52 protein-coding genes and 1 pseudogene (2 of these 53 cut by a window edge) are annotated in these 57,671 nt (G+C 38.0%); 28 read left to right on the top strand and 25 right to left on the bottom strand.

Going from position 1 to position 57,671, the window contains the following annotated elements:
* The 5 genes in view from CH354_RS03680 to CH354_RS18500 are tightly spaced (at most 57 nt apart) and all read left to right on the top strand, a layout consistent with a single transcriptional unit that may run on beyond the window.
* Nucleotides 1-1,307, top strand: the 3' portion of a protein-coding gene (locus tag CH354_RS03680) for a 7TM diverse intracellular signaling domain-containing protein (RefSeq protein ID WP_100725446.1). Its footprint begins 655 nt before the window's first position; the window shows 1,307 of its 1,962 coding nt (coding positions 656-1,962); its start codon lies off the left edge, out of view; it ends in the stop codon at nt 1,305-1,307.
* A gap of 9 nt (nt 1,308-1,316) precedes the next feature.
* Entirely contained in the window at nt 1,317-1,889 is a 573-nt protein-coding gene (locus CH354_RS03685) for a gamma carbonic anhydrase family protein (protein ID WP_100725447.1), read from the top strand.
* A 57-nt stretch (nt 1,890-1,946) separates the two neighbouring features.
* Nucleotides 1,947-3,170, top strand: coding sequence for an MFS transporter (locus CH354_RS03690; protein ID WP_100725448.1), 1,224 nt, complete (start codon nt 1,947-1,949; stop codon nt 3,168-3,170).
* A complete protein-coding gene (locus CH354_RS03695; RefSeq protein WP_100725449.1) occupies nt 3,160-3,771 on the top strand; it encodes a class I SAM-dependent methyltransferase in 612 nt (203 codons plus the stop codon). The genes CH354_RS03690 and CH354_RS03695 overlap by 11 nt, the downstream gene beginning before the upstream one ends.
* A gap of 26 nt (nt 3,772-3,797) precedes the next feature.
* Entirely contained in the window at nt 3,798-3,923 is a 126-nt protein-coding gene (locus tag CH354_RS18500) for a hypothetical protein (protein ID WP_265396800.1), read from the top strand.
* Here CH354_RS18500 and CH354_RS03705 read toward each other — a convergent pair.
* Nucleotides 3,920-4,429 carry an acyl-CoA thioesterase gene (locus tag CH354_RS03705; RefSeq protein WP_100720027.1) on the bottom strand — a complete coding sequence of 170 codons (510 nt, stop codon included), beginning with the start codon at nt 4,427-4,429 and terminating at the stop codon, nt 3,920-3,922. The two genes, CH354_RS18500 and CH354_RS03705, sit on opposite strands and share 4 nt — an antisense overlap.
* Before the next feature lie 88 nt (nt 4,430-4,517).
* Here CH354_RS03705 and CH354_RS03710 point away from each other — a divergent pair, with 88 nt between their 5' ends.
* Nucleotides 4,518-6,410 carry a putative bifunctional diguanylate cyclase/phosphodiesterase gene (locus tag CH354_RS03710; RefSeq protein ID WP_100766283.1) on the top strand — a complete coding sequence of 631 codons (1,893 nt, stop codon included), beginning with the start codon at nt 4,518-4,520 and terminating at the stop codon, nt 6,408-6,410.
* Between the two features lie 98 nt (nt 6,411-6,508).
* Complete coding sequence (locus CH354_RS03715; protein ID WP_100766284.1) at nt 6,509-7,432, top strand: cation diffusion facilitator family transporter; 924 nt, start codon at nt 6,509-6,511, stop codon at nt 7,430-7,432.
* A gap of 52 nt (nt 7,433-7,484) precedes the next feature.
* On the opposite strand, the gene CH354_RS03720 is transcribed toward CH354_RS03715, so the two are convergent.
* Nucleotides 7,485-8,555, bottom strand: coding sequence for an MltA domain-containing protein (locus CH354_RS03720; RefSeq protein ID WP_100766285.1), 1,071 nt, complete (start codon nt 8,553-8,555; stop codon nt 7,485-7,487).
* Nucleotides 8,556-8,765: 210 nt separating this feature from the next.
* Here CH354_RS03720 and rpmH point away from each other — a divergent pair, with 210 nt between their 5' ends.
* The 8 genes and pseudogenes from rpmH to CH354_RS03760 all read left to right on the top strand — a co-directional run bounded on the left by rpmH (nt 8,766) and on the right by CH354_RS03760 (nt 15,600).
* The gene (rpmH, locus tag CH354_RS03725; RefSeq protein WP_081431642.1) at nt 8,766-8,927 is read left to right on the top strand and encodes a 50S ribosomal protein L34; all 162 of its coding nucleotides are present in this window, start codon (nt 8,766-8,768) and stop codon (nt 8,925-8,927) included.
* Nucleotides 8,928-8,953: 26 nt separating this feature from the next.
* Nucleotides 8,954-9,259 (top strand): annotated as a pseudogene (locus CH354_RS03730) (ribonuclease P protein component); the annotation flags it as partial.
* Nucleotides 9,256-9,483 (top strand): membrane protein insertion efficiency factor YidD, encoded by a 228-nt coding sequence (gene yidD / locus CH354_RS03735; protein ID WP_015676762.1) that lies wholly within the window; start codon nt 9,256-9,258, stop codon nt 9,481-9,483. The pseudogene CH354_RS03730 and the gene yidD, both read left to right, overlap by 4 nt.
* Before the next feature lie 3 nt (nt 9,484-9,486).
* The gene (gene yidC / locus CH354_RS03740) at nt 9,487-11,436 is read left to right on the top strand and encodes a membrane protein insertase YidC (protein WP_207762622.1); all 1,950 of its coding nucleotides are present in this window, start codon (nt 9,487-9,489) and stop codon (nt 11,434-11,436) included.
* 28 nt (nt 11,437-11,464) lie between these two features.
* Nucleotides 11,465-12,196: an RNA-binding cell elongation regulator Jag/EloR gene (gene jag / locus CH354_RS03745; RefSeq protein ID WP_100720019.1), complete on the top strand. Its 732-nt coding sequence runs from the start codon at nt 11,465-11,467 to the stop codon at nt 12,194-12,196.
* Entirely contained in the window at nt 12,189-13,574 is a 1,386-nt protein-coding gene (gene mnmE, locus CH354_RS03750; protein WP_100766286.1) for a tRNA uridine-5-carboxymethylaminomethyl(34) synthesis GTPase MnmE, read from the top strand. Before jag ends, mnmE begins: the two co-directional genes overlap by 8 nt.
* A gap of 81 nt (nt 13,575-13,655) precedes the next feature.
* Nucleotides 13,656-13,907, top strand: coding sequence for a hypothetical protein (locus tag CH354_RS03755; protein WP_100720017.1), 252 nt, complete (start codon nt 13,656-13,658; stop codon nt 13,905-13,907).
* Nucleotides 13,908-13,980: 73 nt separating this feature from the next.
* Entirely contained in the window at nt 13,981-15,600 is a 1,620-nt protein-coding gene (locus CH354_RS03760) for a hypothetical protein (RefSeq protein ID WP_100725454.1), read from the top strand.
* 139 nt (nt 15,601-15,739) lie between these two features.
* Here CH354_RS03760 and CH354_RS03770 read toward each other — a convergent pair whose 3' ends face one another.
* The gene (locus tag CH354_RS03770; RefSeq protein WP_100725456.1) at nt 15,740-16,651 is read right to left on the bottom strand and encodes an ankyrin repeat domain-containing protein; all 912 of its coding nucleotides are present in this window, start codon (nt 16,649-16,651) and stop codon (nt 15,740-15,742) included.
* A gap of 17 nt (nt 16,652-16,668) precedes the next feature.
* Entirely contained in the window at nt 16,669-18,402 is a 1,734-nt protein-coding gene (locus tag CH354_RS03775; protein ID WP_100720013.1) for a GMC oxidoreductase, read from the bottom strand.
* Nucleotides 18,403-18,428: 26 nt separating this feature from the next.
* Here CH354_RS03775 and CH354_RS03780 point away from each other — a divergent pair, with 26 nt between their 5' ends.
* Complete coding sequence (locus CH354_RS03780; RefSeq protein ID WP_239671434.1) at nt 18,429-19,565, top strand: DUF2804 domain-containing protein; 1,137 nt, start codon at nt 18,429-18,431, stop codon at nt 19,563-19,565.
* Nucleotides 19,566-19,653: 88 nt separating this feature from the next.
* Here CH354_RS03780 and CH354_RS03785 read toward each other — a convergent pair whose 3' ends face one another.
* Both CH354_RS03785 and CH354_RS03790 read right to left on the bottom strand, forming a co-directional pair.
* Nucleotides 19,654-22,740: an efflux RND transporter permease subunit gene (locus CH354_RS03785; protein ID WP_100720012.1), complete on the bottom strand. Its 3,087-nt coding sequence runs from the start codon at nt 22,738-22,740 to the stop codon at nt 19,654-19,656.
* A 62-nt stretch (nt 22,741-22,802) separates the two neighbouring features.
* Nucleotides 22,803-23,477 carry a DsbA family oxidoreductase gene (locus tag CH354_RS03790; protein WP_100720011.1) on the bottom strand — a complete coding sequence of 225 codons (675 nt, stop codon included), beginning with the start codon at nt 23,475-23,477 and terminating at the stop codon, nt 22,803-22,805.
* A gap of 52 nt (nt 23,478-23,529) precedes the next feature.
* Between CH354_RS03790 and CH354_RS03795 the strand changes: the two genes are divergently transcribed.
* A complete protein-coding gene (locus tag CH354_RS03795; protein ID WP_100720010.1) occupies nt 23,530-24,714 on the top strand; it encodes an Acg family FMN-binding oxidoreductase in 1,185 nt (394 codons plus the stop codon).
* An 8-nt stretch (nt 24,715-24,722) separates the two neighbouring features.
* On the opposite strand, the gene CH354_RS03800 is transcribed toward CH354_RS03795, so the two are convergent.
* Genes CH354_RS03800 through CH354_RS03815 form a run of 4 tightly spaced genes read right to left on the bottom strand, consistent with a single transcriptional unit; the run spans nt 24,723 to nt 27,548 of the window.
* On the bottom strand, nt 24,723-25,523 hold the full coding sequence (locus CH354_RS03800; RefSeq protein ID WP_207762623.1) for an EAL domain-containing protein: 801 nt from the start codon (nt 25,521-25,523) through the stop codon (nt 24,723-24,725).
* 57 nt (nt 25,524-25,580) lie between these two features.
* Nucleotides 25,581-26,543 carry a sulfite exporter TauE/SafE family protein gene (locus CH354_RS03805; RefSeq protein ID WP_100721317.1) on the bottom strand — a complete coding sequence of 321 codons (963 nt, stop codon included), beginning with the start codon at nt 26,541-26,543 and terminating at the stop codon, nt 25,581-25,583.
* A gap of 5 nt (nt 26,544-26,548) precedes the next feature.
* Nucleotides 26,549-27,127 carry an LIC12231 family lipoprotein gene (locus CH354_RS03810; RefSeq protein ID WP_100721319.1) on the bottom strand — a complete coding sequence of 193 codons (579 nt, stop codon included), beginning with the start codon at nt 27,125-27,127 and terminating at the stop codon, nt 26,549-26,551.
* The gene (locus CH354_RS03815; RefSeq protein WP_100721321.1) at nt 27,108-27,548 is read right to left on the bottom strand and encodes a hypothetical protein; all 441 of its coding nucleotides are present in this window, start codon (nt 27,546-27,548) and stop codon (nt 27,108-27,110) included. The genes CH354_RS03810 and CH354_RS03815 overlap by 20 nt, the downstream gene beginning before the upstream one ends.
* A 161-nt stretch (nt 27,549-27,709) precedes the next feature.
* On the opposite strand from CH354_RS03815, the gene CH354_RS03820 reads away from it, so the two are divergent.
* Nucleotides 27,710-28,123: a hypothetical protein gene (locus CH354_RS03820; protein ID WP_100721323.1), complete on the top strand. Its 414-nt coding sequence runs from the start codon at nt 27,710-27,712 to the stop codon at nt 28,121-28,123.
* Here the strand turns inward: CH354_RS03820 and CH354_RS03825 are convergent.
* The gene (locus CH354_RS03825) at nt 28,108-28,944 is read right to left on the bottom strand and encodes a YihY/virulence factor BrkB family protein (RefSeq protein WP_100721325.1); all 837 of its coding nucleotides are present in this window, start codon (nt 28,942-28,944) and stop codon (nt 28,108-28,110) included. The genes CH354_RS03820 and CH354_RS03825 overlap by 16 nt on opposite strands.
* A 110-nt stretch (nt 28,945-29,054) precedes the next feature.
* Here CH354_RS03825 and CH354_RS18315 point away from each other — a divergent pair, with 110 nt between their 5' ends.
* Genes CH354_RS18315 through CH354_RS03840 form a run of 4 tightly spaced genes read left to right on the top strand, consistent with a single transcriptional unit; the run spans nt 29,055 to nt 32,604 of the window.
* On the top strand, nt 29,055-29,216 hold the full coding sequence (locus CH354_RS18315; RefSeq protein ID WP_012387307.1) for a hypothetical protein: 162 nt from the start codon (nt 29,055-29,057) through the stop codon (nt 29,214-29,216).
* A gap of 51 nt (nt 29,217-29,267) precedes the next feature.
* A complete protein-coding gene (locus CH354_RS03830) occupies nt 29,268-31,211 on the top strand; it encodes an ABC-F family ATP-binding cassette domain-containing protein (protein ID WP_100721327.1) in 1,944 nt (647 codons plus the stop codon).
* On the top strand, nt 31,211-31,552 hold the full coding sequence (locus tag CH354_RS03835; RefSeq protein WP_100725458.1) for a rhodanese-like domain-containing protein: 342 nt from the start codon (nt 31,211-31,213) through the stop codon (nt 31,550-31,552). The genes CH354_RS03830 and CH354_RS03835 overlap by 1 nt, the downstream gene beginning before the upstream one ends.
* Nucleotides 31,553-31,554: 2 nt before the next feature.
* Entirely contained in the window at nt 31,555-32,604 is a 1,050-nt protein-coding gene (locus tag CH354_RS03840) for a 3-deoxy-7-phosphoheptulonate synthase (protein WP_100721607.1), read from the top strand.
* Between the two features lie 41 nt (nt 32,605-32,645).
* Here the strand turns inward: CH354_RS03840 and panB are convergent, their stop codons facing one another.
* The 3 genes from panB to CH354_RS03855 are packed head-to-tail and all read right to left on the bottom strand — an operon-like array spanning nt 32,646 to nt 34,768.
* A complete protein-coding gene (gene panB / locus CH354_RS03845) occupies nt 32,646-33,452 on the bottom strand; it encodes a 3-methyl-2-oxobutanoate hydroxymethyltransferase (protein WP_100721609.1) in 807 nt (268 codons plus the stop codon).
* Nucleotides 33,427-33,900 (bottom strand): 2-amino-4-hydroxy-6-hydroxymethyldihydropteridine diphosphokinase, encoded by a 474-nt coding sequence (gene folK, locus CH354_RS03850; RefSeq protein WP_100721611.1) that lies wholly within the window; start codon nt 33,898-33,900, stop codon nt 33,427-33,429. Before folK ends, panB begins: the two co-directional genes overlap by 26 nt.
* A gap of 4 nt (nt 33,901-33,904) precedes the next feature.
* The gene (locus CH354_RS03855) at nt 33,905-34,768 is read right to left on the bottom strand and encodes an ATP-binding protein (RefSeq protein ID WP_165780303.1); all 864 of its coding nucleotides are present in this window, start codon (nt 34,766-34,768) and stop codon (nt 33,905-33,907) included.
* Between the two features lie 233 nt (nt 34,769-35,001).
* On the opposite strand from CH354_RS03855, the gene fcpA reads away from it, so the two are divergent.
* Nucleotides 35,002-35,904, top strand: a complete 903-nt coding sequence (gene fcpA, locus CH354_RS03860; RefSeq protein ID WP_100721484.1) for a flagellar coiling protein FcpA — start codon at nt 35,002-35,004, stop codon at nt 35,902-35,904.
* Between the two features lie 113 nt (nt 35,905-36,017).
* On the opposite strand, the gene CH354_RS03865 is transcribed toward fcpA, so the two are convergent.
* Together CH354_RS03865 and CH354_RS03870 are read right to left on the bottom strand one after the other, a co-directional pair.
* Nucleotides 36,018-38,561 (bottom strand): ABC transporter permease, encoded by a 2,544-nt coding sequence (locus CH354_RS03865; RefSeq protein WP_100721482.1) that lies wholly within the window; start codon nt 38,559-38,561, stop codon nt 36,018-36,020.
* Entirely contained in the window at nt 38,558-39,346 is a 789-nt protein-coding gene (locus tag CH354_RS03870; protein WP_100721480.1) for an ABC transporter ATP-binding protein, read from the bottom strand. Before CH354_RS03870 ends, CH354_RS03865 begins: the two co-directional genes overlap by 4 nt.
* Nucleotides 39,347-39,901: 555 nt before the next feature.
* On the opposite strand from CH354_RS03870, the gene leuS reads away from it, so the two are divergent.
* Nucleotides 39,902-42,505 (top strand): leucine--tRNA ligase, encoded by a 2,604-nt coding sequence (leuS, locus tag CH354_RS03880; protein WP_100725460.1) that lies wholly within the window; start codon nt 39,902-39,904, stop codon nt 42,503-42,505.
* A gap of 265 nt (nt 42,506-42,770) precedes the next feature.
* The gene (locus tag CH354_RS03885; RefSeq protein WP_243395949.1) at nt 42,771-43,625 is read left to right on the top strand and encodes a WD40/YVTN/BNR-like repeat-containing protein; all 855 of its coding nucleotides are present in this window, start codon (nt 42,771-42,773) and stop codon (nt 43,623-43,625) included.
* Nucleotides 43,626-43,696: 71 nt separating this feature from the next.
* Here CH354_RS03885 and CH354_RS03890 read toward each other — a convergent pair whose 3' ends face one another.
* The 4 genes from CH354_RS03890 to thrC form a co-directional block, all read right to left on the bottom strand.
* A complete protein-coding gene (locus tag CH354_RS03890; protein ID WP_125172360.1) occupies nt 43,697-44,131 on the bottom strand; it encodes a hypothetical protein in 435 nt (144 codons plus the stop codon).
* 136 nt (nt 44,132-44,267) lie between these two features.
* Nucleotides 44,268-45,428: an LIC10486 family protein gene (locus CH354_RS03895; protein WP_100721282.1), complete on the bottom strand. Its 1,161-nt coding sequence runs from the start codon at nt 45,426-45,428 to the stop codon at nt 44,268-44,270.
* Nucleotides 45,428-46,138, bottom strand: coding sequence for a hypothetical protein (locus tag CH354_RS03900; protein ID WP_100721281.1), 711 nt, complete (start codon nt 46,136-46,138; stop codon nt 45,428-45,430). Before CH354_RS03900 ends, CH354_RS03895 begins: the two co-directional genes overlap by 1 nt.
* A gap of 50 nt (nt 46,139-46,188) precedes the next feature.
* Entirely contained in the window at nt 46,189-47,538 is a 1,350-nt protein-coding gene (gene thrC, locus CH354_RS03905; RefSeq protein ID WP_100721279.1) for a threonine synthase, read from the bottom strand.
* A gap of 95 nt (nt 47,539-47,633) precedes the next feature.
* Here thrC and lepB point away from each other — a divergent pair, with 95 nt between their 5' ends.
* The 3 genes from lepB to CH354_RS03920 are packed head-to-tail and all read left to right on the top strand — an operon-like array spanning nt 47,634 to nt 51,928.
* On the top strand, nt 47,634-48,233 hold the full coding sequence (gene lepB / locus CH354_RS03910) for a signal peptidase I (RefSeq protein WP_243395950.1): 600 nt from the start codon (nt 47,634-47,636) through the stop codon (nt 48,231-48,233).
* A 2-nt stretch (nt 48,234-48,235) separates the two neighbouring features.
* Nucleotides 48,236-50,047 carry a penicillin-binding protein gene (locus CH354_RS03915; protein ID WP_100725466.1) on the top strand — a complete coding sequence of 604 codons (1,812 nt, stop codon included), beginning with the start codon at nt 48,236-48,238 and terminating at the stop codon, nt 50,045-50,047.
* On the top strand, nt 50,048-51,928 hold the full coding sequence (locus tag CH354_RS03920) for a motility associated factor glycosyltransferase family protein (RefSeq protein ID WP_100725467.1): 1,881 nt from the start codon (nt 50,048-50,050) through the stop codon (nt 51,926-51,928). It abuts the gene before it with no gap.
* Here the strand turns inward: CH354_RS03920 and CH354_RS03925 are convergent.
* The 5 genes from CH354_RS03925 to purD form a co-directional block, all read right to left on the bottom strand.
* Nucleotides 51,918-52,985, bottom strand: a complete 1,068-nt coding sequence (locus CH354_RS03925) for an OmpA family protein (RefSeq protein WP_100725468.1) — start codon at nt 52,983-52,985, stop codon at nt 51,918-51,920. The genes CH354_RS03920 and CH354_RS03925 overlap by 11 nt on opposite strands.
* Before the next feature lie 62 nt (nt 52,986-53,047).
* Nucleotides 53,048-54,544: a sigma 54-interacting transcriptional regulator gene (locus CH354_RS03930; RefSeq protein ID WP_100725469.1), complete on the bottom strand. Its 1,497-nt coding sequence runs from the start codon at nt 54,542-54,544 to the stop codon at nt 53,048-53,050.
* Nucleotides 54,545-54,548: 4 nt separating this feature from the next.
* Nucleotides 54,549-55,676 (bottom strand): peptide chain release factor 2, encoded by a 1,128-nt coding sequence (gene prfB / locus CH354_RS03935; RefSeq protein WP_100725470.1) that lies wholly within the window; start codon nt 55,674-55,676, stop codon nt 54,549-54,551.
* 23 nt (nt 55,677-55,699) lie between these two features.
* Nucleotides 55,700-56,539 (bottom strand): hypothetical protein, encoded by an 840-nt coding sequence (locus tag CH354_RS03940; protein ID WP_100719223.1) that lies wholly within the window; start codon nt 56,537-56,539, stop codon nt 55,700-55,702.
* Nucleotides 56,540-57,671: the 3' portion of a phosphoribosylamine--glycine ligase gene (gene purD, locus CH354_RS03945; protein WP_100725471.1), read on the bottom strand. Its footprint extends 146 nt past the window's final position; only the last 1,132 of its 1,278 coding nucleotides appear in the window; its start codon lies beyond the right edge, outside the window; its stop codon occupies nt 56,540-56,542. It abuts the gene before it with no gap.

The following is a 57,671-nucleotide window of genomic DNA, read 5'->3' on the forward strand; positions in this document are numbered from 1 at the left end:
TATTAAATCAAATTTTCACTTTAGACCATCCGGAAATACACAATCGAATTGGTAGTGTCATTGTAACATGTTCTGCCATCACTGGTTGGACATTTGCCCAACAAACTTTAAACTTACGTGATTTTAATCCTTGTTCCAATCGCCTTATCCAAACTCTAAAATTCATTGTATTGTTTTATATTTTAATTCCATACGCTTATTTACCAATTGAGATCGCAGTTCGGATTGGAAATTTTATCGCACAATTATTCGTTGTATCTGTGTTAGTTGTAGCATTAGTCAACTACAGTACGGGAAACAAACAAGCTAGATTGTTTTTGTTTGGTTGGAGCACCTTACTCTTTGGAATATTAATGTATACGTTGATGCAAAACGGAGTACTTCCTGTCAATGTCTTCACTATTTATGGAAACCAAATTGGTTCCACATTAGAAGCTGGCATTTTGTCTCTTGCTCTCGCGAATAAAATCAATGAGCTCAAAGAAGAAAAGGCGAATACACAAGCCGAAGCACTTGTCACTTTAGAAGAAAAGGTGAGAGAACGAACGAAAACCTTGGACGAATCATTAAACCTCATCAAAAAGGATTTAAACGTCGCCAAAAAAATCCAAAAAACATTATTCTCTGATATCAAAACCAGTGATCCACGAATCCATTTCCATTCGTATTACCAATCTATGTCCGAAGTGGGTGGTGATTTTTATGACCTCACCCAAGTAAAAGCTGACTACTATCGAATCTTTGTTGCGGATGCAACGGGGCACGGAATCCAAGCAGCACTCATAACTATGGCAATCAAAGCTGAGTATGAATCACTCAAAATGATTTATGACCATCCTGATGATTTGGTTTTTCATATGAACCAAATTTTCATCAATAAATACAGCAATATCCAAACTATATTTACATGTTCAGTCTGCGACATCGACTTAAAGAACAAACAATTGTTTTATGCATCTGCAGGCCATCCTGACCAAATCCACCAAAGAATCTATGATATCAAACTTTTACCTAGAACAGGTAAAATCATTGGACTCATGGACCATACGCAATACAGACTCATTGAACACCAAATCGAAGAAGGTGACCGAATCTTTTTATTCACGGATGGAATCTTTGAACAATTCAATGAAGAAAAAGAACTATTCGGTGAAGATAGACTCTATGAAATATTAAAAGAAAACCTAAAACTAAGCTTAGACCATACGATGGCAAAAGTGTTAAGTGAACTCTCTTTGTTCACTGATGGACAAGCAAAACAAGACGACATTACATTTATCGGTTGCGAAATTCAAAGTCTAGGTTGACTTTGATCCATGTCCTACAATCAAATTCCTATTTTTGCAAAACCATTCATCCATCCAAACGCCACAGCATTTGGGATGGTAGAATTTGGTACTTCTGTTTCGATTTGGCCTGGTGCTGTTGTTCGTGCTGACATGAACAAAATCAAACTTGGAGATTATGTAAACATCCAAGATAATTCCACTTTACATACTGATTCAACAAGTCCTATCTCTATCGGCGAATGGACATTAGTTGGTCATAATGTGATGATCCATGGATGCAAAATAGGAAGAGCTGTACTCGTTGGAATTGGATCCATCGTTTTGGATAATGCAGAAATTGGGGATGGATCTCAAATCGCAGCAGGGTGTATGATCCGTGGAGGGAAAAAAATTCCACCACGTTCACTTGTTGTACCCAATGGTTCCGATATTAAAATTTTCCCAGGAAAAGCAAAACCAGAATTAACAGTGGCAGGATGTATCGAGTATGCTCATCTTTCCGTACGTTTTGCACAAAATATTTTTGTTCCCTTTCAAAAAGAAGAAGAAGTACATTTTGTATCGCAAGCAAAAGAAATTTTGACAAAACTGGGAATCTAAAGATTGATTTTGTTGATTCAACTGTCTAATCCTTAGAATTTTAAAATTTATTGATTCATGAATTCCTTTTTAAATAAAATCAAAGTCCTTGGTATCTTTTCCATTACCCAAACCGTATTCCAAATTGGGACAGTGATGATTATGGCGGTTTCTGCACTGGCTGGGCAAACCATTAGCCCTTCTCCGGAATCCGCCTCACTCCCCGTTTCCTTTGTGATCCTTGGAACTTTGATAGGTTTGGTCCCCGCATCAAGATTTATGAAAAGGCAAGGGAGTAAATATGGACTTCTCCTTGGTACAATCATTGGCATCTTTGGAGCCATACTTGCGGCCTATGCGATTTGGGAAAAAAGTTTTATTTTATTTTCCATAGCACACTTGTTATTCGGACTTCACCAATCATTTATCCAATACCTTCGTTTTGTTGCAATGGAATCTGTACCAACCCATGATAGGGCGAGTGCATTGTCATGGATTTTAATCGCAGGAATACCAGCAGCGTTTCTCGGCCCACTTGCTGGATTACAAGGGAAAGAACTCTTTCCCACATCCTTATTTTTGGGATGTTATTTCATCCTAATTGTTTCTCTTTCCCTACAATTTTTATTAATCACCTTCTTACCTTCACCTAGTAAACGTTTCACGACAGAACACGAATTGGAACACCAAGAAAGTGAAAGAGAAAAAGTAAGACCATTTTCCTATCATGTTAGAAATTTAGGACTATGGGTTTCGATTCTTTCAACTTCTTTTGGATTTGGACTGATGGCAATGCTTATGACAGCAGTTCCAGTTGCGATGAAATCACATGGTCATGAAATGCATTCATCCACACTGGTATTACAATGGCATGTTTTAGGAATGTACATCCCTTCCTTTTTCTCTGGAGTTTTAGTTCGTAAAATGACAGCACCTTACTTAATTTTGATGGGAGTTTTTGTGATGGGATTAGAAGTAGTTTCAGCTATCCAAGGAACAGAATTTTTACCATTTGCCATCGCATTGATATTACTTGGTATTGGTTGGAACTTTATGTATGTTGGAGGTACAAATCTCCTTGTGGAACAATACCATCCAGCGGAAAAAAATACAATCCAAGCTGTCAACGACACAATCGTATATTCGATCGCCATCTTATCCACATATAGCGCAGGGTATTTGGAACACAAAATAGGTTGGTTGTCACTTAATCTGGTGAGCATTCCATTTTTAGTTTTTGTCTCAATTGTGACAATTTATTACGTCATAACAAAAAGGAAGGTCATTCCACATGGATCATAAAGAACATTGGGAGATCATTTACACAGAAAAACAACCGAACCAAGTCAGTTGGACTCAGGAAACTCCATCAATCTCCTTACAATTGATCCAAAATACAAATTTACCTACGTCAGCAAAAATCATTGATGTGGGTGGTGGAGAGTCCAATTTAGTAGATCATCTATTGGAACTTGGTTACAATCATCTATCAGTGTTAGACATTAGCCAAAATGCTTTAAACAGATGCAAACAAAGATTAGGTGAAAGCGGAAAAAATATTGAGTGGATTGTTTCTGACATCACTTTATTCCAATCCGAAATCAAATACGATATTTGGCATGACAGAGCAGTCTTTCATTTCCAAACAGAACCTGATACGATTTCAAAGTATAAATCGAATTTGATCAATGCTTTAAATGATAATGGCCAATTCATCATTGGAACCTTTAGTGATCTAGGTCCCAAAAAATGTAGTGGCCTTGAAATCAAACAGTATACGGAAAAAACTCTAACAGATACCTTTTCCCCAGAATTTTCACCAATTGAGTTCCAAAGGGAAGATCATCATACACCATTTGGGACAGTTCAAAATTTTGTCTTTGGTAGATTTCAAAAAAAATAACAGCGTGTAAGATTACGAGTTTAGCTATGCAAAAAGAAATACAATCATTTGAATCCATCGTAGGATTACATATCAAAGACGAAACATTATATTCAGAATATAGAAACGCAATGAAAGGACTTTTGGAACAATACGAACGTTATATGGACTAACTGATCTTTCGACTCGCTTTAATTTTCGCTGCAAATTCTTTAGCCATTTCAATACGCATTTTTCCTTCTGCAAACCGACGTTTTTCGAGATCCGTTTCCAATTTTAAAGGAGGTACTGGAGCAGGTTTTTTATTTTCATCTAATGCAACAAACGAAAGATAAGCGGTAGTAGCTCTCACCATTTCTCCAGTATAAGGATTTTCACGATTCACTTGCACACCCACTTCCATCGAAGTAGTACCTACATAGTTTACCATAGCTTTTAAATTTACATGATCTCCGATCTGGATGGGTGTTATAAAATTGATACGATCAATGCTGACAGTCACTGCTTCTCTACCAGAATGTCTTTGGGCGGCCATGACCGCAATTAAATCGATCCAACTCATAATTGCACCACCAAATGCAGTTCCGTAATGGTTGGCATCGTTTGGAAGAACGACATGTCGAGTTTCTACAGCCGATTCTTGAGGTGACTTGGGGGATAATTCATTAGGAGAGGACACAATGAGGATAACTTAGTCTTGACGTTTTGTTTCGAAAAGACTTTTTTAAACCAACCGGCAAAAGACAGATTTTGGAAGTAAAGGGCATATGATCATCGACAAACGAAATTACGTCTATTGGTTAAAATTCAGAAAAGATACCGGTCCTCTCCTGAGGAGATTTTTAATCGCTACTTCTGGGTTGTTTTTTGTTGCAGCGTGTTTACATCTAACTCCCCTCTTTACGAAGTCAGGTGAAATTGATTTTATCTTTTTTGTTGTCGATTTAGGAATTTCAATTTTATTCATTATCGAATATCTATTAAAAAATAAAATTCCATTAGTCATTCGGATTCTCACATTAATCACCACTGCAATCTTCATATCCGTTCTATCTTTTTTAAGAAGTGGTTTACTTGGGACAGGTGAGATCTCACTTGCCTTTATCATCATTTCATTTTTTGTATTTTTACCTCCCATTCCCAGTTTATTGTCTGCACTATTCATTTCAATTGTTCCTGCTATTTTTGGAATTTGTGTGTACCAATCGATTATTATATTTCCAGACGAATTAGGAATACGAAATCAGAGTCCAAGAGAATGGTATTTTAAATCTGTTAGTTTAATCATTTTTTCTATACTTTCTGGTTTTTTGATCCAAAGGTTAAGAGCAAAATTAATTAAAAATATTGTATATTTAAAAGAATCTAGATCAAAAATTTTAAAATCAAAACAATATATCGACAAACTAGCATTTTACGACTCTCTCACACAATTGCCAAATCGTTATTTATTTGAAGAATCAATCAATAATAGGATTTTTTCAGGTCAGAAAGAAGCATTTGTATTACTTATTAATATCAAAGGGATTAAAGTTATAAATGCATTGCATGGAATTAGCTTTGGTGACCAGATTTTAACACTGATCGGGAGTATTCTTAAACAATACACTTCTGAAAGACCAAACACACTTGTTGCTAGTTTAGGTGGTGACGAATTTATTTTATGGATCGAAAATTCTTCTCGGACAAGGATTGAGGAAGCAATTGTAAAATTTGATTTAAACAACAATCAATCACTAACACCAGACAGACTTGGCCACAGACTCCAATACCGAGTTTCTGGAATTCATTTTCCATCAGAAGCAAATAATTTGGACGAAGTCATACGAAAACTTTCCATTGCGATGAATGTTGCTCGAGAAAAATCAATGAACCATCTGGTTTGGTTCCAACCAGAAATGGAAAAGAAAATTGAAAGGGAACAAAGATTAAAAAACCAATTGGAAAAAGCAATCGAGTTCAATCACTTTAAAATTGCCTACCAAGAGAAGGTAGATATTTCAAACCAATCAGTGGTTGGGTTAGAAGCACTCGCTAGATGGACAGTACCCGAATTAGGTGATATCTCTCCAGATGAATTTATTCCTATCATTACCAAATCAGATTTGATTGTTCCTTTCGGTAAAAAAATATTCGAAAAAGTTGTCAGTCAAATTCCAAGTTTACGGAAAAATTATGGCAATGAAATCAAAGTTTCGATTAACATTTCACCAATCTTCTTTTTATTTCCTAATTTTACAGATTATATCATCACCTATTTAAATCAAAATTCGATAAATCCCAAAAATCTAATCTTTGAAATTACAGAAGATATCTTTATAGATGAAATTGAAACAATCCAAAGTATTGTTTCTAACCTCAGGTCAAATGGAATCTCTGTTTCGTTAGATGATTTTGGGAAAGGATATTCATCATTACACTATATGCAGAAAATACAATTTGATGAATTAAAAATCGATAAATCGTTTTTAGACGATATTGAAACATCTGATCGTAATTTTTTACTTTTGGAATCAATATGCCATTTAGCTGATTCTTTAGGATTAAAAACCATTGCAGAGGGAATTGAAAGAGAAGAACAAATCCAATCTTTAAAAAAGACATCCTGTCATATCGTACAAGGTTATTTTTATTCCAAACCAAAAATCCTATTTGAATGAAATCCAATTGCATTACAAAACTTAGTGGTGGTATTTAACGATTTCATGCCAACACTTTACTAGTTGCACACAAACTCAATCAGTGTTAGATTATCCTAATGGGACATGGACACAATCATTCCAATCACCAACATTCAAACCACAACCATTCGCATACTGACATCTCATCCTCTTCCAAAAACTTAGCTTGGGCCTTTTTCTTAAATTTATTTTTTTCCCTATTTGAATTGGTCGGAGGAGTTTATTCCAATAGCATTGCCATTATATCAGATGCGTTTCATGATTTAGGTGATGCTCTTTCACTTGCATTTGTTTGGTATCTGCAAAAGGTTTCAACAAGACCAAATGATCTAAATTTTGATTATGGATACAAACGTTTTTCGATATTAGGTGCCTTGTTCATATCCGTATTGTTAACAGTTGGATCAATCTTTATGATCATTGAATCCATCAAACGATTTATTTCCCCTGCGGAATCAAAGGCTGATGCCATGTTTGTTCTAGCAATTGTTGGTGTTGTTGTAAATGGAATTGCAATGATACGATTAAATCATGGATCTAGTTTTTCCGAAAGGACAGTTTTTTTACATTTCCTCGAAGATATTTTGGGTTGGGTTGCCGTACTAATCGGAAGTATATTTATGTATTTTTGGAATTTACCTTGGTTTGATCCTTTCATGTCACTTGGAATTGCAGTATGGATTTTATTCAATGCCTATCGAAATACCAAACAAGTAATGCGTGTATTTCTGCAAGGTGTACCTATCTCACTCAATCGATCCGAACTCATTGAACATTGGGAAAATATCAAAGGTGTCAAATCGGTTCACGATATTAAAATTTGGAGTTTAGATGGAAACCATCATGTTGCATCCCTTCATGTGTTGATGGACCAAAAGGTAAATTTAGATGAGTATCAACTCTTAAAAGAAGAAATCAGAAAAGTTGCCTCTGAATTTGAAATCATCCATACTACAATCGAACTTGAAACTGACGCAGAACAATGCAAACTGCAACCATAAAGAACGGAAATGAAGAATCAGTTCAATGAACAATGATTGGTCTGCTTTGGTCTTATTTCTTAGGAATAAACAAAATCACCTTTCCTTTTGTGAGTAAATGGTTGGCAATTTTGTCAACTCCGGTTTCATTTCCTAAATAAAAATCAACCCTGCCTTCTCCTTGGATGGCATTTCCTCTATCATGAACAAACACCAAATGGTCGTTATATGTTTTTTGAATTGACTTAAAACTCATTAACACTGGAAATCCAAGCGGGATTTGTTTATCCATCGCAACCGAACGTTCAGGAACAAGTCGGATCCCTCCACTTCCCAAAGGTCCAATCACTAAATCCGAAAGTTGTTTTTTCGGTAGGATCTCTTTTTCGAAGAAGATATATCTTGGATTTTTCCAAATAGCTTCGGATACTTCTTTAGGATTTGTTTCCATACAAAATTTTAATTCATATGGTTTTAAACTTGGACAAACTCCTGTTAAATGAACTGCAGGGCTCAAATAATCAAATCCATTGTCTGTGGCATAATTGATCCTAAATATTTCTTTTGTTTCTGTTTGGACAAGGGCAGATCCTTCCAATTGTGCCAAATGAAGATCGGTTAATGTTAGGTAGACAATCGGCTGGGAAACCGTTTTCCAGTGGGATTCTTCTTTCCAATACTCTCTAGGATAGGATTTTGAATGAGTCTCTTTGGAATTTTCATTTGGTGGGACAAGAGCAGGGTATACATAATTCCCAATTGGTTTTGTTCTCCCTTGGATTCGCACTTCATAATAACCTGTAATGAGTGGTGGTTCGGAATTGGTTTTTAATTCAACTTCTTTGAATTGTTTTCGAATCTCTCTCAGTAAATCCAAGTTTTTGTTTCCCCGAATTTGTTTGTGGAGTCCTCTCAGTGGGATTAAAATTTCATTTAGAGTGATGGTTTCCCCTTGGATTAAAAATTTTGTATCCAATGGGAGTTTTTGCAAGTATTGGATCGATTCTTGGATTGCGAGTTGTAAGGCAATTGATTCTGACTTCTTATGTGGAATTCTATGACTTTGTATTGTGGGTTTTGCAAGTAAGGTCCCAAATAACGGAACCATAGAGAGAGAGAATAGGCAAATGAGGAGTCGTTTCATTCTGTCCACTGTTACGGGAATTATTTCAAAACGATGGAAAAAAGCGAGCCGAGTTTTAGAGGCAAAAACCTGCAAAAATAGTCTTATGTCTCATAACATATACGCTGTCCAATCATTTTTACCAATTCCCCTTGACTTCCATGGGGGTACCAAAAACCTTTCAAAAGACCTCATATTTTTGCGATCATATATAGATAAATTAGGTGTTTCATGAAACGTACATTCCAACCGAGTAAAATTAAACGCGTGAGAACTCACGGATTCCGAGCCAGAATGGCTACCCCAGGCGGAAGAAATGTGATAGCGAACAGAAGAAGAAAAGGACGCGCTAAGTTGACTGTTTCCGACGAAAAAATCGGGAGAAAGTTCTAATTTAGGAGCTTCCTTCGGAGACCCTTCGCGACCAAACCAGGATCCAGGAACTCTTTCGTCAGAATCGAAAAATGGGCAAGCCACCACTTCGTTGGCTTGTTCGGAAAAACGGCCTTCCTTTTGCCAGTTTTTTATTTTGCCCCGATAAAACTCACAAAACTGCCGTTCTTCGGAACCGTTCGAAACGAATCCTAAGGGAACTGGTTCGGAAATATAATTCTGTTATGCCAGTAGGATACGATTGTGCCCTACTCGTTCAGGTTGGATTTGCGAAGTTATCTAAGGAAGACCGAGAGGTTTTATTCCTTTCGGCTCTAAAACAATTCCCATGAATCGGCTGTTTTTGTTTCTCATTTTCCTCTACAAAAAACTGCTCTCCCCACTATTACCTCCGTCATGCCGATTCACTCCTAGCTGTTCTGAATACGCCAAACAAGCGTTTGAAACCTATCCATGGTACAAAGCGTTTGTTCTAAGCATCATTCGAATTTCTAAATGCCACCCTTATCATGAAGGTGGACATGATCCTTTACCGAAATCTTATAACAAGAGTTAAATTATGCAAAACGATACCAACAACAGACAAGGTCGCTTATTCCTCGCTTTATTTTTAAGTTTAGCAGTATGGATGGGAATTAATTATATCTTTTTTCCACCACAAACTCCGAAACCAAAAACAGTAACCGAAACCGCAAAAACAGAAGGTGCTGATAAAGAAAAAACAGCAACAACTGATCCAAAAGCAGAAATCAAAAAAGCCACAACGGAATCACCGAAACTAAAACCAGTCAAACCAGAAAAAGAAAAAACATTCTCTCTCAAAACTGATTCCTTCTTGGTTCGTTTTTCGAGCTTAGGCGGAAGGATCACAGAATACTACATCAAAGATCACAAAGAACCAGACGGTTCCGAATTTACAATTGCAAAGGATCCGAAATTCCAAATTGAATTTGATGGCCAAACAGAAAAAGCAGTGGAACTCACAAGAGGCCAAGGTTTTGACTTCAACATCATTGAAGACAAAGATACCATTCCTTATTCCGCTTATAACCTCGTAAACTTTAGCTCCAACTATAATGCAGAAACAAAAACTGTTACCTTTGAAGCACCATCGTTCGATGGTAAATTCACAATTCAGAAAAAATTCCAATTTTTCCCATCAGAAAATTACTTTAAGTTCCATTTAACTTTAAAAAACAGAACTGGAGAGACCATTCACATCTCTCCAACTAAGTCTGATGTTTACTTTCGTTCCTTTAGTTCCCTTGGTCCCATCTTAAAGAAAAAAGAAGACTTCAATGACCGAGACAATGCTCATTACTTCCGTTACTACTATTTAGATGGAAGTTTTAAAGACCATATAGATGGCACAACGACCCAAGGATTTTTTGACAATCTTTTTGGTTCTAATGAAGGTAAAGACGCTCGTTATGAAATCAAAAAAGGTTCTAACGACAAAGTGGACTTTGTTGGAACTGGTAGTCGTTATTTCATTGGTGTGATTGACCCACTCGATGACAAACCAGCAGGTGTCCTTTTAGATAACCGAAAAGGAAATGAAACAGGTGTCCTTCTTGTGTATGACAATTGGAAACTAGGACCTGGCGAAGAAGTAAACTTAGATTATGCTGCTTATGTTGGTGTACGTGAGTTAGACGGTACTGCCTTCCGAGACAGTAAACTCGATCCAAAAATCAATAAGGACTCTGTATTTGCAGGTCTTAGTGAGTCACTGGATAAATCCTTTAACCAAGGGATCACAACACCACTTAGAAACGGAATTGTTTGGATCTTAAAAAAGATCTATTTAGTGATTCCGAATTACGGTTGGGCTATCGTTATCTTCGCAATTCTATTTAAGTTAGCTTTTTATCCGTTAAACAAAAAACAAGCAGAGTCGATGAAAAAGATGCAGGAGTTATCTCCTCAAATCAAACTCATCAACGAAAAGTATGCGGATGATCCAAAGCTCAAACAAGAGAAAACAATCGAACTCTATAAAAAGAATGGCACCAATCCAATGGCGGGTTGCCTTCCGATGCTCATCCAAATTCCAATCTTTATCGCTCTTTATACGGCATTCTCTGATACAGTGGACCTTTGGAATTCTCCTTTCCTTTGGATCAAAGATTTAAGTGAACCAGACACTGTTTTTACAACTCCAAAGTTAGCATTCATTGGTGCTCTTGCAATTAACATCCTGCCACTCATCATGGTCGCAACACAAGTAGTTCAGTCCAAAATGACAACTGTGTCTACCGATCCAAACCAAAAGATGATGATGTACATGATGCCTGTCATCATGTTATACTTCTTTTGGTCAATGCCTGCAGGGGTTACTATGTATTGGACCATGCAAAACATACTTTCCATCGCTCAACAAGTGTATACAAACAAGTTTGTTAAGTCAGATGATAAAAAACCGAATCCAAGTGGGCCAACACCTGCTAACAACGCTTCTGCGGTTGCAAGACCAGGTTTTAGAAACCAAAACAAAAAGAAGAAATGAAATCATTGTTTAACAAGGAAGATCACAGATGAATAATTACATTTTCGAAGCCGAAGGAAAAACGAAAGGGGAAGCAGAAGATTTTACTCTCGAAACCCTTCGTCTCCAAGCAGGCGATTTACGTTTCGAAGTAGTAGATTCCGGAAAGTCCGGCTTTTTAGGAATCACACAAAAAAAACCAGCCGTTGTACGCGCGTTTGTTGCAAACAACGATATCCCTTCTGAAAAAATCATACACGGTGTGATCATCACCATTTTGAAAAAAATGGGAATCCCTGCAGAAGTCGTGGGAATGGGTGATGTAGACGGAAAAATTTATGTCGAACTCACAAGCAAAGAATCTGGGCTCATCATTGGAAAACGTGGTGGTACATTAGATTCACTCCAATTCCTCCTCAACTTGATGGTAGACCCAAAAATCCGACACAATCGTAAAATTGTATTAGATATCGAATCTTATCGCGATAAACGCGAGTTATCCCTCATTCGATTGGCAAAATCGGTAGCTGCTTCTGTTATTAAATCCGGAAGATCAAAACTACTCGATCCTATGAATCCTTTTGAAAGAAGAATTGTTCACATGGCGATCCAAGATGACGAAAGGGTCTTCACAAGATCAGAAGGTAACGGAACATTCAAACGTGTTCGTGTAATCTCCGCAAAAGAAAAACACAAATACAAAGATTTGGAAGATCCTTCTAAAAAAGGTCTACCAGTTGAAGACTTTGCCGATGGAGTAGACCAAGAAGATCTTGATTGATACCATTGCGGCATTGTCCACAGCCCAAGGTCCCGGAGCGATTGGTATCCTTCGGGTCTCGGGTTCTTTGGTTTTGCCCATCTCCCTTGCCGTATTAGAAAAAAACGGAAACTCCCTCACCGAATCATTTATACAAAACCAAAAACGCACCGCCATTTTTTGTGACTTTGTCGAAAATGGAACTCCATTAGACCAAATTGTATTTTTTTATTTTCCAGCACCTAACTCCTATACCGGTGAAGATTTAGCAGAGTTCCATCTTCATGGAAATCCTATTCTATTAAAACGTGCACTACATATCCTTTTTGAAAAAGGAGCAAGACCTGCACAGAAAGGTGAATTTACAAAACGTGCTTATCTAAATGGAAAAATCAATTTGTCTGGTGCCGAAGCCATTAGTCGACTCATTGAAGCAAGGTCTAAATACGAATTGGAACTTGCTCAAAAAAACGTGTTTGGCGAGATCACAAAATTAAGTTCCAAAATCAGAAGTGATTTAATTTCACTGAAAGCAGAATGTGAAGCAGAAATTGATTTTTCGACTGAAGACTTAACCTTTGAAAGTTTAGAACAAAGAAAAAACCGAATGGTAGATCTTAAAAATTTATGTTCTAAATTAATTAAAAATTCTGAAAGAGCGGAATCGCTCATCTTACAATCAACTGTCGTATTATTCGGAGAACCTAATACCGGCAAGTCGAGCCTAATGAATCTACTGATTGGAAAAGACCGATCGATTATATCTGATGTACCTGGCACCACAAGAGATTATATTGCAGAAGAATTGAGTTTGGATGGAATCCCAATACGTTTAGTGGATACTGCTGGGATCAGAGAAACGACTGATAACATCGAACAAATGGGCATCGAAAGGAGTAAACGTGAAGCTGACAGTGCTAATGTGAAATTACTTTTGATCGATACTTCTGTCCCGTTTGATATCAATTCGTTTCTAACTAAACATAAAGATCGTTTATTTGAATCAATTCTTGTTGCCAATAAGATAGATGCAAAACATCCAACATGGGATTTAAAAAATTTAGAAAACATCCAAAAAGAATTTAACCTTACCATCTCAGAAATCTCCTGCAAATCAAAACAAGGAATCTCTGAATTATTGAATTTATTAAAATTAAAACTTACCTCACAAGAGAATACGGAAGATTTAGTTTTGTTAGAAGACCGCCAAAGGTATCACATTCAAAAAATTGAATCTTGTTTATCAGAATCCATCCAACTGATGGAAAACAATGCTCCTGCTGAAATTTATATCCAAGAAATCAACGTTGCATTGTTAGAAATTGGTCATGTGAATGGCATCGTTGAAAATGAGGAAATTTTAGGGCGAATTTTTAGCAAATTTTGTGTCGGAAAATAATTCCGTTCCGATTTAAAATTTAATCTTGTATAATCATCGAATTAGTATCTAATTGGTCGCACATTCGATACGAGGTAAAAAATGAAAAAATTTCTTGTGATTCTCACTCTTTTCTCTTTCAGCAGTTTTGGTTTGTTTGCTCAAGCAGTAGCAGACGAAGAGCCTACCATGCAATCAGAAGAGGCTTCTGAAACCGTTAAACCTAAGAAAGATAAAATGAACAATAAAGACGGTGAGAAAAAAGAAAAAAAGAATAACAAAAATGGCGAAAAAAAGGCTAAAAAAGCTAAGAAAGCCAAAAAAGAGAAAAAAGAAAAAAAAGACGCTGAGTAATCCTTTCTCTCTTTAACTCCAAAAACCCCTGGTTCCAGGGGTTTTTTTATTCCGTTTCGATTTGATACGAACTATGCATTACAAAAACCTAATCCTTTCCACATTCTTATTCCTTACACTCTTTCAATGTAACTCCACACCCGAAAAAAATTCGGATTTGAAACTTCCGAATGATGTTACGTTTTCAATCAAACTAACATCAATTCCACAAGAATTAATGGGAGAATCCATTTCGTTATCATTCCAATTCTATCGTTGCCCTGAAACAACATCTAAGGAATGTTATGTTCCTATCTTAGAAAACAAACTTGAAGTTGGAAAAATAAAATCAAATGTAACAGAAGGGAAAACGAGTATCACTTTACCGAAAAATTGGACTCATTTTGCGATTCGTATCTTAGGGATCGAAAAAGTACATGGGAAATTTTCACAAGGCCATAATCCATTTTGGTATTCACCTGCAGACATAACCAAATTAGGTTCTAACATCACAAAAGAATTTCGATTTCTCTCTCAAGAGAACAAAATTCCAAATAGAATCCAAGAAGAGATCGCCAAAAAATTTACTCCTATCCTTGTTTTCCATAAAGACAAAAAATACCTTCCATCTAACATTGAAAAGTATTCTAGTTTTTTTGCCAAAAAAGAATACACATTACCAGAAAAGGATATTCGTAGGAAAACCAAAGGGCAAACTACTTGGAACTACGTAGATTTTCCGGATTTTATTCCAATCAAAAATCCAACCCATTTGTATTATCATGTTCGTTATGCACAATCAACTGTGTCTGGGACACAATCAGAAGCCTTACCAGGATTTCGAGATGATTTGAATTATTGGTATGAAGTTGGAAATGGTGATATGGTGATTTCCTATTGGATTTGGTATGATTGGAATGAAGGTCCTACCAAATTTGGAAACATCCACCAAGGGGATTTGGAATCCTATGCCCTACTCATTTCAAAAGAAGGAAAACCAAAACGGATTTTACTCACTGGACACGATCATATCTTACTCGATACGGACTTTCGAAATATCAATTCCTTAATAAATCATCCTATATTGTATGTTGCAAAAGGAAATATGGGAGCCGATGGAGGCAATCCAACGTCAGCATATGGTGGTTATACGGTAAAACTAAATGCTGGGAATTTTTTATTCAATTATATCTCAGATCCTTGGGACGTATTTCCATCCTTTGACCCTAAGGAATCAATTCTTGTAATACCAGCAGAATTATCCGATAAAGAGTTAACATCAGTTAAAATAGGACCTGGAACACCAAAATTAAAATCACAAGAACAAACGAATCCAAATGGATTGGAAGGTACTACTACTGTCTATGTGGATGCAAGGAATATGATAAAACAAAGGATCGAGAAACTTGTGATGTGGGAAGAACCAGGTTGGGTGAACCAGAAATCCTCCCAAGACCCAGATGGACACCATAGAGTTGATCCATCGGTTGCTTCGTTTTTTCAGTTCCAAGGAAGGCTTGGCAAACACCCAAGGACTGTCTTAAAAATTGCGGAACTCAAACAGTACGGTGCTTCACCGGAGAATGCACCCTTCAAAACCAATATCGAACAACACTTTACATTTGAACGTCCTAGGATGGAACGAAACCATACAGACCGCGAAGGAAATTATGGTCCTAAATTTTATGGAGATGATTCCACTCCTCAAAAATGATAGTCAGCTTTGTAAAACGAAAACTAATAAATATCATCCAATGGTATTATTGGTTCGATCGAATCGAAATGGTTTTGTTACAGTTGAGTTCCAAATGAGACATTTACGTTTGATTCTATTGAAAAAGGATTTGATTGTATTAACTCAAATCCACTAACTTTGCTTTGGCGAGTTCTTCGGGTTTGAAAGGTTTTTCTATTTGGATGTATTGGATCATCTCTTTTCTAAAGGGATAAGTTTCTCCTAAGATGGCTTTTTGGATCACAAAGTCTTTCCATGTTTTGAGACAATGCCCAAATTTTTCTCGGTCAAGTAACCTTGTAATCGATTCCTCATTTTCACCCCATACAAAGGGATTTGCACCGGCGTAAAGGAGTTCTTTCAATGATTCCACTCCATCACAGGAAGCGGATAAAAACAAAGCTGTGTTTCCAAATTGGTCTTTTGATTCCAAATTGAGACTATCCTCTTCCAAAAGGATGGCGCACACTTCATCCAAATTGGGCTCAGCAGCTAAATGCAAAGCATTTTTCCCTTCCAAATCGAGATGGTCTTTTACTTGGGGAAAGGTTTTTAAAAGATACAATACGATCTCAATCCGATTTTCTACCACTGCTTCCAAAAAGATAGATCGACCAGCTTCATTTCGTAATGCCATCACTTCGTCAGTGATCCACGGGTGGATGCACTCCCAAAGAGTTTCCATGGATTCTAAAACAGCTATATGGAAGATCGTATTCCCTTCTTTATCGCGAGTGAGAAGGTTAGGTGAGTTTTTCCAAATGGGAGAGGTTGTGATCAGTGCATTTAAAAATTGGGTGCGGTTTTGACTGACCACATCAAAGATCACATTACCAGGAGTTCTGTAGGGTGAATTAGGATCCGCACCTTTTGTGATCGCATGTTGGAACAAATCCACATTATCTACTTTCAACATCCATGTGAGAGCATTCGTTCCATAAGAATCCAGTTCATTGGGATCGGCCCCCTCTCTAAGAAGTAAATCCCAATCTTCTATTGTACCTGACTTTGCAACATCAATGACACTCATTCCAGTTACGATAAAAGTTACTTAACTCTTGTCGATTTTTTAACCGTACGTTTAGTCGGTTTGAAACTAATGATTTTATCAAACCCGCGTTTCAGTTCAAATTTTAAATAGGGAACAGATGTTTCCTTTGGTGGGATGAGACTCATTGCTCTTTCCGACAAGGCTGTGATGGTTAAACTTGGATTCACACCTAAGTTCACTGTCAACATGGATGCATCACAAACACGTAAGTTCTCGTAACCAAACACTTTGTTTTCCAAATCGATCACACCTTTTTCTGGGGACTCGGCCACGATACATCCACCCATAATATGCCCTGTAACAGGAGCAGACAATAACGTTTCGTTAAGAGAACTTCTAGGAATCCCACCAACAATTTCAGCCAATTTACGAGTGAAGGCATTTGCAATGGGTATGTAAGTTGGTGTTGGCTCTCCTGTGGAAAGTGCCGAAGTCAAGGTCCTTTGGAAAGGCCAAATAAAACGACGTTTCCGAACAAGTCGTACACTATTGTCTACAGTTTGCATGACAAGCAAGATGATGGAGTTTTTTGCAAATCCAAATGGGTTATGTGCTTTTAAAAAATAAAGAGGATGGCGTACCATTGTCCAAAAAAACTTTAGTGGTCTTGGAAACTTGCCTCCACCATCTGTCATCACACTCGCCATAACACCAAAAAAATCGGATCCTTTCGAATACCTAACAGGTTCAATATGAGTATTTTCATCAGGGTGGACAGAAGACGTGATGGCAATCCCTCGTGAATAATCAGCATTATGACTTGATGGGACTGTCACTGGTAAAACTGTTTCACTATTGGTGCGGACAGTATCACCTAACTTCTCTGACAAACGAATCATTTTGTTTTCCTGTTGCATCTTTAACAGCAAACCAACAGTTCCCATAACACCAGCAGAAAGTACAACTTGTTCGGAGCGAAATTTTCTTTTTGGATATCCAAACCAACCTGTTGTGCTGTTGGTTTCTAATTCATATCCAAATTCGCCACTTGCTTCTGGATCAGGAATTCCCTTTGCATTGAGTGGAATAAGAGAGGTAACTTTAGTTTCAGGTAAAATAACAGCACCTAATTTCTCTGCTAAATATAAATAGTTTTTATCGAGTGTGTTTTTAGCATTATGGCGACAACCAACCATACACCCACCACAGTAATTACAAGGATCACGATCTGGACCATCTCCATCAAAAAATGGATCCTTAGGATCTTTTTTATTTCCAAAATAAATTCCAACAGGCGTTCTACGGAATGTATCTTCCTTTCCAAATGATTTAGCAGTTTCTAATAATAAATGGTCTGGTTCCCATAACTGAGGATTCTCAGTTACACCTAACATATGTTTTGCAACATCGTAATAAGGTAATAATGCTTTTTCTCCTCCCATTTTGGAATACAATGGCGAATTTAAAACTTTACTGGAAGGAACATATAAAGTGCAAGCATAGACAAGTGATCCACCACCAACACCTGATCCACTCACTAGTAAAAAATCATTTAGTAGGTTGATCCTTTGGATTCCATAAAACCCAAGTTTTGGCATCCATAAATACTTTCGTAAACTCCAATTGGTTTTTGGAAAATCTCCTGCCTTCCATCGTTTGCCAGATTCAATGACTAAAACTTTATATCCTTTTTGAGAAAGACGATATGCAGAAACGGAACCACCAAAGCCTGACCCAACTATAATCACGTCGTAATCAAATTTTTGTTCTTTTGGAATGGTTTGGTTCATGGTTCGTTTTTCCTTGTTTGTGGAGAATGAGCGAATCCGATTCTCAGATTGAATTCATTTTCTGTCAATTCGCTCTTAGGAATTCTGAAAAAACTTCTGGTCGAATCAAATCATTGGTTTTGAATCGGTTCATGCCTGAAATCAAAAAACAAATTCCACTACTCAACTCCGATGGAACAATTACAGAAGAAGGTTGGGCACGTTCACCTTATTGGACTTATAACCGGGAAAATATTGCCGCTTCCAAACTTAGGATTAAGGAATGGGATTATTATTCGATTCTTTCTCTGTCGAAAGAATACGGTATCACATTGACTGCATCAGACTTAGGTTATGCGGGACTCTTTGCGATTTGTTATTTAGATTTTAAAAAAGCAAGTTTCAAACAAATTGATACCTTATCGGTAATGCCACTCGGCAAAACAGGATTTCCAAAAGTGAATGATAGTGGAGTTGTTTCCTTCCAAGACAAAAAACTATCCTTACGTTTTGAAACATTTAACGGCAAGCGGACTTTAGAATTTGAATCCAAAGACTTTGTCGCACCAGATGGTTCCCGTGGGATCAAAGGAAAAATTGAACTGGCGGAACCAAAAATGGATACAATGAACATTGCCACGTCCTGGAAGGAAAACAGAAAGGCATTTTATTATAATACCAAAATCAATTGTATGCCTGCGACAGGTAATATAGTCGTTGGAAACCAGACTCTATCATTTGATTCCAAAACTGATTTTGGTGCTTTGGATTGGGGGAGAGGTGTTTGGACATATAAAAATCGTTGGTATTGGAGTTCTGTATCTGCTTGGATTGATGGAAAACCGTTTGGACTCAATTTAGGATATGGATTTTCAGACAGGACACCTGCTTCAGAAAATGTGATTTTGTATGATGGTAAAATTCACAAATTAGATGAAGTAAATTTCATCATTAATACAAAGGATTATTTGACACCTTGGAAATTTATATCCAATAACAACCGTTTGGATTTAGATTTTCAACCCATAGTCGATCGAAATTCTTATATGAACTTTGTGCTCATTAAATCGGAGCAACACCAAGTGTTTGGAAAATTTAATGGAACAGTTGTTTTGGATAATGGGAAAAAAATCAAACTAGAAAACGTACTTGGGTTTGCCGAGGATGTTCTCAATCATTACTAAAAAAAGAAAGAGCGATCACAATTGATGCCATCGCTCTTTCTTCTTGCATTTTTGGAGGAATCAACGTAAAGAAAAAGAATCCATTCAATTATGCTCGTTTTTTCAATTTGTAATAAGCAGAAAAACTTGCCGGGATAAAAATTAAGGATCCAAACGTTCCAAATCCTAAGCCCCAAGCCAGTGACAATGTCATAGGGATGAGGAGTGGATCGGATCCACCAATCGCATACGCTGTCGGAATCATCCCTGCCATGGTTGTCATCGTTGTGACAAGGATGGGCCGAAAACGTTCCGATGATGCGGTGATGAGAGATTCCAAAAGTCCCTCTCCTTTGGATTGGAATTCTTCAATCGTATCAACTAACACAATCGAGGCGTTTACAATCACACCAGCAAGACCGATGATACCAATCATCGCAAGAAAACTGAGAGCCTTTCCAGAGATTAAAAATCCAAAAACAACACCCACAAATCCGAGTGGAATCGATAATAAGATTAACACAGGTTTTTTGATACTATTAAAGATGATTGCAAGGATTGCAAAAATTCCAAAAAAAGCCAACACACCTGCAACTAACAAGGACACCATTGACTTGGCAGTTTCTTCTTGTTCACCACGAAATTTGATTTTATAACCAGGGTATTTTTTCCCGATATTTCCAAACTCATCGACAATTTTTCCATTTACGATGGAAGAACTTGTAATTGCTTCATTTACATCAGCAAGGACGGTGATTGCTTTTTCATAGTCGTTATGATAAAGAGCCTCAATCCCTTGCACAGTCGTTTTTGTTGTGACGGCAGTAATCGGTGTTAGCAGACCAAACTTATTGGAAATTTGGATGGAATCTAAGTCTTCTATCCCATCTCGGAATCGATCATCATTCTGAATGATGATACGTACCTCATCTTTTCCTTTCCTAAGGTTTGAAGCTTCCAGACCTTCCATAGCAGTTCTCACATAATAAGCTGTGATTTCTGTATCAATCCCTGTAATGGCCGATGCAGTGTCTTTGACGCGGATCTGGATTTCTTCTCTACCTGGTTTATAATCATCATTGATATTGATAACACCATCTTGTTTTCGAAGAAAGTCCTGCATCTCATTGGATATTTGTTTTAATGTTTTGTAATCACGTCCTTCAATGGCAACAGTAACTGCGGCTCCAATCGGAGGTCCATTCACAACTAAATCCACCATAACGGAAATGGCATTTGGTAATTTTTTTAAATCAGGTTCCAGTTCCCCAAATATTTCTTGGGCGGTTCTTTTCCGTTCTGTTTCCGGAACAAGTATAATTTGAGCCATACCCAATTGTTCCCCAATTCGAGTAAGTGGGTCAGTAGGATCCGTTTGTTGGATTCCAATTTTTAAAATGACACTTTGAACTTCTGATTTTGGAATTTTATCTAAGATAGGTTGGAAGTATTGCAATTGTTTGGCGGTTTCTTGTGCAGAAAAGTCAGGTGGAAATTCTGCCCTTACCAATACGTAATCAATTCCTTCTTTTGGGAATAAATTGAAGTTCATAAGACCCACTAAACCACAAGAGGACAAAAATACGATGAGAATACATCCAAGTGTTATGAACGGTCTTCCTACTACTTTCGTAATAAATTTTGTAAATTTGTTCTTTAACGACTCAAATCCATTTTCTAAGATAGAACGGAAACGATCCCTATGTTTGGATCTTTTTTTTGGTTCATTCGATGTAAACTGTGCATAACGTACGGGTAACAAAAGAAATGACTCAAACAGTGATAAAGTCAGAGCAACAATCACCATAAATGGAATCTGCCAAATGAACTTTCCCATGATCCCAGACATAAAAGCCATTGGTAAAAAAGCTGCTACCGTCGTTAGATAAGATCCGATGATAGGAACAAACAATTCACTCGCACCTAAAACAGCAGCTTCTCTTGACTCAAAATTTTTCGAACGATACTTATAAATATTTTCAGAGATGATAATGCTATTATCCACGAGCATCCCAAGAGAAATGATGATCCCAAGCATCGAAACTAAGTTAAAAGATACATCAAATATTGGAAATGCTATGGTCGTCGCAAATAAGGTAAGAGGTAAAGATAAACTAGTTAATAGTGAATCCTTAAAACTAAAAAACAAAATAAGCACTACGACGACTAAAAACAAACCTTGAAGAGAGTTTGTAATCACCACGTCCAGTCGTTTGATAGCTCTTTTCCCTTCGTTATTTAGTTCCGTAAACTGAATGTTAGCTGGAATTTGTTTCTTTAGTTCTTCAATTCGACCTTGGACTGCTTCAACAGTTCGGATGATGTCAGCACTGTCTTTTTTAATGATTTGTAAAACATAAGCAGGTTCACCATTGACTACTGCGAGTACACGTGGTCTTTCATATGTATCTTTTACATTGGCAACTTGTGAAAGTAAAATTGAATTCCCAGTTTCATTCGAACGAATTGGTATGTTTTTGATATCATTGATTTCAGCAATTTCACCAGTCACACGAATGTCTTGTGTGATGGGTCTTAAAAAAGAACCCGCAGGAACACTGATATTTCGTTTGGAAATCGCATTGATAATATCAGAAAATCCAATGGTATATCGTTTTTTTAAATCGGGATCAACACGTATCCGCCATTCTTCTTTTCGTTTTCCAAACGCATCAACTCGAGAAACTCCAGAAACTTTACGCATCTCATCTTCAATGAAACGCCCCATTTCTTGTAATTCCATTTCATCCATCGCTCCATGGATTGCGATTTCCAGAACAGGAAAGTTGGAACTCTTTTGTTCCGTGACAATGGGCCTATCCTTTACTTGGATTGGTAAATTGGTAACCCGGTCCACAGCACGACGAATGTCATTCACAACACCATCAGGGTTATTGTGTTCTAAATCAATTTTGATACTGATGTCGGATTCGGAATTTCTGGAAATGGAACGAACTGAATCAAGACCTTCTACTTCGCGTAACTTCTCTTCGATGGGAATCGTTACTTTTTTTTCCACATCCACGGGGCTTGCACCTGGATACACCGTGAGGACACGAACTTGGCGAAAGTTGACGCGAGGAAATGCTTCCCGTTTCATAGAAAGAACGGAAATAATCCCAGCAAGAAATAAAAATATAAACACCAAGTTTGCAACTAACGGTTTATAAACAAAAAAATGGATAACTTTTCTCATAATAACACTATTGAATACGAAATATTAAGATATTGACCAGTGAGTCAAGATGTTTCGGAAATTTATTGATCTTTATTTTCAGATTCGCGTTCTTTTATGACGGTTTCGATCACTTCAACAAATACGGAAGTGTCCTGAGCACCACTCACTGCGTATTTTCCACCAATGATAAAATACGGTACCCCACTAATTCCATTTTGGTGGTAATATTGGATTTCTTGTTGGATTTCGTTTTTCAATTTGGAATCTGAATAAATGGTTTCGAATAAATTTCGATCTTGGTAAACGGGTTCGGCAACCTTCCAAACTGTTTCTTTGTCACTTAAGTCCAATGCTTCCGCGAAATTTGCAGCAAAAAACCTTTCCACAAGATTTTGTTGTGCTTCCAGAGTGGGAAGGGCAGAAACAAGCGCATGTAAAACCAAAGTGTTTGTTGCCTTAGGAATATTTTGGAATTGAAACTGAATACCTACATCTTTTCCAATGTCAGTAAGTCGTTTCCAAGCTCCATCCAATCGATCTAAACTTCCAAATTTTTGTGTTAGGTGTAATTTATAGTCAATCCCCTCTTCTGGAATTTCTGGTGATAACTGAAATGGTCTCCATCGAATTTCAGGAGTGATGGTATTCCCTACAATTTGTAGCGCTTTTTCTAATTTCTTTTTACCTACATAACACCAAGGACAGGCTACATCGGAAACAATATCGATTGGAAATAATTCAGAGTTGGTTGACATTTTAGATTAGACTCCAATTCATAATGGGAATGATTCTATATCCAGGAAAAAGATGAAACATAGTAGAGAAAGTTTTTTAAAAAAAAGTTTAGCAATTGGCAGCATCATTTCGTTTCCGTCGTTACAAAAAAGCCTCTATGCCTTTGGGAGTGAAGAGAATCAAAAACACAGGGAAAACCCAATCGCATATGCAGAATCCCTAGGTTACACAAACCCTATCGATCAAATTTTACTGACGGCGATTCTTGCACCAAACTCTCATAATTCTCAACCCTGGAAATTCAAAAAAACATCTGATTCTGAGTTTTATCTATTTGGAGATGGAGACAAACAATTACCAGAGATTGATCCTATCAATCGTCAATTTTACCATACACAGGGTTGTTTTCTAGAACTTTGCCACCTAACTGCTGATTCATTAATGTTCGATACCACTATCAAACTTTTTCCCAATGGAAAACCAAAATCAAATTCGTTTTCCAAAACTCCAATTGCAAAGGTCTCTATCCAACCCAAAACAAAATGTGTGCACGACTTTCTGTTTTCTGGAATTAACAAAAGAAGGATGAATCGTTCCGTTTACTCTGGTGAACTTCTCAGAAATGAGGAACTTGAAGAAATCCAATCCCTGGCTCGACCCTTTGTTCAAAACATACGTTGGACAAATGATCCTTCCTTAATGAATTCCGTATTACCAGTACTAGACGAAGCATTTGCAATGGAAACAAATCGTTATGAATCTAATGAACTCAATCGTAAATGGTTTCGTTTAACGGAAGAATCTATGTTAACAAACCGAGATGGATTAACGTTGGAAGGAAACGGATTATCTGGTCTCAAACTTTGGTTTGCTAAAAAATTCTTTGTGGATTTATCCAAGGAATCATGGCATTCCGAAGATTCTAAAAAAGCTGGAATTCAAATGTTTCGTTCACAAGTGTATTCTTCAAAAGCGTTAGTATTTTTTTTGTCGGAAGGAAAAGACGATGAAACAACTTGGATCCAGACTGGAAGAGATTTTATGCGTTATACACTGTCATGCGCAGTCAAAAACATTGCCTTCCATACCATGAACCAAGCTGTGGAAGATTATCCTGAGAGCCGAGTATTTACAAAAAAATTAAAACAAATTTTAAAACTGAAACCAAACGAGGAAATCCAATTGATTGCAAGGTTAGGCAAGAGTTCTTATCAGTTTGATTCACTCAGGAGAGATTTAAAAAGTTTTCTTGTGTAAGGGAAACACTAAAGAGAAGGGAATTGAATTTCGCCAGCGGATTCAAACGCTGGTTTTGAAAACAGATACCCTTGGTATAAATTAATTCCCATATCAACTAACACTTTCAATTCTTCCAAAGTTTCCACACCTTCCGCAATGACGAGAATCCCAATCTCATGACAAACATCTGCGATGGCTTTTGTGAGTTTTCTAGCAACGGAATTGGTATGGATATTTCGAATGAGTTCCATATCCAATTTGATCAGATCAGGTTGGAATTTGGCAAGGAGGTTCAGACCCGAATACCCTGATCCAAAATCATCGATCGCAGTCAAAAACCCATACTTTTGGTAGGCTTTAAAGATATTGATGATATGATTGTGGTCTTGGACTTCCTCTCCCTCTGTCAGTTCAAAGACCAACCGATTCAATGGAAAATTGTATTCCCGACTTGCTTCTAAAGTGGTGCGGATACAGGTCTCCGGTTGGTACACAGCATTGGGTAGGAAATTGATATTGAGAAAAGCAGGAATTTGGATTTGGCTTGCGAGTTGGATGGCTTTGATCCGACAAGACTGGTCAAATTGATATCGATTGGTTTGGTTTACTTTTGAGAGAATCGAATACGCTGATTCTCCTTGTGTTCCGCGAACCAATGCTTCATGTGAATAAATTTTCTTTTGGTTCCAATCAATGATAGGTTGGAATGCCATGGAGAAGGCAAAGTCCAATCCAGCACCACTCCGGCATTCGGCACAACTGTATAACTTAGGCACTTTTCCATTAGGAGTGTCAATTAACTGATCTTCTGGAAAACTTGGTCTCATCTTTTTAGGTTACCCAATTTAGACGGTATCGTCTAGATTGCAACTTTGTTTTATACATTAAAATTTTGGAAGTTTCATCATAAGATACCAAGTGACTACTAAAAATTGAAAGAAAGATGTAACGAATAAAATGGTATATGGTTTTGCCTTCACCGCTTTTAAAGAACCAATCCTTGCGCCAAAGATACCTCCAAAACTGCCAATGAGTGCCAGTTCCCAATGCAATTTTCCTAAAATTAGGAATTGTACTGTAGTTCCAAACGAAGTCAGAAAAATTCCAAGAAAGGATGTAGCAACGGCTTCTACAGGGCTCATTCGAAAATAATAAATAAATAATGGAACCGCCAAAAATCCTCCACCAATTCCAAATAAGGATGAGAAGAGTCCAAAAAAGATTCCTACAAATAAAACAATCAAAACTGATCGATTCGTAAAATGAAATTCCGGTATCGAATGGGAAACAGAAGTTTGGTTCGTTTTAGAATCTGCTCTTGACTGTGTATCCTCTTGAGTTACTACATGATTTTGATTTTCTAAGGATAAATTCTGAAAGTATAGTTTCCTTTTTTTGAAAGCGGAAAATAGATTATAAACAGCAAGGATTCCTAAAAAAATCGTAAAAAGAATAAGATAAACAAATTCAGACAACGGAATTCCGTAATACAGTTGTTTACCGAGAGTTGTATCTTCAAACCTTCCAAATGCTAAAGCTGCATATTGAGCAGTAGGAATGGATGTTATGAGCAATAAAAACCCTTGTTTCCAACGAATTTTGTCATTTTTAAAATAAACATATAAACCTGACAAAGCAGAAACTGGCATTTGTGCCAGTGATACAGCAACAGCTTGAACAGCGGTTAAATGAAAAAAACTGTGAAAGAAGGGAGTGTAGATAAAACCTCCTCCCAAACCAAGGAAGGAGGCCAATAATCCAACAAAAAATCCAACACCAAAAACAACAAAAATTCCGGGCCAAAACCCCCAGACAAAATGGTTAAAAATTTGAAAGGTTTCTTCCAAGTGGATTAAAAATGTTCTTTTGCATCTTCAAAGAACTTAAATGTCATACGTTCAAATACTTCTTTCTCAGTCGCTGTCTCAAAGTTGTACCATGAGATTGGAACAAATAGAAGCCATTGTGCATAATTACGAAAGATGTGGTAATCATAAGTACCAACTTTTTTCCCATCTTTGTACAGAATGTACTGAACGTCATAACCATCTTGTGTAGACCAAGCAGGGAGTAATGTTGCAGTGAGAGTTGACACTCCTAAAAAAGCAGTCGCAACTGGTGTTGGAGATCGGTAATTGACTTTTACATTTACCAAATATCCAACCTTAGGTACATCAATTCCTTCTTGTGTTTTTTTAAACCTGGTTTTGTTTTCGAAGTAATTTTTTAAAGCTTCTCTTCCCCCTAAATTGAGTTGGGGAAATGTTGGTAGGACATACACAAAATTTGTGTCTAATGTTTTTTCTTCCGAAGGAAGGGGCAAAATTTTAGGATAATCTTTGTAGCTGATGATACAATTTGACACCAACAGGATAGACAATACAACTCCTGTGATGAATACAATATTTGATTTAGTTTTGGCTATGGTCATGTAAACCCTCCTCGTCATGCCTTCTTTCTAATTCTTCGTATAATTCTTCTTGGTCTTCCGTAAAAAATAACTCATATCCTATGCGCAAACACACAGGATCATCTTCCATCGAAACATTACTTGGTAAAATCAAGTTCATCACATAAAAGGTATTCGATTCTGCTTCTTCCAGAAACACTTCTGTCGCATCCCATTCATCAAATTCTTCTACATCTGGTTTACGAAATTCTTTAAGGATTTCATCAAATGATTCTGTTATGTAGTTAAATTCGCCTGATTCGCTATCGATGATGAATTGGACATGGTGGCAACCAGGGCCCTCTTCTTCGAGAGGACTTAAAACCATACTTCCGCAGGCAGGGCAATGAATTGTTGGGTCGATGGCACCACTAGGCCAGTTAATGTTGATGGTTTCGATCATAACTTACGAACCTCGAGTTCCCATCATAAGGACTTCACTTGTTTAGGAAACCTGAATTTGTTTCTTTAGGATTAAATTTGAACCCTCTGAATCCAAACAGTTACAAAAAAAGAGATAGGGTTTGCCTAAAAAATGGGATTGTAAAATGAATTAAAAAAAGAATGGGAATAACTGCCGAATACCAATCTGCCTTCGCTTCCAGTTTTCAGGAATTTTTTGGAAATGCAAAAGACATTGGTTGGGAATTATACCACCTCAGTTCCGAACCTGAAAATGATTTTCCTTCTTGGTTAACCTTCACCATAAGAAATCCGTTAGGTGGTAGAGCATTAGTCTTTAGGTACCACCATTTGGAACATAAATTTTATGCACATTTAAAAGTCCAAGTGATACCTGGAGAAGAAAATTGGAGCCTCGATCAGTTGTTCCATAAAAAAGGTTACACGGATTTAGATGCTGATGACATATTATCTTCTGGTGGAGAATGGTTGTTTTTTTCTTTGGCCAGACATTATTTTGGCATCATCATCTCTTATTGTCCTCGAATCTTAGAACCTGATTATTTTTTAGATTGAGATTTTTTCTTTCGATCATCCGAAAGAACCTGATTCCACAAAAATCCCCAGATAAAGAATGTCGAATTGATGTAAGTATACAACATCAGAACTACCATTTTTGAAATCAAATCATACGCCAAAGAATAGTTCACACCTACGTTTTTCATTTTTAAATAAAATTGAAATCCAAAACTCATACCAAGAACAAGTAATGATGCAAAAATGGCACCTGGTAAATTTTCTTTTAACGTTGTTTTTGCTTTTGTGATATATGCATAATAAAATGTAAATAATCCAATGCTATATGGCAAAATGATGAGAGAAACTGAGAGATAAGGATTGTCTCTAAAAAAAGAAAATCGAAATGAACGGTATAACATTCGTTCAACGGAAACAATTCCATATGTCAGATAAAAATACAAGACAAGCAAAACAAGTGAGATCACAAGCAGTCGAAAGTTAATCCACTGGGAAGCAATGAACCCAACCTGAGTTTCATCCCTGGAAATGAAACGAAGTGCCTTGGAAATGGTTCCAAATATAGTCAAACTTGAAAAAAAGGAAATAGCGATACTAATCGCGATGACATTATAACTTTTTACCTTTGTTAGGTTTTCAACACTTTTGTCGATGGGTTGGAAAATGGGGGCTGGTAAAAATTTCCCAATTTGGTCCGTCATCAAATTGATGGTTTTTGGATCTTGGAGTAACCCAAGTAGGGTCACAAATACAACAAGTAAGGGAAAGAGGGTCAAAAGAAAGGTAAATGAAAGTTCTGAGGCAAGGCCATGGACATCATACAAATACACTTCACTGAAAAATCGACGGATCCGTTTCATGCGGTCAGTTTGGCAGTTGTCTGTATTTTTGTCTTATTTTTCTTGCCCTCTCGATTCGTGAGGAAACCCTGGAAGAATCTCAGTGACGTACCTAAAAGGGGAAAACTTCCATGTCAGAAGAAAAAGAAAAGAAGAACAAAAAAATCGCGAAAATGACGGTAGAGGAAATTGACTCTGCCATTAAAAAGTCGGTTGAAACCATGAACGGCGAATCAAGCCTTTATGTGAAACACCTTCGCGAAAGAAAGGCGGAACTCCTAGCCAAGAAATAAGGTTAGTCCCTCCTAAATTCCCCGCCGAAACGGCGGGTTTTCGCAAACGCCTTGATCCAATTCATACAAATCCACCAACACTTCGGTCCAAAAGTCCTCTTTGAGGGATTCAGTTGGCACATCAAACCAGGTTGCCGTGTTGCCCTTGTGGGACCAAATGGGTCTGGGAAAACCACACTTTTCCAAATGGCCGCAGGCAAACTCAAACCTGAGTCGGGAGAAGTGATTCGTTCCAAACACACAATTTTATCCCTCTTCCAACAAATCCCTGAATTCAAACCAGATGCATCCGTCATCGAAACAGTCCTCGATGAAAACAAATTGTATGCGGAATATGATGCCAAACGAAAGACAATCGAATCCAAGTTTGAAACCACTGACCACGAAGATCCGGCTTTCGAAGAACTCCTTCATGAACAAAGTGATTTAGAAGAGTTTGCCCACTTACACGACTTACACGGTCTAGAAGCTCGTGCGAAAAAAATCCTTTCGGGACTTGGATTTGCAACTACAGATTTCACAAGGAAAACAAAAGAGTTTTCTCCTGGATACCACCATCGCATTGGTCTTGCAATCGCCCTGCTCAATCCTCATAATTTATTATTACTCGATGAACCAACAAACCATTTGGATGACAAAACCAAATCATGGTTAGCTGATTATTTGGTTTCTCAAAACCAAGCCTTTGTCCTTGTCACCCATGACCCTGAATTTTTAAACCAAACAGTTGATACCATCATAGAAATCAATCCGCATGGAACGTTTGAATTCCAAGGGAGTTTGGAAGAGTTTTTTGAAGCCAAAAACGAAATCCAAGAAAAACTGAAAGTCCAATTTGAAAAAGAAGAAACGTATTTAAAATCACGTATGGAATGGGTAGAAAGATTTCGTGCCCAAGCAACCAAAGCAAGACAAGTGCAGTCTGTCATCAAACGCTTGGAAAAACGGGACAAAGTTGACAATCCAGAAGATAGTTTTTGGAACCAAAAACCAGATTACCAATTCCAATTTGTCCCTTCTAGTAATATCATATTACGTTTGGAACATGCATCTTTTTCCTACCCAGATCGAAACACTGGTGAGAAAAAAACCATTTTTGAAAATGCAGAGATTGAGATTTCTGCTGGCGATAAAGTGGCGCTCGTTGGTCCCAATGGAGCTGGAAAATCAACCCTTATGCGGTGTTTGTTAGAACAACACAAACTCGATATGGGAAAATTGTATTATGGTCCCAAAACCAAACTTGGTTATTTTTCCCAAACCCATGGGGAAGATTTGGATGAATCTTTAAACCTTGTAGAGACAGTCTTAAAAAAATACCCAGAACTGAATGAAGAAAAAGCAAGGACTCTTCTTGGGCATTTTGCCTTTCCAGGTGATGGAGTTTTTAAGTCCGTCAAACACTTGTCAGGTGGAGAACAAAGTAGGCTTCGATTGGCTCTTCTTGTCAACCACCCATCCAATTGTTTGTTTCTCGACGAACCCACAAACCACCTGGACATCGTCATCCGTGAGGCGATCAAACGTGCTCTCATCGATTTTCCAGGAAGCCTACTCATCATCAGTCACGACCCCGATTTTATGAAGGGTCTTTGTAACCGCACCTTCCAACTCTCAGGGGGAGAATTAAAAAACCTCAATTGTAGTTTTGACGATTACCTCAAATTCCACAAAGAAGACGAATTGGGGACTAACGCGAAGGACCAAACCTCCTCCAAATCTAAAAATGAGGAAAAAAAGCCCAATCCCCAAGCAAGTAAAAACAAACGGAAAAAATTAGAAAAAGAAATCTCCGATTTAGAAGTCCAAATAGAGAGACTGGAAAAAAATAAAAAGGACAAAGAGGAACTTTTACAAGACCCAGAGTTCTTTAAAAACAGAAGTTTTCAGTTGGAAATGGACACTTATAACGATATTAAAAGAGAAATCACACTCCTGACAAAACGTTGGGAAGATGCGACAATAGAACTAGAGGAAATGGGCGGAGTTACATAATGGTACCGGAAATCGATGTTGTCAGTTTTAAAAAACGTCTGGATGCAAGAGCGGAAGGAAAGGATGATTTTTTTGTTTTGGATGTACGCAATCCAAATGAACAACAAATCGCACTCGTACCTGGTACAGACAAACTCATTCCTGTGAGTGAACTTGCAGCAAGGATAGAAGAAATCAAAAGCCAAATTGATAAAGAAATTTTAGTGTATTGTCGTTCTGGCGGAAGATCAGGGATGGCTTGTGGAATTTTGGCTCAAGCTGGCTTTAAATCTTATAAAAATGTTGCTGGGGGAATCCTTGCTTATTCTGACCTAGTTGACCCGAAAATGCAAAAGTATTAATTATGAAACCAACTGCGAATTTAAGAATTTTAGAACAACACAGTCTCATTCCACCTTCCGTTTTGATTGAAGAACTTCCTTTAACAGATGAAGCTTCTGACGTTGTTGTCAGAACTAGAAGCCAAATTTCAGACATCATTCACGGAAAAGACGACAAGCGTATGTTAGTTGTCGTTGGCCCTTGTTCTGTCCACGACATTGGCGCTGTGATGGAATATGCAGAAAAACTAAAACCAAAAATCAAAGAGTTTGAAAAAGAACTTCTCATAGTGATGAGAGTGTATTTTGAAAAACCAAGAACCACTGTTGGTTGGAAAGGTCTTATCAACGATCCTGATTTAGATGGCTCCTTTCATATTAACAAAGGGTTACAACTTGCCCGTAAACTTTTATTAGATCTCAACAAAATGGGAATCCCTTGCGGAACCGAATTTTTGGATGTGATTTCCCCACAATACATTGCTGACCTTGTAGCTTGGGGAGCCATTGGTGCAAGGACCACAGAAAGCCAAGTCCATCGTGAGTTAGCTTCGGGGCTCTCAGCACCGATTGGATTTAAAAATGGTACTGATGGGAATGTTCAAATTGCAATTGATGCCATTCGTTCCGCAAGTTCTAGCCACCATTTCCTTTCTGTGACCAACCAAGGTAGTAGTGCAATATTTAAGACTGCAGGAAACAAAGACACACATGTGATCTTACGTGGTGGAAACAAAGGACCTAACTTTGATGAGGCGTCCGTGAACGAAGTGGGTGCCCAAATTGAAAAAGCAGGTCTCCCTCCCAAAGTAATGGTGGACTGTTCTCATGGTAATAGCCAAAAAGACTTTCGCAAACAACCAAGTGTTGTGGATTCCGTTTCGGAACAATTTGCAAAAGGAAGCAAATACATCTTGGGAGTGATGGTTGAAAGTCACCTAAAAGAAGGGAACCAATCCATTGACGCTAAACCATTGACTTATGGACAATCGATTACCGATGCATGTGTGTCTTGGGAAACAACAGTGCCAATGTTTGAAAAACTGGCTGAAGCAGCAAACAAACGTAAGTAATACTGTCCTTATCTCTCCGAGGTTTGTGTCTGTTTTTTAGATTATTGATCTAAAAACACATGGGCTTCGGAAGGATACTCTCTTTTCGTCACTTCCTTGTGATAGGTATTCACTGCTTCTTTCACGGCACCACTTAAGTTCCCAAATTTCTTTAAAAACTTCGGATGGAAGTCTTCATTGAGACCGAGTAGGTCTTGCATGACAAGGACTTGGCCTGAGGTATACTTTCCTGCTCCAATTCCAATGGTAGGAATGCGAATTGATTCTGTGATTTCTTTCCCCAATGATTCGGGCACCATCTCGAGTAACAAAGCAAAGGCGCCAGCTTCGGCAATTTCTCTTGATTTACGGATCATTTTGTTCCGTGCGGCTTCTGTTTTCCCTTGGACACGGTGTCCACCAAGGGTATGTACCGATTGAGGGGTAAGTCCCAAATGGGCAAATACAGGGATCCCTGATTCGGTCATTCGTTTTGTCAGTTCGATGATAAAGTCAGAGTCCCCTTCCAGTTTCACACACGAGGCGTTGGTTTCCTTTAATACTCGTCCCGCAGAACGAATTCCCTCTTCAATGGAGGTTTGGTAGGATAAGAATGGCAAATCGGCGATGATGGTTTTGTCAGGAGCTCCTTTGCAGACCGCCTTCGTGTGGTAGATGATTTCATCGAGTGTGACAGGGAGTGTCGAATGGTTTCCTTGGATGACCATCCCAAGTGAATCACCTACAAGGAGACAATCCACATCTGTGCGATTGAAAAGGGTCGCAAAGGTATAATCATAACAAGTGATGACAGAGATTGGTTCCCCCGCATCGTATTTCTTTTTATACTGTAGAATAATGTTTTTCATGGTTTAGTTCCGAAAAAAGAGCATACACACCAATTTCTCCCATATCAGTTAACAATTGTTTAATGAATGGTCTTGAATAAAGGGAATGGTGTGGTAAATGTAAAAAATCTGTTTTCATGACAACAGCCTCATATGTGAGAATGTCGATGTCAATTTCGCGTGGTCCTTTCCAAGACCTACGTTTGCGTCCCAATTTGTCTTCAATCCCTTGTAAGGAATCAAGTAAACAAGGAAGTGTAAAGGCAGAAGAAACCATTACCTTTACAATTTGATTTAAAAAGTAAGGTTGGTTTGTGTTTTCGAGCGGAGCAGTTTCCAATCGTTCGGATTGTTTCAAAATCTGTAACTCTGGTAAGGTGGAAATTTCCCATATTGCCTGGTCCATAAAATGGTGCCTGTCTCCGATGTTGGAACCCAAAGAAAGAAAGGCAATATTGGAATACTTCATGGTCTTACCTCTTCACAAACTTCGTACGATAATCAGGGCATTTTAATTCAATTTCTTTTGTCATTTCCATGAGTCGTGAGTAAATCCGACCTTGGCCACGGTCTCGCCATTCCACAAGAGAATGATTGGATGTGAGAAGAGTGAGTTTTTCTTGTTCATATCGACTGTCGATGAGGTCGTATAACTTACGATTGTTGAATTCCGACTCTTTTTGCACGCCAAAGTCATCAATCACAAGCACATCTACATTTGCAAATTCACGTTCGATGGAACGTTCCTGGCCATGTGTTTCACTATCAGATTGGTAAGTATCACGAATGGCAGACAAAAAGTCTTTATTTACCTTCGCATACTTACAAGTGATTCCATACCGAAAGATAAGTTCGTTTAGAATGACACATGCGAGTAAGGTTTTTCCGGAACCTGTCCCACCCCAAAGGTAAAACCCCTGTGGTGTAAAATCTGCATTTTTAAATTTATGAACCAGTTCGTTTGCCCAGTCGTGAGCAATGATAAACGACATATCAGGGTCGTTTGCTGTGTCCCCGATGTCGATTGTGGATAAAAATTGGAAACGGTAACGTGCTGGAATGTTTGCTTTTTCGACTAAAGTCTCTAAATTGCGGAGGGAAAACCTTGCATTATGGCAGACACAAGGGAGCATTTTGTCCAATTTACGGTCGAAAGACATAAAGGGAGGTTGCCCTTTCGCCTCACAAGTGTTACAGTCACTACCGATACAATGGCATAAAACAAGGGCTCCAGAACGAGATCCCCTTACATGTTCTGCTAAGGTAATGCCCACTCCTCCGCATGTTTTACACTGCGGATTTCCGTCTCGGATCGAAGTAATTTCGGATAAATTCATCTCCAATGAGCAATCTTCTCGAATTCACTAGGCTGTCAAGGAATGAGATTTTTTAGGTCTGGATCGACTTATGTCCCTTTAAAACCAAGGGTTTGAGAAGAAAAAGTTCACATTTAGGTTTTTTTCCTCTTTAATTCGTTATTATTGACTCATCCCAAACCGATACTTTCATTGAAGAAATAGATAAACCTATTTGTTCAAAATATTGAAAGAGACAAAAGGGTCACACGACTATGAAGATTATTAAGTATCTCCTTATTCTCCAACTGGTGTCCGGCTTTAGTGTGCTTTTCGCACAAACTCAGCCTGCGAACGCTCAAGAAAGCCAAGCGGCTAAAGACCAAGTCGACGAACTTCTCAAAGGCGAACTCGTTCCTGAGAATGACGATGCGGAACTCACTGAAGACCAAAAGAAAAGAAAGAAAGAAATTATGGAACAGGAATCTCTTTGGAAGAACCCTGATTTCAAAGGGTATAACAAAACTTTCCAAGAGTTACACCAACTTTCTAAAACTTTCGCGAACAACCAATTCCGTTTGGCTCTTTCAAACTACCAATCTGGTGTTAACACCATTATGAAAAATAGAGATTGGGTTGAACAGTACCGCAAAGAAGAAGCTGAGAAAAAACGCTTAGATGAAAAATGGTACTGGCAAAAAGTAGATCGTAAAGCAAGAGAAGAGCGTGTTGTTTACCGTGAAAAAATGAAAGCGAAACAAGATGCACTTAACTACTTCTCTAAAGCGATCAATCACCTTGACGAAATTAAAAACCCTGACTTAAGAGAAAGACCTGAGTTCAAAAGACTTCTTTCTGACGTTTATCGTTCATGGATTATGGCTGAGTATGACTTACAAAACCTTCCTCAGTGTATCCCAATTCTTGAACTTTACATCGAAATCGATGACAACGAGAAAGAATACCCTGCTCACAAGTATCTTGCAAGTGCATATAGCTTCGAAGAAAACATGATCAAAAAGACAAAAGGTCCAGATGATATGCTCTTCAAGTATCGTTACAAAAAGAACGTTCACTTATTACGTGCAACCGAGTTAAAATATGGAAAGGATTCTCCTGAATATAAACATATCGTTAACGTAATCAACCGAGATGAGGTTATTTCGGTAGCACAATAATCCCGAATACATCTCTTTCAATGAGAAAGCCCGGTTTCAAACCCCGGGCTTTTTTGTTTGGATTTCTAACAGGATTGTTTTCCTTTTCCAGATCAAAACCAGTCGCTTTTATACTATTTAATTTCTTTCAGCACCGTCTTTGTTGGCATTCGAAAGAAACTAAAGAGTCCTAACGTATACAACGTCACTGTCACAAAACAAATTCCAAAAAATACCAAACTCAGTTGTCCATAAGGATACACACTACGAAGTTCCAATACGGATCTATTTAATATCTCATTGGATCCCACGGCATACACAAGTCCGAGGAAAAACGAAATCATTGAAACAAGTAATGCTTCCCTTAGAAAATGTTTACCCATAAAACGACTGTTTGCTCCAATCACACGTAGGAGAGCAAATTCTCTTTTTCGTTCGGATTGGCTTGCATACAAAGTGGTAAACACTAGCACAAAGGATGCGGCGAGGATAAACATCGTCATCAGTGCCATCATTTGTGTAACTTTCTCCAAAATTCCCATAAAGGCTTGGATTGTTTTTTCTGTATCAATCACAGTGATATTGGGAAATTGATTCACGATGACCTTTTGTAATTGGTAACGATCCGTTCCTTGGTCAATGAGTAACGATACAATATAAAACCTAGGAGCTTTTTCCAAAATCCCTCTAGAAAATAACACCACAAAGTTGGGTTTCATATCCGCCCAATTCACCGAACGAAGGTTAGTGATTTTTCCAGAGACCTCTCTCCCTTGTACATTGAAGGTAAGTTCATCTCCAACACTCGCTTGTAAATAAGAGGAAAAATCTCGTTCCACGGAGATTTCATTTTGGCTTGTTTCTTGCCACCAACTCCCCTTAGTCACTTCTTCTGTATCATACAAAGAATCTCGGTAAGACAAAAAGTATTCACGAGTTCTTGCTGTGGCTCGCCAATTGCGGTCCATTGCATTTTTAATTGTGTCTTCTTTTTTAACAGGTTCTCCATTTACTTTGGACAAACGTGCTCCTATGACAGGAGCTACATATTGTTTCTCCACAGGGAACTTGGAGATGACTTGCAAGAGTCCCTCTTTTTGTGTTTCACGGATATCGAGAAGGAACATGTTAGGCCTTCGTTCGATCTCTCTTGCCCCACTTAACTCGAGTAAACTTTCTTGTAAGATGAGAGAGAGTGTTAAGATAAAAAGTGCTGATCCAAGTCCAATGATCGAAAGGCGAAGGGCACCTGATTTGCGTGTGACTTTTTTGGTCACAAGACTCCACTCCTTCGATAACCATCCTAATTTTGAAATTTTTTGTAGGAAAGTTCCAAAGAGTATGTACAATCCGTACACAAGGAGAGGCAAGGTTAACAAAACAAGTGTAAATAGGATACCTTTAAAAATACTTTCTGTTTCTAAGATCGCAAGACTTGTGAAAAGAAGGTAAATCAATACAAAGCTACCAAATTGCCAATAGGAAGAGGATAAATTCCCACTTGTTTGTGATTCTACTTCTTTGAGTGCCGCTAAAGGTTTTACAGATCTTGTTTCTAAGACAAGTGGAATCGAGATGAGGAGTGGCAAAATCACACCTAACACAACACTCCATAAGAGAGAAGAAGCGGAAAGTCCAAGGATTACGTTATTCCCTACCGACAAAATCCCACTGATATCTGGTAATAAAGATTGGATGAAAGTTCCAAGTAAAAGTCCAAACACAGTTCCCAATAACGAAAGGATCAGTATTTCCGAAAATACTAACAAAAGGATCACATTCGGTTTGGCACCAAGGCACATAAGAATTGCGATTTCATTGCGTTTTTCGAGTAACCTTGTACGAACTGCTGTATACACAGAAATGGCTCCGAGAAAAAATCCAGCAAGAGCAAGAAGAGCCATATAATCAAATGTGTTTTTGATGAACTGTTGGGATCCAGAATTCACTTCTGTATTGTGATAAATGGTTAAGTCTTCTTTGATAAAGGACTCAAACTCTTTGTCTTTCCAATCCAAAGTATTGGTTGTTTCAGGGAATTGTAAATAGATCGTATAACGAATGCGACTGCCTCGTTGCACAAGCCCAGTTTGGATCGCAGTGTCTTTGCGAATGATAGAACCGGGAGCTGAACCCACAAAGGAACCAACAGCACCTGGTTCTTTTAAAACAACACCTGCAAGGACAAGAAGGCTATCACCCAATCGAACTCGATCACCAAGTTTTAGCTTTAAGTTTTCGACAAGAGTAGGATCTAAAAGTACTTGGTTTGGTTTCAGATTCCGATACGCATTTTCTGGTTCGGTTTTCATTTCCCCATAAAAGGGATAACCCGTTTCAATCCCTTTGATAAAACTGAGAGAATTTTCAGAACCAGATTCATTGGAGATCATGGATAAAAATTGGATCGAAGCACTGGTTTTGGCTCCTACCGGAAGGCGATTTTTCAACAAATCCTTAGCAGAATTGGTGATTTCCTGTGGGGACTGTAAGGCAAGATCGGCTCCCATGATGGATTTTGCCTCTTTTTTGATGGCATTTGCCGTATTGTCCTTATAGGAATGGATGCCAATCACAGAACCCACACCAAGTGTGATGGAAACAACAATGAGGATAGAATACCGAAACCGTGAAAAAAGCTCACGTTTTAAGTAAAAACGAAAGAGAGAAGCCTTCATCGACTCACCTTCTTTGTTTGTTTAGTCGTTTGTTTCTGTTTGGTGGTCGTTTTTTGCGAATATGATTTGGACTTAGAGGAACCTTTTCGGCTGACTGAGGATTGTTTATTCTTTGAATCAGAAATGATCTCACCATCCTTCATTTCCAAAACACGATCTGCTAGTTTTGCAACATCGGGATCATGTGTGACCACTACAAGAGTTGTTCCTTGTTTTTTGTTCCTGTACAATAATAGGTCTAATATTGTTTTGCTATTTTTATAATCTAAGTTTGCAGTTGGTTCATCTGCAAAAATTATCTTCGGATCGTTAACAAAACTTCGAGCAATGGCAATCCTTTGCTCTTCTCCACCTGACAGTTGTTTTGGGAAGTGTGTCGCACGGTGAGACATAGACACAGATTCCAAAATGGTTTCTGCTTTTTTTAAGATTTCTTTCTCGGAAAGTGATGATTTTAAGTACAATGGAATCCCAACATTTTCAATTGCATTGAGTCCAGGCAATAATTGGAAGTTTTGAAAGATAAATCCAATTTGATCGACACGTATGTCAGCGAGTTTTGATTCATTTTGTTTGGTGAGATCAATTCCATCGAGTGAAACGATCCCAGTATCAGGTTTATCAAGGCCAGCTGCAACACCAAGAAGAGTGGATTTACCTGATCCAGAAGGGCCGATAATCGCTACAAATTCACCAGTTTCCATACGAAATGAAATATTTTTCAACACATCAATCGTTTCTTCTTCATTGTGAAATGATTTGAACACATTTTTAAATTCTAACACTAGGTTTTTCCCCCAAACTATTTACCGTCTAACACATAACGCATGACTAATATCGGGCATTTATTCAATAAAATGCCACCTAACAATGATTTTTCAATTTTTTTGATTACAGTTATCTTTTTTTTAATTCTCATTTTCGTTCCAACTCTATTGCACCTCGGCAAAAAAAAATTTAGAAAAATTTCCTTATCTTTTTGTGTGTACATCCTAATTTTTTTTGACCCCAAAGGGTGGGTTTCATATAAAGTAACTTCATCGTAGTGTTTCCCCTCTCCCGTTTTTTGGGGATTTTTGGGAAGTTATGAACAGCACTGTCGATAAGCGGACTCATACAGGTAAATATAGAATGCTCGAATGCAATACAAAGATAAATACTGCAGACTTTATGAATGTGAAAATCAACAATCTTAAACCTTGTGCGGAATGTGGCTCCGTCACTACCCTTTATCAATACAATCTCTGCAAAGTTTGTTTGTCCAAGAGTTTCAAAAAGCTTGTAAAAATCATCGACTCCGTGAGAAAGTAGAATTAACTACACTTTCTCTACGTTAGTCGATGAATTATCCATTCCAAGATATTGAACAAAAATGGCAAAAATACTGGGACGACCACCAGACCTTTCGCACAAACTCACACTCATCCAAACCTAAATACTATTGTTTAGACATGTTTCCTTACCCAAGTGGTGCAGGCCTTCACGTTGGCCACCCAGAAGGATACACAGCCACTGACATCATTTCAAGACTCAAACGTATGGAAGGATACGAGGTTCTCCACCCCATGGGTTGGGACGCATTTGGTCTACCCGCAGAACGATATGCGATGACAACGGGCATTCACCCACGTACCACCACAAAAAATAACATCAATACCTTCCGACGCCAAATCAAAAGCCTTGGACTTTCGTATGACTGGGAACGGGAAATTTCCACCACTCACCCCGATTATTACCGTTGGACCCAATGGATTTTTTTACAGATCTACAATTCCTACTTTGACCGAAAACAAAACAAAGCCGTACCCATTGAAACCCTTATCAAAACCTTTGAAAATGAGGGTTCGCAAGTATTTGAAGGAATTGAACTTCCCAAAGGAATCCAATTTACAGGTTCTGAATGGAAATCCAAATCTCGGAAAGAAAAAGAGGACATTTTGTCCCATTTCCGATTGGTGTACGAAGCTAATATCCCAGTGAATTGGTGTGAGGCACTCGGAACGGTTCTTGCGAACGAAGAAGTAGAAGAATGGACATCCAAAGGGTATTCTGTCGAACGAAAACCCATGCGCCAGTACATGATGCGCATCACTTCTTACGCAGAACGATTATTAAGTGATTTATCTTTATGTGAATGGCCACCATCCACACTTGAGATGCAAAGGAACTGGATTGGGAAGTCGGAAGGATTAGAACTCAATTTCCATGTTCCTTCCTTAAAAAAAGACATCACTGTTTACACAACTCGTCCTGATACCATTTTTGGTGCCACTTATCTTGTCCTTGCCCCAGAACATCCATTGGTTGCAGAACTCACAACTGCAGAACAAAAAAAAGCAGTCGAATCTTACCAAAAAGATTGTTCTTTAAAAAGTGATCTAGAAAGAACCGAACTTAATAAAGACAAAACAGGTGTATACACTGGATCTTATGCTAGTTTGCCAACGGATCCTTCCGTCAATGTTCCTATATACATCTCTGACTATGTATTAATCTCATACGGAACTGGTGCGATTATGGCGGTTCCAGCTCACGACCAAAGAGACTATGACTTTGCCGTGAAATTCCAACTTCCCATCAAACAAGTGATTGATGGAAAAATGGAACCAAATCTTGCCTTTGATTCCAAAGAATCAGTTTGTATCAACTCTTCTTCCGCAGAAGTGCAGTTAGATGGAAAGTCATACAAAGATGCGTTCCAAACCATGGTTGTTTGGGCAGAGAAAAAATCTGTAGGACGTAAAAAAATCCAATTCAAACTCAGAGATTGGCTTTTTGCAAGGCAAAGGTATTGGGGTGAACCCATCCCTCTTGTGCATTTTGAAGATGGAACCCCAAAGGCATTATCAGATTCAGAATTACCATTGGTATTACCAGACCTAGAAGAGTTTAAACCTTCTGGAACAGGGGAATCTCCTCTTGCACTTGCGAAAGACTGGCTTGTTTATAAAGACCCAGTCACTGGTGAAATTGGAAAACGAGAAACCAATACAATGCCACAGTGGGCAGGTTCCTGTTATTATTACCTTCGATATATCGATCCAAGAAACAATGAGAAACTAATTGATCCAACACTTGAAAAGATGTGGATGCCAGTAGAAGTGTATGTCGGTGGAGCAGAACATGCCGTATTACACTTGTTATACTCAAGATTTTGGCATAAAATCCTTTTTGATTTGGGTCATGTATCCACACCAGAACCATTTAAAAAATTAGTCCACCAAGGTCTCATCCTTGGAGAAGACAAAGGCAAAATGTCCAAGTCACGAGGAAACGTTGTCAATCCAGATGATGTAGTCTCTGAATATGGTGCTGATACCCTAAGACTCTTTGAAATGTTTATGGGACCTTTTGAGATGTCCAAACCCTGGAGTAAAAATGGTGTGGATGGTGTTTTTCGATTTTTAAATCGAGTATGGCGACTCTTTCACTCAGGGGAAAACGAAACTTTTTTTGTAGAAGACATTGAACCTAATGAAGCAGAGCTAAAAACCCTACATCGTACCATTAAAAAAGTAAAAGACGATATCGATGGTTTTTCATTTAACACTGCAGTTTCCCAAATGATGATCTTCATCAATGAGTTCACAAGTAATCCGAGAAAACCTAAAAAAGTATTAGAACCATTTGTTTTGGCATTGTCTCCTTTTGCACCCCACCTAGCAGAAGAACTATGGGCAAAATTAGGACACAAGGAATCTCTAACTTACCATCCGTATCCAAAATGGGAAGAAAAGTATCTAATAGATGCTAATATCACCATCGTTGTCCAAGTGAATGGTAAAATGCGTGGGGAATTTTTAGCACCTAGAGACATCGAAGAAAAAGAAGCCTTATCCCTTGCAAAAGAAGTGGAAAAGGCAAAACCTTTCTGGGTCGGAAAAGAAATCAAAAAAGAAATTTATGTCAAAGGCAAACTCGTCAACATTGTAGTTGCGGGTTAAAATACGATAAATAATCTCTTGCAATCTAACACAGATCCCATTCTAGTAATGGAGGTTTGATTTAAATTTTTTGAGGTGTCTCGTGTTCAATTGTAGTTTTCTATTTCGTTTCTCTTCCTTATCATTTGTATTTTATTTCCTATTTTATTCTTGTTCTTCGAAATCAAATAACGATTCTCGCACTTTCTTAGAAGCCTTACTTTTATTAAATGCGTCAAAAACATGTGAAACTTCCCCCGAGTCATGTTCAATCAGTAGTTTTACTTTGGCCCAAGCCACAGAGGCAAATGTTTGGGCAGGGATTTTGTTTGCTTCCAATCAATTTGTTGCTGTTTCACAAGATGGAACCAATCGAGTGATGACCTCTAACGATGGAATTACTTGGACAGCAAGATCAGCTTCTGAAGCAAACCAATGGCTCAGCGTTGCTTATGGTAACAATATTTATGTAGCTGTTGCAAATAGTGGAACAAATCGAATCATGAGCTCCTCTGATGGCATCACTTGGACTGCACGCACTAGTCCAAGTAGTACTTTTGATTGGGTTACGTTTGGAAATGGAATCTTTGTTGCGGTCGCAAGTGGAGGAAGCTGGGCAACTTCAACAGATGGTATCACTTGGACAACCCGAACAAACCCAGGTGCTTCTGCATGGCACAGTGTAACTTTCGGAAACAATCTATTTGTAGCTGTGGCAGGAAGTGGGACCAACAGAGTTGCTACATCAACTGACGGAATCAATTGGACGCTCCAAACATCGGCTGAACTAAACGACTGGCGCTCTGTCACCTATGGAAAAGGAAAATTTGTTGCGGTTGCTAGAACAGGTACAAATCGAGTGATGACATCAACTGATGGAATCAATTGGACTCCCCATGCATCATCAGAACAAAATGAATGGTATGAAGTTATGTATGGAAATGGATTGTTTATGGCCGCATCATTTACGGGTAACAATCGAATTATGACATCCACAGATGGAATTTCTTGGACTGCACGAGCAACAGCAGCTAACAATTCCTGGAAAGGAATTGCTTTTGGAAAAGACACTTGGGTAATCGTATCGATTGATGGGACTGGAACCAATCGAGTACAATATGCTACTTGGAGAAAGAATTAATTTCAAAAACTATGCTAAAGGGAAACTTATAAACATCGAAGTTACTAGTTAAACTTTTGATTAGCAAACCTTTACCAACTTATTTGCGGCAAAAAAGAAAATAATAATATTACGAGACCTAGAATTGCAGTTGATATCCAACTGCGTTTGTGGTTTGGAATTGTCTTATTTGTATCAGTTTTTTTTAAACGGATCACAATTGCATACACCATGAAAATTCCACACGTCCATTGTAAATGACTTGGGAATATAGAATTCGAAAAGAAAACATTTCCTAACCAATATAATATTAGTGCAAATGAACATACATATGTTGAATCAAATGCAGCAAACCAGAATCGAATGGAGATTGTTGATAACAAATAAAGGAAAATAAGTCCAATCAAAATGGGAAGGAATGCGACCAGTCCATAATAGGCAAATGGGTTCATACCTAAACCAGAAAAAAAAATCCCCAAAGCGAATACAAAGGCAATCAAAATTGACTGCATTAAAGATTGTACCACGAACCTTTTCTCGATTGGCCTAAAATAACCCATTTCAATTCAAATTCACAGTGAAACTAATCTTCTCTCTCCGTCCTTGCCAAAATCAATTAACTTTCACAAGATCATGATTAGAAAACAAATAACCTAATTGATTTTACAAAATCACCATCACAAAGATCAAAACTCCAATGAGTACGATTGTGATAAATGCACCCATTAACATAAATAAGTTGGCACCTGAAGATTTTGACTCTTGTTGTTGTGCATTCCCAACTTTTTTCTTTTGAGTTTGTCCAGCTCCCGTTTTGTTTCCCGTTCCCGCAATGGATGCAGGTTTAGGAATTGCCACTTTTACTGGGTGTTCTTCTATCGAATGGAATAAATACTGATTTGGTCCTTCGGCAAAAATATGGTATTCGGTTTTGTTACTCGCAATCCCAAGGAATTTTCCCACAACAGGTTCCTTTTTGATTTTGCCTTCTTCATCAATAAGGCCAAGAATCTGAGCATTTGTGAGTCCTTCAGGAGTTTCCGTTGGAACACGGAATAAAATTTCCATTCCTTCCATTAGGTTATCAAACTCGACTCCATTGATGGGTGAGATGACTGTTTTCATATTGAGTTCTTTTGGAAAACTTGCACGAAATTGTGCAATTTGTCGATCCAAAGCAGAACCTTCACCTTTCGGAAGTTCGGTGGAAACAGATGGAACAGCAGCATCTTGTGCAGCTGGTGCCTCGTCTTCTGGTTTGGGAATGGGAAGGATGACTCCTTTCATCGGATTTTCATAACGAAACTTTGCTGTCGAAATTTTATCTACTTCGGCTTGGAGTTTGATATTCCTTCCCTTAGTTGCCATAAGAATTGGATTTTCTAAAAGTTCTGTGATATGAGAAGGATCCTTTTTTTGCCAAAGGGGTAGGAGTTCCTCTAACTTCTCTTTGGTGAAGGCTCGGTGAACAGCACGACCAATATTCTCAGAGATAGCAGGATCATACCCACCCGTTTTACCAATGTCACCTAAGTCTGTTGAAATTTGTACATGATCAGCGAACGTTCGAATCCTACGAAAGGTGGGAGATGTTCCCACAACAGCATAAAGTTCCATTATGTGTTTACGGATGGAAGATACTAAAACGAGAACCATTCCGTTCAAACTGTCCAAATCAATTTTTACTTTTACCAAGTAACCATCTGTGATTTTTCCCTGTAGAACTTCTTTCGCTTGTTCATCAGTAAACACAGCTTCTCTTGTTAATCCGAGAAGGTCTGCTTGTCTTTTTAATTGGTCTGCTTTTGTACTTAATTCTGACATTATTCTACAAACAGTTGTTCAGTAATTCCATTTGATGTTGGTATTTCATGTAATGGAACTTCCACACGCGCTACTGTTTCCTTTTTCCTTTCTGATGAGTATATTGAAAATAATCGACGATCAAAACCAGATTGAGACAATAATATTTCTACCATTGTGATTCCCATTCCCGCTCCTTCTGTACTATCACCATGTTCCATAAAGAACTCGAATAGATTATCATACTTTTTAGCATTGATAAACTTTTCTTTTACCCTTTCTGCTTCAATTGGCAATAAAGGAAAATTATTTCGAATTTCTAAATCTATTTTGTCTTTTTTGTAAATACAAGTGATTTTAACAAAATGTCCCGATTCTCTCATTTTTTGTTTATAAGTGGGAAATTTGCGTTCATTCAAACTTGATTTGAAAAGTTTCATTCCTTCTTCATAATCCTCTAATTTTTGGATATTGAGTTGGAGTTCTTCGAAAATAATTCGTTTGATCGCTGCTTTAGTAGAATTGACAATTAACTCTTTTGCAGCAGTGTAGAAGAGTTCCATCAGGTCTTCACGATCAAGGGAACGCAAAATTCGTAACAAAATGTATTTGAGTTTTGCCTCACCTATGTCTCCCATCACATAGGTGATCATGGAAATTTTTTTCCCAGCCTCTACAGCCTGATCCACAGTTCGACAAAAATCTGGACTGAGAGAAATCTCTTGGGACATACCGGTAAACTTAAAAAAATTGCCAGCGAAGTGGAGATTTGTCTAGCGATTTATGTTTTCTTCAAATGTTTACCGAGGATTTCCATCACACCCGATAAGGTTGGCTTACAAGGTAAAATCACATTCTTCAAGGTGTCGTCCACTTTAGGAATTTTCCCTTCGTGAAAGGCAAGTTTGAACTCGGTAAATTTAAGACCATTGGCAGTGGAGATCACAACAACAGATTCCCCTTGTTTGACCACTCCCGATTGGATTGATTTTAATAAACTAGCAAGTGCCACACCCGTGTGAGGGTCATTATAAAGTCCGTACAAATCCCCTTTTGCTGCAGCGTTCGCTAATTCTTCTTCCGTTGCCACTTCGACAATCCCATTGAATTTTTTCAGAACACGGATCGCTTTTTTCACGGAAACAGGATCACCAATTTGGATCGCAGAGGCTAAGGTTTTTTCTGCGGTAACAGGAGAGAACTCCGCAAAACCCTTCTTAAACGACTCATAGAGAGGACTTGCATTTTTTGCCTGAGCCAGGATGATCCTTGGCAGTTTTTGAATGAGACCAAGTTCGAACATCATTTCAAAACCCATTCCAAGTGCGGAAACATTTCCTAAATTCCCACCAGGGATGACAACCCAATCAGGCACATTCCATCCGAGTTGTTGGGTGATTTCGACAGAAATAGATTTTTGACCTTCGATGCGAAGGGAATTCATGGAATTTGCTAGATAAATTGACTTTTCTTGCGTGAGTTCTTTCACAACTGCCATACATCCATCAAAGTCAGTTTCCAAGGCAAGCACGATGGCACCGTTGGAAACAGGTTGGATGAGTTGAGCCGTTGAAACTTTGTTAGCTGGAAGTAAAATAATAGCAGGAATCCCAGCCTTGGCAGCATAAGAAGCAAGAGCAGCAGAAGTGTCTCCCGTCGATGCACAAGCGACTGCCTTAATGGGAACTCCATCAGCAATCATTTGGTTCACTTGGCTGACAAGAACGGTCATCCCTAAATCTTTAAACGAACCAGTATGTGAGACTCCGCACTGTTTGACATGAAGGCTCTTTAATCCAAGGTCCTTTGCAAAACGAGAAGCGTCATACAAATGGGTTGTCCCTTCCCCGGACGTAATGATGTTTTCCTCTTTGATTTCGGGGAGAACCCATTCTTTTTTGCCCCAAACCCCAGAAGCATTGGGAAATTGGCTCGAACGGAAACGGGATTCGAATGTGGACTTCCACTCTTCCGCTGGGATTTTTTTTAAGCTGTCTAAATCATGTTCTACATTTAGAAGTTCTCCACAACTGGAACAGGAATAGATAACCTGGTGGAGTGGGTATGTTTTGCGACAGGATTCGTTGGTACAGCGAAACTGTGCTCGGAATTGATATTTTGTAAGTGACATAGACTTCTCTAGGCTTCAGATTTACGGAAACTTCCTTTTCCATTCTTTGGAAAGGGGAAAAATGCACGAATGATTTTTATCGTTTTTTGATGGATATGGAAACAGAAACTTTAGGCCCCCACTGGTGGAGTAAAATCAAACGTTACGTGAGAAGAAGCCTCTTCGTCTTCTTATTTCTCTGTTTCTTACTATTTGTCCGTATCTTTTTATTCCAAATCTATTCTGTCCAAGGGAATTCCATGTATCCTACCTTGGAACATGGATCTGTCGTTTTTGTCTGGAAGGGAGGATATGCCATCTCTGCCAAATTTTTTGGAACGGAATTATTGTACACAGATCCAAGTATCAATAAACTAGATTTGGTCTTATTTGTGAGCCAGGAAGACGAACTTGTCGTCAAACGTGTGATAGGTTTACCTGGCGAATTTTATTCGATTGAATCAGGCAGGGTACTGATTGATTCGATGGAACTTTTGGAAAATTATCTTCCAAAAGGAACGTACACAAGTGAACCTTCAACTTCTGTATTTTTAAACAGACATCATTCTCCATTTCTTGCAATGGACAAACAAGGAAGAATCCCTCCTGGTTATTATTTATTACTCGGTGACAATCGTCAGTATTCAACTGACTCGAGATCGTTTGGACTCGTACCAGTTGAAAAGATTAAAGGAAAGGTAATCTTTTATTTTTAACAATGACAGAATACAAACTTCGTTTTAAATACATCTTCTATTTTATTTTATCTTTATTTGTCGTTTTGTTTTTCCGAGTTGTGTATCTCACCTACTTTAATGAAAACATTATCAATTTAAAAGCTAATAAATTTGTACAACGAGGAACCATTTACGATAGACGAGGGATCGAACTTGCGATCTCTCGAGAATCAGCAACTGTTGGAATTGATCCATCTAATATTTATGATCCCGAACTCACCGCACAAGAGTTAGGTCCAGTACTTGGAATTCCTACAAACAAACTGATCGAAACCATTCGAGACAAACAAAACTATTTTCTATTAAAAAGAGAAATTGAATTATCCAAAGCAGAAAAAATCAAAGCCCTTTCTCTCCCAGGTGTTAGAGTCGAAAAAGAATACAAACGAATTTACCCTCAGGGAAGTCTTGCTGCTAGTTTATTAGGATTTACAGGTTACGATGATGACAAAGCCCTTTCTGGTCTTGAAATGTTATATAACTTGGAACTGTTATCAACACCAGATGCTGAATCTTCAAAAGGAAATAATGTTCACCTAACAATAGACAGTATCATACAATACCGTTTGGAAAAATCCTTACAAAAAGCATTTCTCCAAACCGCTTCCAAACGCGGAATCGGAATGATTATGGACACAGAAACAGGAAAAATCCTGGCAATGGCATCCTTTCCCAATTTTGATCCCAATCATTTCCAAGATTTTCCAGTGGAATCCCATACCAATTGGTCAATCCGGCATGTATATGAACCTGGTTCCACAATGAAAATTTTTATCGCATTGATGTTGTTAAATGAAGGAAAAATTCTACCAGGAGAACGATTCCATTGCCCAGGTTATATTGAAATTGGTAAAACTGTGATTCGTTGTACCGACAACCATGGCCATGTCAATTTAGATGAAATCCTTCAATATTCTTGTAATGTTGGAATCATCAAGGCAGCTCAAAAAATTGACGAAGCAACTTACTATCGTTATTTGGATAGTTTCAAATTTGGCAAGAGGACCAATTTTTCCATCCACGAAGCAAAAGGGTACCTACCCCCACAAAACAAATGGAACAAAAGTACACCATACTTTTTGTCGATAGGACAAGGGGTTTCGGTAACACCTATTCAGTTGATTACTGCTGCAGCAGCGGTTGTCAATGGTGGTATTTTATTTGAACCAAGTGTTGTTTCTCAGATCACCAATTCTTACGGTGAATTGGTGCATGAATTTTCCACCAAATCTGAGTTAATAGGAATTAAACCTGGTGCAGCATCAAAAACATTAAATGCAATGGGAAAAGCGGTCTCCCAAGGAACAGGAAAAAAAGCTTATTTAGAAAACTACTTCATTGCTGGGAAAACGGGAACTTCCCAAAAAGCGAAAGCGGGTGAAGGATACCAGGCTGGTTTGTTTACAGCCAGTTTCCTTGGTTTTTTTCCTGCCGACAAACCAAAGTATGTTGGTCTCATCGTTTTTGATGAACCAGGTGGTGAGGCGCATACGGGAGGAGGAATTGCTGCTCCTGTTTTTCGTGAAGTTGTAGAAAGTATCATTCCGATTGTAGAAAGAAGTGAAAAGGCACTGGTTTACCGATTACAAAATCAAAAGAACAAAATCTTTAAAGTAGATCCCAAACAAATGCCTGATATGACAGGTCTTACCGCATCGGAAGTGATCCAAGTATTAAAACAATTAAAAGTGAAATACACTCTAGATGGATCTGGTTTTGTCAAATCTCAAGATCCAAAACCAAACACATCTATTACTCCTAACATAACTGTAAAAATTATCCTGGAACCGTAAGTGAACGAATCCTTTCTTTCCAAAAATTTAGCCTGTTTACCTTCGCAAGTATCTGAATTAATTCAAAATGATCACTCCATGTTGGAAGGGACTCATTACAAACGAATCAAATCCAAAGTTGGCGATGATACTTTGGAAATCAATGGAGTCTGGATTCACAGTCAATTTGATCCAAAAAAAGAAGCAACACGTTTTGTAGCGGAACTTCCTCACGATGGAACCGAACGCATCTATTTATTGTTTGGTGCTGGCATTGGCTATATCATACCCTATTTATTAGAAAGATCGAAAGTAACGATCATATGGATGGAACCTTTTTCCTTTCTTATCCAAGAGGCTTTGGCAAAGTTTGATTTCTCAGAAGCATTTTTAAGTGGTAAACTGGTCCTCGTTACAGGTGAAAATTTAGAAGACCAACTTTCAGACGCAGTGAAGGGTAAAGGAACACATCCTATTAGTTTTGTTCCCCACCGTGGGTCATGGCAATGGAAAGAAACAGAATACCTTAAATTGAAACTTATCGCCGAACAAATGTTTCATAAGAAGGATGTAAACTTAGCAACACTGACTCGATTTGAAAAAATTTGGGCAAAGAACATTTGTTACAACCTACCTGAATTGTCAGAGTTTCGACCTGTAGCAGACTTATTTGGCATTGCAAAGGGAATCAAAGTTCTCATTGCCTGTGCGGGTCCAAGTTTATCCGAATCGATTCCTGAAATCCTTCGTTACCGAAACCAATTTTTGTTATTAGCAGTGGACACTGCAGTTCCCATCCTTACATCTTTTGGCGTTGATCCCGATTTAATTTATTCAGTAGACCCTCAAGCCTTAAATAGCCAGTATTTAGAAGACTACAGTGGTGAAGGGATTTTAATTTTTGATCCTACTTCCACATATATTAGTTTGAGATTCGAAAAGGGACCAAACAAAGGTTTTGTGACATCTTCTCCATTTCCTTTACTCCAATTATTAGAAAAAACAGCTTCAGCAGAAATTGGTTCCGTTCCCTTCGGTGGTTCTGTTTCCACAAATGCCGCAAGTCTTGGAACTCTGATGGGAGCAGAAAAAGTGTATTTAGTAGGCCAAGACTTAAGTTTCACAAAAGGACTTGCCCATTCGAAGGGAGCAGTATTAGAAGAAAGACTAAATTACATAGAGTCCCGAAAGTTTCGTAGGGAAAAACACAATTACAAACAACTTTTTGCCCTTCCCCAAAAACAAGTTTTGGGAATTCAAAATGAAACTTATATTACCAATGAAAAGATGTTAATTTTTAAAAAATGGTTTGAAGATCACTCCAAAGAAAACCCGTGGACCAACTTAACAAAGTTTGGTGCTAAGTTAGAAGGGATGGAACATTCCAGTTTTCATATAGAATTTGAGAACACTTCCAATCAAAAACAAATCCAGTCTACAGTGAATGTAAAAAAATTGATCCAATCAAAATTAAAGGATAATACTCCATTTTTTGAACGTTCATTACTAATCGAAGATATCCAAAAGACAATCACTTCCTTAATTGATTTTCTGATCCTTGTGAAACAAGGTCTAACCGTATCACAGAGGATATACCAACAAATCCAAAAAAACCAAATCAATCCAAAAACATTTTCAGAAGATATCAAACGTATGGATTTGATTGATGAGGAGGTATCTCAAAAAAAAGGTTTAAATGAAATATTAAGTTTGGGAATCCAACGAGTGATTCTTACAATTACAGAAGGGTATGATGAACACTTGAGTTTGGAAGAAAAGGAAAACGCCCAGCTAGGTGTGGCAAAAAAATCATTACTTTTATACGAAGGATTATATGAGTCCATTCGTTCCACCAAACGGATGCTCACAAAATCCTTGTATCGTTTACAGTCTAATCTTTAGGAAGGACAGATAGAACGGTAAAGTCTACCCTTCTATTTTTGATTCGACCGGCTTCCGTTTGGTTCGTATCAATTTCTGCTGTTTCACCAAACCCTCGGTAGTCGAGTTGGCTTTGGTTCACACCATTTTTGATGAGTTCATCATAAATGAATTTCGCACGTTCGTCTGACAAAATTTTATTTTCGTCCATTTCGCCGATGAAACAAGTATGCCCTTTGACTCGAATTTTGATTCCTGGATAAGATTTTAAAGCTTCAGCAAGAGTTGCAATTTTATCAGAGGCAGTTTCTTCAGTTGCCATACTTTGTTTGATAAAACGAATTTGTAAATCGTTGATATAACGAATGGCTTTTGCTTGGGAATCAAATCGATTCGAAACGGTTCCAGATTGTAAGGTAATACGTTCTAAGGATCTTGAACTAGACTCTTGTCCTTGTGATGTTACGTTACCTGGTTTGGAATCATTAGCATTTGAATTCCGATTACAACTTCGAATGCCAAAGAATATGAGTAAAAGAAAAAATAGTACAATGAGACCGATTACTATGAATTTACCTAACTGGCTTTGTTTCGGAGTGATTTGGAATTTATTGAGTGCAACAAGTTCGTTGTATTCTGGAGTTGGTGCTACCTCGTAACCAGCTTCATCTCTGGAATCATAAATTTCCATATAAGAAGATTCGGATTCATTTACAGAGATAGATGTTTTTTTGGTTCGAGTGGATTTTGATTTAGAAGAAGACTCTTTGGTATTTGAAGATTTGGATTGGCTTTTTTTCTTTGCGGCTGGAACAGAAATCTTAGCTGCCCACTTACGAATTTCGGATCGTAAGTATTCATCTGCATCAGGTGAAAATTTAAAATTGTCGCGGATGTGTTTTACAGTTCTTTTTTCAACATCAGTATAATCACCACCATCTTTGATGGCATCAAATAATGTTTTTGCGATGTTTTTGCCAATAGGAGCTTTGCTACGTTTGGTGGCCTTCTCAACGATTTCTAACAATTCATTGTCGTATTGTTTACCATTGATGGTACGGTAATAACTTTCTGCCACTTCGAAGCTCCTTTCTTATACTATCGACCAAAGAGGTCTATCGATCCATCCTTTTCTTAGGATCAAACGCTGAAACCGTCCAGAAATTGGTTATTTTTGAGCTTATATTGCAAAGATCCACGGCTGATCCCCAAAAGTTTTGCTGCCTCTTCTTGGGTGGAGGCCCTTTGAAAGGCTTCTTTGATCCAAATTGCCTCTAATTTTTCAATCGCTAAATTCAAAGATAAGTTCTCACTTGGAGTGAGAATTTCTGTCCCTACTCCGAACCCCGATACTTTCGTCCGTGTTTCTTCCTCACGTTTGCCATCTTGTTGGAAAGAATATGGCTCAAGCACTGTCTCTTGTGGAACAAGGACTGCATATTGAATGACACTTTGTAATTGCCTTACATTCCCACTCCATGGCATTCCTGTTAATGACTTTAGGGCTTCGGTGGAGAAAGATTTGTTTCTTCCATATTGTTTATTGTATTGGTATAAGAAATGGTGTGCAAGAAGAGGTATGTCACCTCGTCTTTCACGTAATGGTGGCATACGAAGTGGAACTTCCGCTAGACGGTAATATAAATCCATTGAAAACGTTTCTTTCTGAATGTCTTCCAAAAGGTCTCTTTTGCTACCTGTAAAAATTCTGATATTAAGAACTTCGTCTTTTTTCTTTAATGTTGGATTCGGAATGGTTTTATCACTTAAAGTTTGAAATAGTTTGTTTTGTAAATTGGAAGGTAAATCTCCTATTGATTCAATGTATAAGGAACCAGTATTGGATTGTTCCAATTTTCCTGGATTGAAGATTTTACCACTAAAACTTCCAAAAAGTTCTGCTTCCAATAATTCATAACTTAGCCCAGAACAATCAACCGTATGAAAGGGAGCATTTTTCCTTTGAGAAATATAATGAAGTGCCTTTGCTACTAATTTTTTCCCAGATCCCTCTTCTCCAATCATCATGACCGAAATATCGGATGGACCCACTTGCCTAATTCTATGTTTCAAAAATAAAATGCTTGGATCATAACCTAAAATTTCTTCAACAGGATCTTCTTCCCGTTTAGATTTTTCGAAGGCTTCTTTTGCAATTCTTTCTTCTAAAATAACAATTGTTAATTGAGATGCAAATAAAGTTGCTTGGTTAATAATATCTGGTGAAAAAAAGTTAACTTTGTCTGATTCTAAATTGAGAACTCCTACAACAGAGTCTCTAGTTAGAAGTGGAATCGCAAGCTCTGAGCGAACAGTCTCAATGAGTTTTACATAATCTTTGTCTAGGAGAACATCAGGAACATAGGTAATTTCTCTTGTGGATGCAGCGCGACCAGTCACACCTAAGTTAAAGGGTAGTTTTGCGGCAATTTTTTTCTCCCAGTCCATACCTTTAGCCGCAACAATGGTAAGGACCTTCTCTTCTTGGTCCATAATGGATATACTTCCAGTTGAAGCACCAAATAAAGTGAGTGTCATATCCAAAATGAAATTCAACCGATCCGTAATATTCGGAAGTTGTTGGATTTCTTTTTGGATTTTCCTTAAGGCACCGGAAATATCCTGTTTCACAGACATGGGATTATACTTTAGCGTTTGCCTTCTGATTTGTCAGGTATTTTAAATAGGCAATGATAAAATCTTCCAGGTCTCCATCCATCACTGCATGAACGTTTCCAGTTTCAAAATCGGTTCTATGGTCTTTCACTAAATTATAAGGATGGAACACATAACTTCGAATTTGTGAACCCCAAGCTATGTCACGTTTTTCCCCTGCTTTTTTTGCGTTCTCTTCTTCTGCTTTTTGTTTTTCCATCTCATAAAGACGTGCTTTTAACATCTTCATTGCGGTATCACGGTTTTTGATTTGTGACCTTTCCATTTGGCAGGAGACAACAACTCCTGTTGGAATGTGTGTGATCCGAACAGCAGAGTCTGTGGTGTTCACGTGCTGACCACCAGCACCCGAAGATCGGTAGACATCAACTCGTAAATCTTTTTCTTCGATATTCACTTGGATATCATCATCTACTTCTGGTGTGACATAGACTGATGCAAACGATGTATGCCTACGTTTATTGGAATCAAAAGGAGAAATACGAACAAGACGATGAACTCCCGATTCACATTTTAAATACCCAAATGGATGATCCCCTTGGATGTAAAGTGTAGCATTTTTGATACCAGCGGTTTCACCTGGTTGGTAGTCCACAAGTTCTGCTCGGTATCCTTTTTGTTCACAAAATCTAGTGTACATACGAAGTAACATATCGGCCCAATCTTGTGATTCTGTTCCACCAGCACCTGGGTGGATATTGATGAATGCAGCTTTTCCATCATCTTTTCCAGAAAGAGCATCTAACATTTGTAAGTTTTCAAAAGCCTCAAACATTCTTTCAAAATCATCATTTAATGATTTTAATCCAGATTCACCCATTTCTTCTGAGGTGAGTTCGATTAAGTCAGGAAAATCTAAAAGCTCTTTTTTTAAATCCAACCATGGATCCAACTTTAATTGTAATTCGTTTCGTTTTTGAGTTACATTTTTGGCTTGGTCGGGTGAATCCCATAATTTTGGATCGTTTGCCTTTTCAATTAAGGACATCAAACGATCATAATCCTCTTGGAAATTTTGTGCTGCCCAGTAGGTTTGAAATGTTTCTATCATTTCACTTGTTTGTTTTTTTAAGTCTTTTAATGATCTGTCCATAATGTGTAAATCCGAAGTGTAGATTAAAACAAAGAATCTTTACGTAATCGTTCCACTTCCCATTGGAATGTGATTTCTCTGAGTTGAGGAGTATTTCCTTCTACTGTTCCAACTAAAGAATAACTCGATTCTTTTCCATAACTATCAGGCAATCGTTTCAGGATGAATTTTCCTGATTTGATAAGTTCAATCACATGTAGTAAAAATGGATCCTTTTCTTTTCGGCTCATCTCTTCCATTGCATAATAAAATGTAGATAAACCTTTATAAAACCAATCAATGTATTCGTTTTTGCCACGCGGCCAAATTTGTTCCAATCGAATCTCTGATTCTTGCACAAGTGACTTACCTAAAAAAGGTTTTTGTAAGACACGGCATTGGAAATAAATTTCAAAATTTAAATCTCTATCTCCACCTTTTTCAAAATCTACACCAATCCAACGAATCCAAGATTTTTTTTCTTTGATGGGAAGTGCAGGAATGAGTGCAAACAAATACCCTTGGTCTTTAAAAATCCTTTCATGTGCCAAATGTTCCAAAATTTCAAGTGGGATCATATAATGACCCTTGGACCATTCTATCACATAAGGAATGGATTCTAATAATAAATACTCCGGTGGTGTTTCATTACGAGTGATATCACCAAACTGAGTTAAGATGAAGATGAAGGAAAGTAACTCTTGCCTGCTAAGACTTGACAAAACACTGACAGAACCACTTAAGTTTTGTAGTGCCCTTCTGATCATCAAATGTTGTTGGAGTTGGGTTTGGTTTTCAGATAAAATAATCCCTAGGTGTTTTTCAAAATTACGAAGTTTAGAACGTTCGCAATATTTAAAATTTCCTGAGAGACTAAATGGCACTTACAGAGCTCTCCTTCCAATATCTTTTCGATAAAATGTATTTGGTGCTTTTATTTTCGAGAGAAAAACATAACAATCATTGATTGCATCTTTTAAACTGGAACCAAATGATGTGATCCCAAGAATTCGCCCACCACTTGCTAGGATGGTTTGGGTTTCTTTTTTTGTCCCAGCGTGGTAGACCACCACATTCCCTTCGTTTGGTGGAATTTCTAACACCATTCCTTTTTCGGGACTATCAGGGTATCCTTTTGCCGCAAGCACTACAATGGCCGATGAACCGGATTTCAATTTTAAATTCCGTTCTGGTAAATTACCTGTAGCGGATGCATAAAAAATCGGTAAAATGTCTTCATCAAGTAAACGTAATACACATTGAGTTTCAGGATCCCCAAAGCGACAATTGAATTCCACTACATTGGGTTCTCCTTCTTTTGTGATCATTAGACCGACATACAATAGCCCTTTGTAAGGATGTCCCGAGTTACGAAAGTCTTCTAACATTGGTTCGATGATTCTTGTCTTTACTTTTGAGAGAACAACATCAGTCACAATTGGTGCTGGTGCATAAGCACCCATTCCACCAGTATTTGGTCCAATGTCACCGTCATACGCACGTTTGTGGTCTTGTGCGGCTGGCAAACACATATACCTCTGTCCGTCTGTAATGACAAATAAAGAAGCTTCTTCTCCTTCCAAAAAGGATTCAATGACAACTTTATTTCCACTTTGACCAAATTTTGATTCTAAAAATATTTCATCTAATGCTCGTTTGACTTCTTTTAAATCAAAAGCAACTGTCACACCTTTTCCTGCAGCTAAACCATCTGCTTTGACAACGAGGGGCAACATTTCTTTTTGAGCATAACTCCAAGCCGATTCATGGTCTGTAAATACAGCAAAAGAAGCTGTGGGAACTTTTGCCCGTTTCATCATTTCTTTTGCAAAATGTTTACTGCCTTCCACCTGTGCACAATATGCAGATGGACCAAAACAAAGAATGTTTACTTCAGCACACCAATCGGCGATTCCATTCACTAGTGGATCTTCTGGTCCCACCACAACAAGATTGGTTTTCGAAACCATTAAATATTCTAAGAATTTAGATTTATCGGTAATGGAAATTTCATCT

It is taken from the genome of Leptospira levettii, from assembly GCF_002812085.1.
GTDB classification, from domain to species: Bacteria; Spirochaetota; Leptospiria; order Leptospirales; family Leptospiraceae; genus Leptospira_A; species Leptospira_A levettii.

What these genes read in the sequence shown, in the direction of transcription:
- CH354_RS03685 (WP_100725447.1), top strand. Translation starts at nt 1,317, where the DNA reads ATGTCCTACAATCAAATTCCTATTTTTGCAAAACCATTCATCCATCCA.
- CH354_RS03690 (WP_100725448.1), top strand. Translation starts at nt 1,947, where the DNA reads ATGAATTCCTTTTTAAATAAAATCAAAGTCCTTGGTATCTTTTCCATT.
- CH354_RS03695 (WP_100725449.1), top strand. Translation starts at nt 3,160, where the DNA reads ATGGATCATAAAGAACATTGGGAGATCATTTACACAGAAAAACAACCG.
- CH354_RS18500 (WP_265396800.1), top strand. Translation starts at nt 3,798, where the DNA reads ATGCAAAAAGAAATACAATCATTTGAATCCATCGTAGGATTACATATC.
- CH354_RS03710 (WP_100766283.1), top strand. Translation starts at nt 4,518, where the DNA reads ATGATCATCGACAAACGAAATTACGTCTATTGGTTAAAATTCAGAAAA.
- CH354_RS03715 (WP_100766284.1), top strand. Translation starts at nt 6,509, where the DNA reads ATGGGACATGGACACAATCATTCCAATCACCAACATTCAAACCACAAC.
- CH354_RS03720 (WP_100766285.1), bottom strand. Translation starts at nt 8,555, where the DNA reads ATGAAACGACTCCTCATTTGCCTATTCTCTCTCTCTATGGTTCCGTTA.
- rpmH (WP_081431642.1), top strand. Translation starts at nt 8,766, where the DNA reads ATGAAACGTACATTCCAACCGAGTAAAATTAAACGCGTGAGAACTCAC.
- yidD (WP_015676762.1), top strand. Translation starts at nt 9,256, where the DNA reads ATGAATCGGCTGTTTTTGTTTCTCATTTTCCTCTACAAAAAACTGCTC.
- yidC (WP_207762622.1), top strand. Translation starts at nt 9,487, where the DNA reads ATGCAAAACGATACCAACAACAGACAAGGTCGCTTATTCCTCGCTTTA.
- jag (WP_100720019.1), top strand. Translation starts at nt 11,465, where the DNA reads ATGAATAATTACATTTTCGAAGCCGAAGGAAAAACGAAAGGGGAAGCA.
- CH354_RS03755 (WP_100720017.1), top strand. Translation starts at nt 13,656, where the DNA reads ATGAAAAAATTTCTTGTGATTCTCACTCTTTTCTCTTTCAGCAGTTTT.
- CH354_RS03760 (WP_100725454.1), top strand. Translation starts at nt 13,981, where the DNA reads ATGCATTACAAAAACCTAATCCTTTCCACATTCTTATTCCTTACACTC.
- CH354_RS03770 (WP_100725456.1), bottom strand. Translation starts at nt 16,651, where the DNA reads ATGAGTGTCATTGATGTTGCAAAGTCAGGTACAATAGAAGATTGGGAT.
- CH354_RS03775 (WP_100720013.1), bottom strand. Translation starts at nt 18,402, where the DNA reads ATGAACCAAACCATTCCAAAAGAACAAAAATTTGATTACGACGTGATT.
- CH354_RS03780 (WP_239671434.1), top strand. Translation starts at nt 18,429, where the DNA reads ATGAGCGAATCCGATTCTCAGATTGAATTCATTTTCTGTCAATTCGCT.
- CH354_RS03785 (WP_100720012.1), bottom strand. Translation starts at nt 22,740, where the DNA reads ATGAGAAAAGTTATCCATTTTTTTGTTTATAAACCGTTAGTTGCAAAC.
- CH354_RS03790 (WP_100720011.1), bottom strand. Translation starts at nt 23,477, where the DNA reads ATGTCAACCAACTCTGAATTATTTCCAATCGATATTGTTTCCGATGTA.
- CH354_RS03795 (WP_100720010.1), top strand. Translation starts at nt 23,530, where the DNA reads ATGAAACATAGTAGAGAAAGTTTTTTAAAAAAAAGTTTAGCAATTGGC.
- CH354_RS03800 (WP_207762623.1), bottom strand. Translation starts at nt 25,523, where the DNA reads ATGAGACCAAGTTTTCCAGAAGATCAGTTAATTGACACTCCTAATGGA.
- CH354_RS03810 (WP_100721319.1), bottom strand. Translation starts at nt 27,127, where the DNA reads ATGACCATAGCCAAAACTAAATCAAATATTGTATTCATCACAGGAGTT.
- CH354_RS03815 (WP_100721321.1), bottom strand. Translation starts at nt 27,548, where the DNA reads ATGATCGAAACCATCAACATTAACTGGCCTAGTGGTGCCATCGACCCA.
- CH354_RS03820 (WP_100721323.1), top strand. Translation starts at nt 27,710, where the DNA reads ATGGGAATAACTGCCGAATACCAATCTGCCTTCGCTTCCAGTTTTCAG.
- CH354_RS03825 (WP_100721325.1), bottom strand. Translation starts at nt 28,944, where the DNA reads ATGAAACGGATCCGTCGATTTTTCAGTGAAGTGTATTTGTATGATGTC.
- CH354_RS18315 (WP_012387307.1), top strand. Translation starts at nt 29,055, where the DNA reads ATGTCAGAAGAAAAAGAAAAGAAGAACAAAAAAATCGCGAAAATGACG.
- CH354_RS03835 (WP_100725458.1), top strand. Translation starts at nt 31,211, where the DNA reads ATGGTACCGGAAATCGATGTTGTCAGTTTTAAAAAACGTCTGGATGCA.
- CH354_RS03840 (WP_100721607.1), top strand. Translation starts at nt 31,555, where the DNA reads ATGAAACCAACTGCGAATTTAAGAATTTTAGAACAACACAGTCTCATT.
- panB (WP_100721609.1), bottom strand. Translation starts at nt 33,452, where the DNA reads ATGAAAAACATTATTCTACAGTATAAAAAGAAATACGATGCGGGGGAA.
- folK (WP_100721611.1), bottom strand. Translation starts at nt 33,900, where the DNA reads ATGAAGTATTCCAATATTGCCTTTCTTTCTTTGGGTTCCAACATCGGA.
- CH354_RS03855 (WP_165780303.1), bottom strand. Translation starts at nt 34,768, where the DNA reads ATGAATTTATCCGAAATTACTTCGATCCGAGACGGAAATCCGCAGTGT.
- fcpA (WP_100721484.1), top strand. Translation starts at nt 35,002, where the DNA reads ATGAAGATTATTAAGTATCTCCTTATTCTCCAACTGGTGTCCGGCTTT.
- CH354_RS03865 (WP_100721482.1), bottom strand. Translation starts at nt 38,561, where the DNA reads ATGAAGGCTTCTCTCTTTCGTTTTTACTTAAAACGTGAGCTTTTTTCA.
- leuS (WP_100725460.1), top strand. Translation starts at nt 39,902, where the DNA reads ATGAATTATCCATTCCAAGATATTGAACAAAAATGGCAAAAATACTGG.
- CH354_RS03895 (WP_100721282.1), bottom strand. Translation starts at nt 45,428, where the DNA reads ATGTCAGAATTAAGTACAAAAGCAGACCAATTAAAAAGACAAGCAGAC.
- CH354_RS03900 (WP_100721281.1), bottom strand. Translation starts at nt 46,138, where the DNA reads ATGTCCCAAGAGATTTCTCTCAGTCCAGATTTTTGTCGAACTGTGGAT.
- thrC (WP_100721279.1), bottom strand. Translation starts at nt 47,538, where the DNA reads ATGTCACTTACAAAATATCAATTCCGAGCACAGTTTCGCTGTACCAAC.
- lepB (WP_243395950.1), top strand. Translation starts at nt 47,634, where the DNA reads ATGGAAACAGAAACTTTAGGCCCCCACTGGTGGAGTAAAATCAAACGT.
- CH354_RS03915 (WP_100725466.1), top strand. Translation starts at nt 48,236, where the DNA reads ATGACAGAATACAAACTTCGTTTTAAATACATCTTCTATTTTATTTTA.
- CH354_RS03930 (WP_100725469.1), bottom strand. Translation starts at nt 54,544, where the DNA reads ATGTCTGTGAAACAGGATATTTCCGGTGCCTTAAGGAAAATCCAAAAA.
- prfB (WP_100725470.1), bottom strand. Translation starts at nt 55,676, where the DNA reads ATGGACAGATCATTAAAAGACTTAAAAAAACAAACAAGTGAAATGATA.